This is a genomic window from Verrucomicrobium sp. BvORR106 (assembly GCF_000739655.1).
GTDB lineage: Bacteria > Verrucomicrobiota > Verrucomicrobiia > Verrucomicrobiales > Verrucomicrobiaceae > Verrucomicrobium.
In genome coordinates this window covers 1-57163 of record NZ_BATR01000022.1, presented here as the reverse complement: position 1 = coordinate 57163, position 57163 = coordinate 1, and the positions used below count along the sequence as shown (strand labels likewise).

The window sequence follows — 57163 nt, the reverse complement described above, 5'->3', positions numbered from 1 at the left end:
GCGGATGCTGCCCCACGGGATGAAGTGCGGGCCGGGGCGCTGGCGGCGGCCGGACGCCTGGCCTGGGTAGCGGATGATCTTCCCGCTTGTCGCCGCTATCAGGAGGAGGCTCTCTCCATTTGCCGGGAGCTGGACCAGCCCGCCGGCCTCGCCCGGGCGCTGACCGATCTGGGTTTCCTGTTGTTTGATCTCGGCGAGAGCCCTCGTGCCCGGGCCCTCGTAGAAGAGGCCGCGACGATGGCGGCACCGCTCGGGGACCGTCGGCTCACGGCGCATGTGCAGCATGTCCAGGCCGTCTTCGCCGCCGCAGACGGCGATTTCCGCCGCGCTTACGATCTGGATGCCCAGAACCTCGCCATGTATCGGGAGGAGGGCGACACCTGGCAGGCCATCATCATGGCCTGGGCTGTCGGAGCGAATGCTGCGGCACTGGGACAGTTCAAGGTGGCTCATGAGCACCTGCGAGAATGTCTGCAGGTGGGTATTGAGCTTGGCAATCGCTGGGGGGCTTCGTATCCGCTGGATGCCTTTGCCGTGCTGGCCGTGGCAGAGCGGAAGTACACCCGCGCCGCCCGCCTCATGGGGGCGGCCGAGGCCCAGCGTCTGCGCAGCGGCCTTGTACCCCAGGCGGCAGATCACCCCGCTCTGCGGGCCGTGCTGACTGCCGCATTGGACTTCCATGGCCCAGTCGTCGATGCCGCCCGGCAGGAAGGCAGCTCGCTGAGTCTTGAAGCGGCCACTGCGTATGCCGTGAGCGAGGAGGAATAGGAGATACAAGACCGCAAGACACAAGACTTAAGACCTGAGCTGGCGCAGGTGAGTGAATGTCGCGCGAAGCGGTTAGTAAAAGGAGCGAGGGACATTCCTGTCCCGGTTCCGGCCAAGCGTCCCATCACTCGGCATGCTCTCCATTGCTTCCGTCCGTTGAATGTCTTTTACCGAAGACCCCGCTGGGACGTGCGTCGGGTCCGGGACTGGAAAGTCCCTGCCTCCTGTTACTGATGGCTCCGTGCCACCAAGCACCAAGCACCAAGCACCAAGCACTAAGCACTAAGCACTAAGCACTAAGACCCCGCTCCTCCCACTTTCCCTTCCTTCTGAAACGCCTGCCAGTCCTTGGCAAAGGCTTCGTTCACCAACCAGGAAGCCGTCGCCTTGTCACCAGAGTACGAGGCAAACGGGGCGGTCATGAGGGTCTGGTAGCCACCCACCGCCGGATCCCAGTTTTTCCCCAGGCTACCGGATTCCACGGTGGGCATGGTCAGTTTGACGGGGCCTTGGCTGGGATCTGCCTCTGCGGGTACGCGGGCGGCGAAGGTGTGGCGGAGGAAGGAGAAGACGAGAGGCCAGGTCTTCTCACCGGGGCCGTGACCCGTCTTGGGCTCCACGGTGGAGGTCCAGAGGGCGGCGTGTTTCTTTCGCATCACTTCCACCACGGTCAGATTTTCCTCCTTGGAAGGGCGGGCGAGGAAGGGATCGTCTTCGCCGAAGATCACGAGTCCGGGTACTTGGGCCGCGCCGGGTTGATACACCTGGAAGGTGGTGCCGGGGCGCATGGAGACCCAGCCCCAGACACGGCTGCCTTCGGTGGCGGTGAAGATGGCGGAGAACCCGGTGCCGTTGGAGTGGCCGTAGAGGAAGAGCGGCGCGCTCGCCAGCTCGGGATGACCTGCCTTCTCGCCGTACTGCTTGAGCCGGTCATAGAGCAGGCTGCGGGGCCAGAAGCCACGCTGCATGGGATTCCCCACGAACTTGAACAGGGCCAGATTCAGCTCTGTAGCCATCTTGCGCAGTTCGGGATGTTTGAAGAGGTTTTCGCCACTGCCGTGACCCGACATGACCACGATGCCCCTGGCGGTCTTCACGCTTTCGGGGATCCACAGGTCAAACTTCACCTCCTCCTTCTTTCCCTCGCCCTTGGCCGCCACCGCCTGCCGCCACTCGTCATCGGTGAGCCGCCAGTCCCAGTTGCGCGATACCGCCTGCTGCGGGGAGGGCGTGCCCCACTTGGCCTCGTCCAGCACACCGTCCCAGTTTTTTTGCTCCTTGGGCTGGGTGTTGGCCCGCACCCAGCCCAGGCTGTGACACTCTGGAAGCTGCACCGTGTCGGTGAATTCCACGTCCGCCGCGAGCAGCGGGGTGGCGAGGACAAGCAGGGGAAGAAAACGGGCCGGGAAACAGGACATGGCGAAGAACGTGGCGTGAGCCCGAATAGTAATGCCCCAGGGGGCAGGTCTTATCATCCAGGTGGAAAATTTCCATGCGGGTGGGGGAGGTGGTCGTGATGCCTCGAACTAGAGGGGCAAGCAGTGAAAAGTTGAGGGTGAAAAGTTAAAAGTTCAGCCGCAGTCGCCGTACCTGATGGGACGCTTGGATGGATCGTCGAGGGGTAAACTCTCGGCCGCAAGCTCAGGTCTTGGGTCTTGAGTCTTCTTGTCTTGTGTCTTTGATGAAGCGGGCTTGATTTTTCCGAGGCCGCATCGAAAGGCGACTCGCGGTGCGTGCGAGCAAACTTCCATCTCCATGAGATTCCATCCCCCTAGAGAATCCTATCTGTGGCTGAAGGCCTTGTGGAATCACCGTCGGAACGGCCGCTTTACCCGCTCGCAGTTGGAGGCGGCGCAGTTTCGCAAGTTCCGCAAACTCGCGGCTTGGGCACAGGCGCGATCCCCGTACTATCGCCGCCTCATGAAAGAGCGGCAGATCGACCCCGCCACGTGTCTGCCGACGGACTTTCCTTTGCTGACCAAGCAGGAGGTGAATGAGCATTTTGACGAAATCGTCACCGACCGCCAGATCAGCCGCCAGCGCATTGCCAATTTCCTCGCCCGTTCGGCGGATCCGGCGGAGCTGATGGATGGCAAGTATCACGTGCTGCACACCTCCGGCACCTCCGGCACCATCGGCTATTTTGTTTATTCCAAGGCCGACTGGATTCGCGGAGCCAGCCAGGTGGCCAGAGCCTCGAAGCTGCGGTGGAAAAAGCGTGTGGCATTTGTCGCGGCCACGCAGGGTCACTTTGCCGGGGTGAGCCTCATGCTCACGGGCAACCAGGGGTCCAACAGCTTCTTCCACGATGTGCGGACCTTCGATGTCGGCCAGCCGCTGGGCAAGATCGTGGAGGAGCTCAACCGCTTCCAGCCGGAGGTGTTGAGCGGCTATGCCGCCATCTTGAAGATGCTGGCCGAGGCTCAGGAGCGCGGCGAGCTGCGCATCAAGCCAACGGAACTGGGCAACGGCGGCGAACCGCTGCTGCCGGATGTGAAGGTGTATCTGGAACGGGTCTTCGGCGTGCCCGTGCTCAATGGCTACGCCTCCAGCGAACATCTCTACATGGCCATGTCCCTGCGCGGGGTGGAAGGCATGCACCTGCTGGAGGACGATCTCATCTTTGAACTGGGTGACGACTACACCGCAGTGACGAATTTGTTCAACGAGACCATGCCCCTCATCCGGTACCGCATGGACGACGTCTTGGTGCCTGATCGTGAAGCGGCTCCGAGCCGCTATCCCTACACCCGCGTGCGGGAGGTGGTGGGGCGACAGGAGAACGCCCTGGTCTTCACCAATGTGCACGGGCAGGAGGACTTCATTCATCCCATCGTCGTGGCGGAGCTGGTCGTGCCCGGCCTCAATGCCTGGCAGGTGGTGCTGGAGGACAAGACCTCCTTCCGCTTTCGTGCGCGCCTGGAAAACGGCCTCGGAGTAGAGGAAAGAACTTCCACCCATGAAGCCGTCCACCGCACCCTGCGCGGACTGCTGGAGGGCAAGGAGATGTCCAATGTCAGATTCCGGGTGGAGGAGGTGGATGACCTGGCGGTTGATCCGCATTCCGGGAAGTTCCGGCTGGTGGTGAAAGGGTGAGGGAATTAGGAATTAGGAATTGTCTGGAGAGTTATGTCATGAACCCGGAGGGTTCGCCATGAATAGCCATGGGTCGACTGAGCGGAGCGAGGACTACCCATGGTTGGTTGGGGGTCGAATTCTACCGCGGAGCGGTAGGCCCCTAGCGACCAGAGAGTCTGCTGGGTGCATCTCGGGAATGACGTCAGGGGTCTGGCCATACGATGGGCCTGCCGCTCCGCGGTAGCATCTGGAATGGAAGCTTTCCACGGGTAGCCCTCGCTACACTCGGTCGACCCGTGGCTACGCATGGTGAACCCTCCGGGTTCGAGTGCGCAAGCTCGGGTGCGACGATGCGCCTCGTGCTGCTGCCGGCGTGAACTTCTCACCCGGATATGTTATGGGTGAGAACCAAAGTGTGGAGAGTTGGCGTTTTTCAATATTCTCCACGCCGCCCATGGGAATCGTCGGCCTTATTTCCCGCACCCCAATTTTTAAAAACATCGGGAACCTAATGCAAAAAATCTTGCGAATTCCGGCAAAGGGTGTATAGATGAACACCCGTCTTCAAAAAGAAGCACCCCAAAGAAACAACAGACAAATACACCCCCGCTTCTTTTAGGCGGTGCGGTCATGCGGTTTACACCAACAAGGTGTCTGCATGCCGCCGTGAAAACCACGCCCCTAAAAACCATGCATACTCATGCCCTCATCCAAAACGAAACACTGTCCTTCGAGCTGCTGGCTGCCAAGCTGGCCGAAGATCAGGCGTGTCTCGCCGCGGGAGGTCGGGTAGGGGACAGTGGCATGATCGCGCCCCGTCTGGGCGGATCGGAGGACAAACGAACGCAGCTGGCCCATCGTCTGGCCCGCCAGCTCTTCCCCTGTGAGGACAAGGACCGGACGTTTGCTTATATCCAGTACGGCCGCTTGCTGGCGAAGCTCCGCCAGGCCTGGCTGGAGCAGCGCGAGATCGAGGAGCCAACGCATGTGGAGGACAATCCGTACCGCATCGCCCGGCTGCCGGGACATCGTGCCCAGTTTGAAGCCCTTCTCCAGGCACCGTTCTCGGACGGCATTCTGCATCCTACACCCATGCCAGTGGATATCGCCCCGTTGGAAGATTTGAAACCCGTGTTCCAGCACCTGGAATCCGGCACAGGCGCACCTGTCTCCCTGCCGCGCATGGAGTTCCCTCGTGGCGCTCTCGATTGCGAAGGCCGCATGGACATGTGCAAGCAGGTCGTGGCCGACCGTCACATCGGCGCCCTGGTGGATTCCGTGCAGCACAATGCCAACGTCCAGCACTTTCTCCTCGGCAATAACATCGTGGGAGATGCGGGTGCGGCTCAGATTGCCCGGTTGGTGAGCAATCCCCAGACAGGTGCATCCCTCCAGACCCTTTATCTGGCCGGGAATTGCATCGGCACCAGCGGCTCGGCTGCGCTCGCGGACGCGCTGCGGCACAATCAAATCGTGAAATCCCTGTGGTTGAAGCGCAATCCGCTTCACCTCGAAGGGGTGCAGCTTCTCGCGTCCATGCTGGAGACCAATGCCTCCCTGGAGACGCTGGACCTGGCGAACACCGGGCTCTTTGACGAGGGCATCGCCGCACTCTTTGCCAGCCTGCGGAAGAACTCCACCCTGCGCACGCTCTACATTGATGCCAACGGCATCACGCCTGCGGGTGCGCGGCACATCGCCTCTTACTTCGAGTTCTTGAAGTCGGAGGGGCGCGTGGGCCTCACCGGTTTGTTTGCCTCCATCAACCGTCTCGGTGACGAGGGAGCGCAGCTCATCGCGGAGTCCGTGAAGGGCTACGAACATCTGGTGCGGTTGGAGCTTTCATCGAACCGAATCCAGCACGCTGGTCTGACGGCCCTGCTGGACGCGGCCTCCGGTCTGCCTGCGCTGCGATATCTGGGTGTGGGCTTCTACAAGTCCACCTCGGACCTCGGGGAGCTGCCCAATTACCTTGATGGCAACGGGGCGGATCTCATCGCGGACTTCCTCCGCCACAACCAGACCCTGCAGGTGCTTGATCTGCGGGACACCAATCTCCGCCCCGGCGGGTTGGAGCTGATTGTGGAGGCCCTGGAGTCGAATCACTCCCTGCTGCATCTCTATGCTGACCAGTATGGAGCGTCGCTCGACCCGGTCTATCGTCAACGGCTCGATGCGCTCCTGGCCTGCAACGTGGAGGCGACGCTGGGGCTTTCCCTGCGGAAGTTCCGGAAGAATCCGCTGCGCTTCATCAAGCACACGGAAAACATCCGTCACATCGACAGCATCTACCGCAATCGCATGTAAGCCCCGGCTTCTGCGTGAAGTGAAGGACTTGAACACAGTGCCGGCGGCGCACCGCATCGGACTGGGCACCTATCAACTGGGTTCCCGGACCTATGAGGTGTGCCGTACGGCATTGGACCTTGGCTACCGGCATCTTGATACTGCCGCCCTTTATCGCAATGAGGCGGAGGTGGCTCGTGCCGTGGCGGATGGGGGAGTCTCCCGGGAGGAGCTGTTTGTTGTTTCCAAGATCCTCGCGCAGGACGTGGCCGTGCCCGCCCGGGTGCTGCCCGCCGCGCGTGAAAGCGTGGAGCGTCTTGGCCGGGTGGATCTGCTGCTGCTTCATGCTCCCGCCGGGGACTGGTTGCGGGCGTGGGAGCTGTTGCAAGAAGTCGCTACGTGGCCGGAGGTCGGCGCAGTGGGCGTGAGTAACTTCGACATCCCGCACCTGGAGACTGTGGTGGCAAGCGGATTGCCCTTGCCTGCCTGGAACCAGATTGAGGTCAGCCCCTTCCTGCCACGAACGGCCCTCGTTCAGTGGTGCCAGCATCATGGGGTGCGGGTCGCAGCGCATTCGCCCCTGGTCAAAGGGCGGCGCCTGGATCATCCGGTGCTGAAGGAAGTGGCTGCTCAAAACGAGGTGACGCCGGCACAGGTGTTGATTGCATGGTCTCTGGCTCAAGGGCTGGTCGTGCTCCCGCGCTCGTCCCAACCCGCGCATCTGGCAGAGAATCTGCAGGCCCGGCAGATGGCGCTTACGGATCAGGATCTGCTTCGCCTCGCTGCCCTGGAGGATGGCTTTGCCACGCATCCACAGCATGCCCCCGCAGCCGAGTGATGAAGGGAGGCACTGGACGACTGCGGAAACTCGCGCACATTTTGGGCATGTTAAATACCCCCCTCTCCCTTCGTACGGCTGCTCGTCTCCTGACGGCAGCTTCCGCCTTCAGTGTGCTTGCGGCAGCGGCACCCCTGACCATGGCGCAGGAACCTGCCAAGGCCGATCCTCTGGTCGGCTATATGGAAACCAGCCACGGACAGCTCCTCAAGGCTGCCGAGCATCTCCTGCGCGAGGAAGTGAAACCGCACCTCACCTCCAACGACGCCGATACTCTCCAGGCGGCCAATGAGGTGATCCGCCTGCTCGACATGAAACGCGAGCCCATGCCCATTCCCTCCACCTTCGTGGGGAAATGGCAGGTGCGCAGCATTCAGGGTTCGAATCTCGGGGTGTATGCCTACCCCTTCTTCTCCTGTGAAATCCGTCGTGAAGGCGCCAAGGGCATTGCCTTCCAGAAACACAGCGGTTCCCAGCGTCGCGTGGGTGTGTTGCTGCCTTACTCGGCAGACTCGCTGCTCTTTCTCGGCGGCAGCTACTATGAGGACGACAAGCCGCAGGGTTATAGCAACCTCCGCGGCGGCAAGGGTGCCGGGTCAGATGCTGGGCAGGAAGATCGTGACAGTGTGGGCCAGCTCTATCAATTGGCTCCCGGGCATTTGCTCATGATCTTCGCGCCCATTAGCGGGCGTGGGGAGATCTATGAGCTGAAGAAGAGTTAGGTGGCGATTGGGTGGGGATCTTGTGTTTCTCACGCCACCCCGGGTGGCACGCGATAGCGCTGGAATTCCAAGGGAGTTCAACAAACCGTTCAGATTACCTGGTGATGTCGATCCTGCCTGCAGTGGATACCTCAGGGATGTGGTCGCGGTTTGCAGAACTCACTTTGGAGTTCTGATCCACTTGCCCTTGTACCCAGGGTGGCGGCTCGTGCCTCGCCTGACCCTGGGCTACTTTGTATGACGCCCTTGGCGTCAGCGTGCCTATATGAGGTGACGGCGGGCATCGGTGAATGCACGCCGTTTCCTTCGCTTCCAAGCCGGTTGGCACAACCGGACTACGTCCTTCGCTCCGCTGGCCGGGTTGGAGTTCCGCGTTTACGCGGTCAGGGTGAGTTGCTCCTGACGTGGTAGTCGGTGACGACTCGCATCGGTGACAAGAACATCTCTCGCTTCGCTCCTACGCGGGGCCGGAGACCCCGCCTCCTTTATTCTGCGGCGAGAGAATGGGGTATCTCTCGCAACCGTACACTTTCCTTACAACTTCCGTCGTGTCCCGGTTTCGCGACCATGATATTTTGTGCAGGCTCCGATCAATGATGTCGGAGATGTTTTCCTCACGCTGCCATGAAAACTCCGCCCCTCTCTGCGTGTGCCTCGTCGCGCCGCACCACGTTTTTCCTGAAGCGTTCTGCGCTGGCAGGCATTGCCTCCCTTGTCATCCTGCCATTCTCTGGAAGCCTTCAGGCAGAAGAACCGGCTCCCAACATCCCCGGCCTCATGGTGGTGGAGTACCCTAGACGGGACGCCCAAACGGATGAGAACCACTTTGCCCTGCCGATCAAGGAATTCGGGGAGCCGACCCGCAGGAAGTACGTGGCGGAATCGCTCTCTCCCTGGCGGTGGAACCCGGATCGCAACGCTCTCGCCACGGGATATTTGAAAATTGAGACCGATGGAGAATACCAATTCTCCACTCGCAGCTTCTATGACCGCAATGTGCTCATGGTGGACAACCAGGAAGTCTGCGGCTTCCGCGATGGCGAGGAAAGGGTCGCAACGATCGCGCTCAAGAAGGGCTCTGTAAAATTCGTCTCGGCCGGATTTGTCGGGGGACGGGGCAATGAAGGCATCCAAATTCGCTGGAAGCCTCCGGGCCGGGAGGAGCTGGGTCCCATTCCACCCCAGTTGCTCTCGCATCCCAGTGATCGCACCCAGCCACCTGGTGATAAGCGGCTGGCTCAGTCGCCTCCACCCGCGGTGGGGCTGGAGCCGCTGGTCCTAGGTTCATCCACCCGGGTGGCCACCCACTTGATCACGGTCACCGACGACTTTGTGGTTGAGGCTTACAAAAACGGCCGACGGATCGAACAACGAACACTGCTGGACGAGATCTACGGTGCCACCGTGGAGCGCATGGACGTGCAGGTGCGCCAAGGGGATTGGCTGGTGTTTCATGTGGCCAACAACCGCCTGCGATGGGGCGGAGCCAAGTACTTCGCCGTGGCGGGTTGCTTTGGGAAGAATGAGTTTGGTTTCGTATCCGATCCCGCATCCGGTTTGTGGTCAGTGTGTGACGACCCCGGTCGGGCTCGTGACTTCATTCGCCTGCGGGAAGAGGGCACGGAGGTTCGGGCCAGTGTCATCGCCCAGCCTTGGGCAGATGGTGATGGCCACATGCGAGCCCATGCCGGTGAGGACTTCCCCGGCAAGCCCCTCTGGGGTGGTGGCAGTTCCACCTGGATCAAGTACGTGGTTCCGCACGATCCGCGGCGACGTGTTTTTTTGCCCGTGGGTGCTCCTGAAGACGAGCCCGTTCCTGCTAAAAAAGTGGCGGCAGAACCGACTCCCTCGCCATCTGCTCCTGCCGCTGCGGTCTCCACCTTGCCCAAAGTTGTCGCCAGCCCCACCCGCTGGCCTGTTCAAGTGCTCTCCGCCATCTATGGGACGGGGGGAAAGAACGCCGATGTTACCGCCCGGGTGAAGGATCTGGTGGAGAACCAGCGCGCCTTCTTTGCGGTTGACCCACCTAATCTGGGGGCGGACCCCAATCCCTACTGGAACAAGGGACTCATCATTGTGTACATGAAGGATGGCGTGCGCCGCGAGCAGCATCGGGGTGAGAATGAGCACGTGCTTCCGGAGAGCTTCTATGGCCCGCAGGATGCGGCCGAACTGACCAAATGGCTCCCCGGCAGCCGCTGGCGGGGAGAGAAGGGAGAGCTGCAATTCCACTCAGATCGCACCGTCACCGGGCCTGGCATCGATGGCGCACCGCAATGGGAGACCCTGGCCAACAATCACTTCCGCATCACCTGGGCGGCGGATCGCAAGGTGGAGTACTACTTTGACTACACTTGGGGAAGCCTGCGTGAGGCGGCCGACGCCAGCATAGTTTATCACGGGGTGAAGTGAGCCCGCATCGGGGCGGAACGGGGCGATTGCAATTGCCATTGCGGGCAACGCATTTCTGAGGATGCTTGCCCGCCATGTTCGCCCGTCTTCCGCGCCTCCTTTCCCTGCCTCTGGTGCTTTGCACTCTCGCGACCGGCACGGTCACGAGCCTCGCTGATCAGTTCGTGCTCTTCGACACGACCTTCACCTTCACGAAAGAGGACGCAGACAACGCCAAGCCCAGCAAGTCGCACTACTACGTGAAGAGCGACAAGCTCAATCCCGCACGGCCCAAGGACTGGACCGCTCCGGTGGACTATCGCAACGGCACCGCCCATGTGCGACTGGAAGTGCTGGATAAACCGGCTGGCGGAGAAGCCACGACGTGGAGCGTGTGCTACATCCCTTACAAGGGGCAGAACCACGGCTACGGCGCTTTCAACACCGACGTGTACAAGGAGAAGGGCGTGTATGAGCGGGATATCCCCATGACCAAGTTCTGGCAGAACAATGACATCCTCTGGAACGAAGGGATCAAGGAAATGCACCTGGTCATCAAGGACAACAGCGGCGGCGGCGGTCATGCCCACAAGCGTGCCGATCACGAGAAGTTCTTCCCCACCAAGGTTCGCATGACCGTGGTGCAGGTGTCTGCCGGCTCCACCTACGATCCCAAGCTCCTCACGGAGACGCTCAAGCAGACTGGCAAACCCTAGTCTGGCTTCAACGAAACGACCGCGTACCCCCTCGCGAGAGTTCGATTCATGCTCACCTCTGAAGATCCTGGCACCTCCGTGCCTGCGTTGGCAGGCCCTGACTCCATTGTGGCCCAGCGGGCCATGGTCCTGCACCCGGCCACCCAGGAGGTGGTGTTTGAGAGATCTCCGGATCTCCAGGGCGCGGTGGCCAGCACGCAAAAGCTGCTCACCGCGCTGGTGGTCTGGAGCGCAGGGGACCTGGACCGTCAGGTTGTTATTCAGGAAGAGGACCTGGCCTGCATGCCCTATCATCTGGGGCTGCAGCCCGGCGAGCAGGCCACACGGCTGGATCTGCTGCACGCGCTTTTGCTGGGCAGCTCCAATGATGCGGCCATGGCCCTGGCACGTGACCACGCGGGCAGCATTGAGGCCTTTGCGGTGAAGATGAATGAGACTGCGGCACAGTGCGGCATGGCGCACAGTTGTTTCATTAATCCCCACGGTCTGCCGGATGAGCGGCAATACTCCACCGCGCGTGATGTGGGACGCCTCGCCTGCCGCATCGACAGCATCCCCGGCCTGCGTGCCATGGTGAACCGCCGGGAACACACGGTGCCCCGGGCGGATGGCAGTGTCATCGAACTGCGGAACCGGAACCGCCTCCTCGTCGAAGCACCCGGCTGCGATGGCATGAAAACCGGCTACACCCGGGCGGCGGGCTTTTGTCTGGTCGCCAGTGGGGGCTCCGGCCCGGATCGGCGCATCGCCGTCGTGCTCAACAGCACAGAAGAGGCCGTCTGGTCAGATGCCAGGACGCTCCTTTTTGGAGCCAGTTTTGCACCATAGGAGGCGCGCCAGCAGAGCCTGAACCACCCCGCCTTTCCCGGGCGTGAGGGGGATGCTTTCCAGAGGCAATTTTTTTAGCTTCTCCGCCGTCACATTCGGTGAGGCACTCACATTCAGAGGGGCAACCCCCCTATGGATAACCAACCCCATTTCAATGAGTTAGCGAGGCTGCTGGCCGGACTGGGTCCCGCGAGCGCGCAGGATCCCTATGCCCAAGGGCGTGCCACGGTCATGTGGCAGCAGCACGCCCATGTGCTGGATGATCTCTTCTCCAAGTTTGAGCGGGAATACGCCAGCCCCTTTTCAAAATGGGCGCGCATCCACCTCCGTGAATTCAGGGCTCTGCCGACTGTTTTCTACCCCTTCAGCGGACCCGATTTCATGTTCGCGCACCTGCTTCATCCCAGTGCGGGCACTTATCTGTTGGGCGGGCTGGAGATCTGCGAGGCCCCCACCGATGCCTGTGCCTCCACCTTCTGGGGATCTCGGCTGGAGTTGCTTGGGGAACTGGAGGCCGGCATCCGGCACTTCCTGGAGCATTCCTTCTTTGTCACCGCCGAGATGCGCCACACCTTTGTGACCAAGCGGTGGAACGGCATCCTGGCTCCCTTGCTGGTGTTTCTTGCCCGCACGGGTCATGAGATTGTGGATGTGGAGCGTCTGACCGTTCCGCAAGATCAAGGTTCGCAGCGCCCTGGAAGCTCCACCACCGGGGCCGTGTGCATCCGGGCAAGCTTTGACGGGAATCCCAAGCAGATCATCTATCTACAGAGGCATTTGCGGGATGATCACTGCCCGGCGTCGGATGCGTTCTACCGTTTTGCCGGCAGCTTTGGTCCCTTGGGAGTGTTCTTGAAGAGCGCCAGCTATCTGCTCCATGAGCCGGACTTCATGCACCTGCGGGATTTCATCTTCGGACATGCCGCATGCCTGGTGCAGGATCCCAGCAGCATGCCCTACGCCGCGCTGGTGGAGCGCGGCTGGCGGGTGCGGGTGCATGGCCGGTACCAGCGCACGCCGCGGGCCTTCCCCCAGTATGAGCAGCGTGATCTGATCCGGCTCTGCCAGAAACCGGGTGCCGTGGGCCCGGAGCTACCCTTCGGTTTTGGGTACCACTCTCAGCCAGGCCGGGCCAGTCTCATGATTGCCGCACCTCCTGTCGCTGCCGTTATCACATCGAACTCAACCCGGCCGCGGACGACCGCCCTCTCCGCGGCGCTCTGCCCCTGTTGGGAAGCTGGCGAGTCGGCTTGATGCCAAACAAAAACCCTGGCGGGTGCGTGGGAAGACGCCCCGTCATTTGACTGTCGACGACTATGCGAATTCTGATGACCCAGCGTGACCTGACCTATGTCGGGGGCACGGAGATGGTGACCGTGGAACTGGCCAAGGAGCTGGCGGAACGCGGTCATGAAGTGGCAGTGTATACTCCGCGAACCGGGCGGATCGCCAACATCATGATCTCAAGCGGCGTGTGGGTGAGGGACCGTCTTTCGGACATTCCCTGGGTGCCGGACATCATCCACGGGCAGCACCACTTGCAGACGATGGCTGCCCTGGCCAAGTTCAAGGAAACTCCTGCCGTGTACTACTGTCATGGCGTGCTCCCCTGGGTGGAGCGTCCGCCCGTGCATCCGCGGATCGGGCGGTATCTCATGATGTGTGAGTGGCTCGTGCCCCGGACCTCTCCGGAGTACGGCCTCCCGCCGGAGAAGGTGGTGGTGTTGCCGAACTTCGTCAATCTCGCCCGCTTCACCCAGGTGCGCACCCCACCCGCGCGGCCGTTGCGTGCTGCCCTCTTTGGCGGGTGGTTGCAGCCGGAGGACGTGAGCAAGCTGGAGGCGGCCTGCGCCAAGGCTTCCCTGAAACTGGACAAGATCGGGTACAATCACGAGAACCCGCTGGAGCGCCCGGAGATCTTCCTGCAGGGCTATGATGTCGTCTTCGCGATTGGCCGCTGTGCCCTGGAGGCCCTGGCCTGTGGCTGTGCCGTCATCCCCCTCATGCCCGGGCAGGCGGGAGCGTTGATCACGCCAGCGACGCTGAGTCAGTATGCCTTCTCCAACTTCAGCCCCCGGTACTTCGTCACGGCCAATCAGATCAGTGAGGAATGGCTGATCGAGCAACTGGCCCAATACCATCCAGATGATGTCCTCACCGTCACTGCCACGGTGCGAGAGCGGCAATCTCTGCAAAAGGCCGTGGACCGGCTGCTGGAGCTCTATGCGGAGGCCAAGGCAGCGACGGTGCCCGCGGAAGCTGAAGCTCCCAGCTCCGAGTTCGCCCCCTACCTGGAGACCATGGGCCGTGAGGCCGATGTCATGTGGGCGGAACTCGAGGCGATGCGCGGCCGGTTGAAGGCGGAGTCTGGCGAAGTACGGGCCTTGAAGCAGGCGCTGAAACGTTCCGAACGCGCGAAAGAGAAGGTCGAGGCGGACTTCAAGACGCTCAAACTGCGTCATGACCTCACGGCCCAGACATTGCGGGAGCACTGGATGGGCCGCTGGCTCTTGGGTCGGGTTCGTCGTCTGTTGCGACATGCACCGCAGGAGGCGGAAGCGAAACGCTGCTTGGAGCCCGCTTCAGCACCCGCTGCCGCCTCGCCCTCATGACGTCCGTTCCACAGGCTGGCTGGCTTCGTCATCGCGTGCATCTTCCGCTGCCTGATCTGGATGCCGGTCCCGTACGCTTCATCGCGGGATTGCGCCCGAAGCGGCGGGGGAGCTATCGCCTGGAGGTGGCGAGACAGGGCCAGAAGACCGTGGTTCACAACTACGGTCACGGAGGCGCGGGCATCACTCTGTGCTGGGGCTGCGCCGAGGAGGTGCTCGATCTGGTCCGCGCCTCTGCGCCGGATCGGCAGCTCGTGCCGGTCGCCGTCTTGGGAGCGGGGGTGATGGGCCTGACCGCCGCCACCTGCCTGCGGGAGGCGGGGTATCTGCCCACGCTCTACACTAGCGCCCTGCCGGTCGCCACCACCTCCGGCATCGCGGGCGGACCGTGGTCTCCCTCTCTGGTGGATCACGATCCATCGCCCGTGGGGCAGGCCATCTTTGAGCGTCTGCTGCGACGCTCTTTTGACGCCCATGAACGCCGATTGGGCCAGGGCTTTGGCGTCTTCCGACGGGATCTGTACACGCCGGTTCCTTCACTGAGCCTTGCCAAGCTGCCCCCTGGCCTCATCCCCGAGCCTGAGCAGTTGGAAGAATTGCCGTTCGCCACCGTCCCAGGGCCTGGCTTCCGCTACGACACGCTCATGATTGAGCCGCCGATCCTGCTGGCCCGGTTGGAACAAGATCTGCGTAAAGCAGGTGTGCGTTTCGAGTCGCGCCATTTCCGCAGCGCGGCGGAGGTGGAGACGCTTCCGGAGTCAGTCGTCATCAACTGCACCGGGCTGGGATCCAGGGAGATCTGGCCGGATGAGCGTCTGCATCCTCTGAAGGGGCAGCTCGCCATCCTGCCTCCCCAGCCGGGGCTGGACTACCTCTTCAGCGACCAGCGGGGCTATGTTTTCCCCCGGAGTGACGGCGTGGTGGTTGGAGGAACTTACACGTACGATGAAGACCCGACTCCTGACCCGGAGGTCGGCCGCAGGCTGATCCAGGAGATGAAGCACAGGTTCGGCCAAGCTCCCGGTTGAGCGGAGAGCGGGCGGCTTCTGTGAACTTTGCGCCTTTGGAGGAAAATTTTCTGTAACTCCTAATTCGTGGAGGACAGTTTGCATGATGAAGACGTGGCCCTGCCCGATCTTCCCCAAGCGAACTTTTGATCCGTCCCAATCACACCCTTTCTTCCCATGGCCGACAACGACACTTCTGCTCCGACCCCCTCCACGGAACCCGCGAACCTGGAAACGCTCATGGCCGAAGTGGGTCCCCTGATTGACGCGGGCGAAGTCCGCCAGTATGAACCCACCCGCTGGGCGATCGCTTTTGACGACGACTTTGGCGTGGAGGTGGAGCATGACGTGGACCTGAACAAGCTCGTGCTCTACACGAACCTGGGCCACCCACCCGCTGGAGACGAGACCGCTTCCTACAAGCTCCTTCTGCATGTCGCCACCATGTGGCGGGAGACCGGTGGTCTGCGCATGGGTTTGGATCCGGTGGATGATACCGTGGTGCAGATCTATGACTTCCCGCTCGCTGGCGTGGAATTGGAAGACCTGGAAGTGCAGATCCGCAACTTCGCCGATACCGCCCTCCACGCCCGGAAGATTCTTGCCGGCGGCACCGGCACGGCCGCTCAAGATGGCGAGGGTGCCGACGACGGCCTCCACTTCATGCGCGTCTAGTCTAGTTCCCGATTTGTTTTCACCAATTCCAACTGTTCACAGCCATGCCCATCAGCTTGCAAGCCGCCCACAAGGCCGAACTTCGGGTCGAAGTCGGGAAAACCACGGTCGAGGAACTTCAGAAGTTCCAACAGGACGTCCAAGCCAAGGGCGGCGGTGAGATCCGCGCCCGGAAGAACGACGACGGCTCGCACACGCTCTACGTGGCCGCCGACAAGAAGGTGCGACTTCGTGCCATCTTCGGTCAGTCCTACGGTGCTGAAGCCCGCGCTGGAAAGGTCGCCCTGGCCAAGGACCTCATGAAGGAGATCATCTCCCGTCGCTTGCCGGATCGCCCTGATGGGCAGAACACCGCCTTGCTCGCCCGCATTGACGAGCGCAGCAGTGTCGCCCGGTTGGGTGTGGTGCTGGATGAGGTGCGGATCGCCGGTGACGTCTCCCACCAAGCCATGTACGACAAGATGCCGCCTGGGCTGCAGGATCACTACAAGCAGCTCGGGACCATCATGACCACGCCGAATCTGAAGGAAGCCTTCGGAGCCAGCATGGAGCAGCAGTTCGTGAAGGAGAATTTCGACTTCCTGAGCCTCGTGCAGCAGTACGAGAAAACCAGCAACCCTCATGAGAAGCTGGCGCTGGCGGAGAAGATCTACAAAATGGTGGAGTCCCCGGAGAATCCGCCATCACGTGACCCTGGCGGGATGCAGCAGATCAACCTCAGTGCGGCGATGGCCGGAAGAATCACAGAGGGTATTGAGCATCTGCGTCAGGCCATCGTGCCCGGCCAGGAGCCTTCCGAGGCAGACAAGCAACTCCTGAACGATCTCTTCTCTGAGTCTAAAGGCGAGATCACCAAACTGTCGAAGCCGGCCTTGGACAACTTCATCGCTGGCCATTCCTTCAAGGCAGAGGCGGGAAGGGCGCACTCCGCCAAGTTGTCCGGTGAGAGTTCCTCCGTGCCGGCGAGCCGCCTCGCCCCGGGTTCTGGTGAAGCTTTCAACAAGCAGGTGGACTCGTTCACCAGCATCCCCAAGCTCATGGGTGACCCGGAGATCCGTGCCGCCTACAAGCAGCATCTGAGCGGGGGCCCCCAGCAGGCCAACTTCGACCGCTACGAGCAGATCGAGGTTCTCGCCCAACTGGCCGAAAGTGGTGACATCAGCGATGCGGAGCTTCTCCAGCACTGCCAGGAGATGTTTGTGGACAACGTGCCTGAGGACCAGCGCGATGATCCCTTCTTTGAGATGGTCAGCAGCCGCCTCCAGGGGATTCGTGAAGAACACGAAACCCTCGGCGGAGACATGGAGAGCCGTATCGGGCAGGAGCAGCTTTTTGGGCCGGAGGAAGATGGCCAGGACAGTCTCGTGAGAGGCAAGCTCACGGACTTCCTCAAGGACATGCAGGCCGACGCGGCCAATGGCCTGAAGGGCGATGGGCTAAAGAGCTTCGTGGACTCGCCGCAGGGGTCACGGACCGGTCAACTGGGCAAGATCGTCGCTCAACGCATGTTCAACGAGGACATGGACTGGGCACCTGGCAAGGAGTCGCACGTGGGCTCCTTCGAGCGCTTCCGCGGAGTGGACTTGGAGGGCTCCGGCGGAGCCACGGGCAGCGGTCGCGCCAAGGTGGGCGGGCAGTTCTTCCAGGTGAAGGACTCCATCGTCCACGCAGGCCGGGGCCGTCGCATAAAGGCGGGCGGGCTGAACACGGAGAACTACGGTGAAGTGATCTCTTCGAACATTGCTCGCTCCATGCTGCCGAAGGGGGATCGTCGACTGGTTCCCGAAGTGGCACTGCGTCAAGACAGCGTGAAACACGAAGCCGTGGTCACTTCCAAGTACCTCGCCGGCGGCAAAGGCGATCTCAAGGGTCTTTACATTGAACTGGCGGGACCACTCCCCCGCGGGCAGAAGCACCCGAAGATCCAGCTAGATGCGCCGGAAGGTGCCCGCAGCGGCGGCGGCGTGCTGCGCCTGAGCGGTCAGGCCTCCCAGGATGTGCAGCGGAACATCGCCCTCTCCGCGCTCATGGGTGACCATGACGTGAACCCGGGCAACATGATCGCCACGCAGGACGGCCGCGTGGGCCGCATCGACTTTGGTCACGCCTTCAATGAGCTGATCAACGGCATTGGCGGCACGGCCACCGGTGGCGGCGGGGTGCGCAACAAGAGCAACCGCGTTCTGGACTTCTTCAATCGCGAGGAGATCAGCGGCAACCCGCTGGTGCGGGGGCAGAACAAGCCCAAACTCTGGCGCGACTATACCGGGGCAGGCCCTTCCGAGGGCATGACCCAGGCGCTCCGGGACATCGCTGGCAGCCAGGATTCCCTGGAAGGCATCATGCAGGCCAAGTCGCAGTTCACCGACCTGATCGCGCAGCTGGAAGCAGAGGGCACTCCTGAGGCCCAGGCACAAATCAAGGATCTGACCAAGTCTCTTGCTCGCATCGCCAGGAACATCGAGAAGCCCATCACCGCCACCGAACCCGGTGAGATCGTGAAGGAGGTCTTCAACAACATCGAGGCGTTCGTGGTGGAAGGCCAGGCCCAGATGCGTGAGGTGGCGAACCTCTCCGAACTGCAAACCAAGATCGATACGTTCATCGCCAGCACGCGGGACAACCCGGACGCTCCGATCCCGGACGACATCCAGCAGGCCTATACCCAGCTGCTCGACAGTTCCGTGAAGCTGGAAGGCGGAACGGGGCTGAACTGGATGAAGCACACCGACGGCACCCCGGCTTTCAAGGGCAACCTCACCGATTTCATCCAGACCCGCCGTGCGGAGATCGCAGGGGGACCGGGAGTTGGCGCTCCGGGGGGCCTTGGGGCTCCTCCTGAAGGTGTCGGAGCTTTGGGCGTGGTTGGTGCCGGCGTTGAGGTGCTCTCGGGCGCGGCCCGGGTCATTAACTCGCTTTGATGAAGGCTGGCCCTTGGTCGTGGGTTCTGGCAGGGTTGCTTACTCTGCTGGGGCTCATCGCCACAGGGCGTACCGCATGGTGGCTTGCCCACGCAGAGCGCGTCACCGGAGTTGCCGGGCATTCGGGTTATCGCGCCAGCAGTACGGCCAAGTCCGCTGGCACCCCGGTGGTGTACGTCACTTTCAGCACGCTTTCCGGGGAGGGGAAGACCCTGGAAATGACCACCTGGTCAACGAAGACGCACCCGCCAGGCAGTCCGGTTCCGGTGGTCTATGATCCCCAGCGCCCCGGGGAGGGGAAGGTGGATGTCTGGTGGAACCACTGGCCGCTCCCAGTGCTGACGCTGCTGGGTGGCGTGATCCTCCTGGTCCGGGCGGTGCGGCTGAGCCGTCATGCGTGAGCGGCTTGGAGCGATGCACAAAAAAGAAGGCAGGGACATCGCCCTGCCTTCTTCAGAATGAACTTCGCTTGGTCCCGAGGGGGACGGGACGCTTACACGTGGATCGCGTGACCAGCGGCCACTTCGGCGGCTTCCTTCACCATTTCCGACAGGGTCGGGTGGGCGTGGATGGTTGCTTCGATTTCCTCGTAGGTGGCTTCCAGCGTGATGGCCAGGCCCAGTTCAGCGATGAGCTCAGTGGCTTCGGTGCCGATGATGTGGGCACCCAGGATCTCGCCATGGGGTTCACCCACGATGAGCTTCACAAAACCGTCGCTGGCCCCGATGGCGCGAGCCTTGCCGCTGGCGGCATAGGAGAACTTGCCGACCTTGTACTTGAGGCCCTTTTCCTTGGCGGCGCGCTCGGTGAGACCCACGCTGGCCACCTGCGGATGGCAGTAGGTGCAGCCTGGGAACACGGTGACCTTCTTCGGCTTGTGACCGGGGACGAACATGCCTTCCACGGCCTGGACAGCTTCGTAGCTGGCCACGTGGGCGAGCCAGGGTGGCCCGATGATGTCGCCTGCGCCATAGACGCCGGGGATATTGGTCTCGTACTTGTCGTTGGTCTGGATGTAGCCGCGGTCGGTGAGGCCGATCTTGAGATCGCCACCGGGAAGCAGCGGGGAGACGCCGATCGCCACGAGGCAGATGTCGGCTTCCAGGAGCTTCTCTTCGCCCTTGTCATTGGCCACGGTGATCTTCACGCCGCTGTCGCTGGCCTCCGTCTTCACCGTCTTGTGGCTGGTGAGGAGGCTCATGCCCTGCTTGACGAGGGATTTCTCCAGCGCCTGGGACACCTCGGTGTCTTCCACGGGCAGGACGTTCGGCAGCATCTCCACCACGGTCACTTTCGTGCCGAAGGAGTTGAAGAAGTAGGCGAATTCAATGCCGATCGCGCCAGCACCGATGATGACCACGCTCTTGGGCTGGGTGGGGAGGGCAAGCGCCTCCTTGGAGCCGATGACGGTGGTGCCGTTGAAGGGGAAGCCTGGCATCGGGCGGGACACGCAACCCGTGGCGATGAGGATCTTGGCACCTTGATGGATCTCTTCCTTGCCGTCCGCCAGCTTCACGCGCACTTCGCCGGCCTTGTCCAGGAAGGCTTCACCGCGGATGGAGTCGATCTTGTTCTTCTTGAAGAGGTAGTCCACGCCCGCTGCACCCTTGTCGGAGACGGTGCGGGAGCGCTTGATGAGCTTGGTCCAGTCGTAGGAGACATCCTTGATCGTGAATGGGGACCCCTCGGAGTGCGTCATGCGGTGGTAGAACTCCGCATCGTGCAACAGCGCCTTGGTGGGGATGCAGCCCCAGTTGTTGCAGGTGCCGCCGCCACGCTCCTTCTCCACACAAGCGACTTTTTTGCCCAGCTGGGCAGCGCGGATGGCTGCGACATAGCCCGCAGGGCCGCCGCCGATGACGATGAGGTCGTAGGTCATGATTTCCAAAAGTAGGTGTTCCGTTTCAGGGAATGCCGCTAGGCAGTTAGCGCAGTGCCCGGGGGAAAGCAAGGCGCGCGAACCAGAACGGCAGATTGATCAAAAAGATGAGTACGAGCGCCTCGTGGTTATGGAAGTCCAGTTCCATGATCCAGGAGATGGACTCGTGCATGGCGATGAGGGAGACGCCGATGATGAAGGCCCAGATCCGGTCCCGCAGGGCTACGAAGGCGAAACACTCCAGGAAAAAGCCGCTGCCAAAGAGGACCGTGGCTGCCAGAGGGTGCTGGAGGAGCCACACCGCCACGGGCGGATCCATCTTCTGCGCAGGGTCCAGATCTCCGTAGTAGTTGAGTCGCTGGGATTTGACGATCTCAATGCACAAGTACTTGGCGTTGAGCACCCACATGCCCTTGGAGTTCGTGATCTTCGTGACGGCGGAGATCACATAGCTGAAGGCGATGATCCCGGTGCTGTAGTACACCATGTAGCTCTGGAGGGGCAGCGGGAGGGCAGAGGCGATGTCGCGAGCCCCCTGGCGCTGTTTCCACCACCACCACCAAGCCACCAGACTCTGGCCAATGAGCACCAGGGTGACGAGCTGCACCCCGTGGTGGGTGAATCCTTGGGAGTTTGAGTAGGTGTAGATCATCGTGCTGGCCAGGGCCAGTACGGGGAGCACGAAACGGAGGCCAAACCCCAGGATGTAGACCGTGAGCCCCACCGCGCCGAGACCGCGGAAGAACTCGAACATGCCCGGGCGGTGCAGAAAGCTCAGGTCCACCAGCGTGGCAATCCCCACCGGAGCAGGTTGGGAGGCATACTTGAAGGGATGCCAGTCCATGAAGGTGTGCATGACCAGCGCCGCGAACGCGATGCGCATGAGCACCCATTCCCAACGATGCACGGGGAAGGGGACAAACCCACCCGCCATCCAGCGCCCCAGAGTGGCGGTGAACCGTCGCCAGAGCGAGACCTCACCCGTTGCAGCGGGGGGCAGCGAGGCAGGGGAGGGGAGGGCGTTGTCCGGCATCAGATGGTTTTCAGTTTCAGCGGAGGCGGCCCACCACCTTGTGATTCTCGTGGAACCCGTCCTCGGCAAATGAGAGGGTCACCTCCATGAGCAGCACGTCCTCCGGCAGATGACGGTGCGGTTTGCGGAGCAGGGACTGCTTCCGCAGGAAGACCAAGACGTCGTGCCCAGCCTCGGGCTTGAAATCTGATTCCGCCCTGGGTTTACGGTTTTCCTTCTTCGCCTGCTTGATGTCCTCCTCAATGAGCTGACTTTTGTGGTAGCCGAATTTTTTGCCCACCCGGGATGGGGTCACGCCCGTGTGCCAGACCACCGGCAGAGGCTGCTGATTCTTGTCCGCCAGGTACTGGAAGGGCAACGGCCGGGAGGTCGGGTTGCAGTACATGGGGTAATGGCTGAAGGGGTAGTTGTCCCTCACGATCTGGGCGACTACCACGAACACCAGCAGTGGGAAGACGGGGTGCCGATACAGCCGCTTCCAGCGGGTCCGCCATCCTCCCGGGGTGGGCAGGGCAGCGTCAGGAGAGGGTGGGGGGCTGGCAGCAGGATCTGGAGCCATGGTGGGCATTTCCCGGGCATCGGGGAAGCGCCGCAGTTAGCCCACCCGAGGCCGATTGCAACCGCCGGTCGGTGAAGGATCAGGCAAAAATTGGCTCAGGGATGACCGCCGCGGCAGGCGGGGGTTGGCGAGGGGGATAACCCCATGTAGATTTCCCCACCCTTCTCCGCGCCCGCACCGCCTGCATGCAGCTCGTCCTCAATGCCCAGACTTATGAGACCGTCCTCCTGCGGCTGGTGCCGGAGGCCAAACGGTATCTCTGGGTGGTGACGGCTGATTTGAAGGACCTCTTCGTGGAAGATGGCGCGGGCAAGTTCATCCCTTTCCTGGCTGTGCTCGCCGAGAAGCTGCGGCAAGGCGTAGAGGTTCGCTTGATTCACGCCAAAGAGCCCGGACCGCGATTCCGCGAGGAGTTTGACCGTTTCCCGGAATTTGTGCGCAGCGATCTCTTCGAGCGCATCCTCTGCCCACGCATGCACATGAAGGCCGTGGTGGCAGATGGCCGCATCGCCTACATCGGCTCCGCCAACCTCACCGGTGCCGGCATGGGGGCCAAGGCGGAGAATCGCCGCAACTTCGAGGCCGGCTTTGTGACGGAAGACAAGGAGCAGATCGCCCAGTTGATGAGCTTCCTGGACAGCTTCTACCTAGGCGACTGGTGCACGAACTGCCAGCGCCGCGATGTCTGCCCGGAGCCGGTGGGAGGGTGAAGAGGAGGAAGTTGAGACGCCGCTACGCAGCTGGTTGAGACACGTTGCTGGTTAAGACGCTTCGCTGGTTTAGGGGGCTACGCCTGACTCGCTTGCGGATGTCGCCTCTTCCGTCCACCTTTCCCTATGCGCGTCCTCCACATCTACATTTCGCCCAAGCATGTCTTTGTGGGCCACCACGGGAAACCGGCGGGAACGGAGCCCATGCTCGATGTCCCCGAGGTGGAGTGTGTGGCAGGTCAGGGTTTGCAGGGGGACAGGTATTTCGGGCACCGGGAAAACTACAAGGGCCAGATCACCTTCTTCTCTCAAGAGGTGTATGACCAGCTGTGCGAGCAGATGGGTGTGCATGACCGCGACACCTCCGTGTTCCGCCGGAATGTCATTGTCAGCGATGTGGATCTGAATACGCTGATCGGGAAGGAGTTTGAGCTTCAGGGCATCACTTTCAAAGGCACCGAGGAGGCCAAGCCCTGTTATTGGATGAACCAGGCCTTTGCTGAAGGCGCGGAAAAGGCGCTCATGGGGAATGGCGGACTGCGTGCCCGCATCCTCACGGACGGCGTGCTGCGTCGTGATGCCTAGCCGAGCATATGCTACAAGCCGCCCCGACTCCTTTCGCAGCCGCGCTGCTGGCCGGCGGGCAGTCGCGTCGCATGGGGCAGGACAAGGCTCTGCTGGACTGGGGTGGTAAACCTCTGTGGCAGGTTCAACTGGGGAAGATTGCTACCTTGAACCCTGAGCGGGTGCTGCTTTCGTGCCGTGAAGTACAGGCGCTATCGCCGGCGCCGCTGGGGGTTCAGACCGTGTACGATCCCCCGGACAATCAAGGCCCCCTGCCCGCCATTTGGCGCTGTCTGGACCAGGTTCAATTGCCTCTGCTCGTGCTGGGGGTGGATATGCCCGGCATGACGGCGGATTTTCTTGGCGAGATTGTGCAGCGTGGGCTGAGCGTATCTGGGCGTGGGGCGGTGTACGAAGGCTCGCGCGGTTTTGAACCGCTGGCTGCGCTTTATCCCGTGGAGGTCCTGCCTTTGCTCAAAGAGGCCGTGGATACAGGAAACTACCGTCTCCAGGCGTTCGTCAGAGCCGCCGTGGAGGCCGGGTTGCTGGAGGTGTTGCCCATGACGGCACATGCGGCAGGTTGTTTCTCAAACTTGAACACGCCTGAGGACTTCAGGCAAAGTAATGCAGAGCTTTAGCTCGTCAGGCGCGTTGGTCATGGCATTCAATCCGTGCTCCCCATTGTGTATGCGCGCCTGGTTACATAGAGCATAGAGGCGTGTGTCGGCATCAACGCTGCCTTATGTCTCTTGGCGGAAGCTTCACGCCAACGGCGTGATACAAAATAGCCCGGGGTCAGACCGCGAAGCGGTCGCCACCCCGGGTATCGACGGGTTGGCTGGAACTCCAAGGGAGTTCTGGTCCAATTTCCCATGTACCCAGGGTGGCGGCTCGTGCCTCGCCTGACCCTGGGCTATATTGTTTGACGCCCTTGGCGTCAGAACTTCATGAGCGAATTCCATACCTGGCCTGATGGGTCTAATGCGGGACGCAATTTGATGCCAGTGCCCACGCCCCCACCTCACTTCACACCCTCAAACGTGCCACTCACCTTGATCTCCTTCTGCCCACCGCCAATCGGTCCGCCCTGGCCTTTGAACTCAAACTTCCCGGAGTACACGCCACCTTTCACGGTTAGTTCGATGGTGCCCTCTGCTGCGGTGTAGCTCTCGATCTTTGAACGGTTGTCCACATACAAGCCATTCACTACTCCGGCACCTGCGGCATTTCCAAACACGTACTTCCCAGCAGCGGGCGGAGCATCACCAGGGAACATCAGCGCCACCATCAGCTTGTTGCCTTTGTTGGTGAAATGCAGGCTGTGAACTTTGGGCACTTCCGTAGCCACATGCTTGAGGCTGGCCTTGCCGTCGCCTTGGGTCCAGTTGGCAGTATTGCCGCCGGTGACGTTGATGTTGTACACGGTTCCCGAAGCGGTCTTGTCGGCACCGTTGCCGCAAGAAGTAAGCAGACCTGTGGCAAGCAGCATGGCGACAGGCAGAAGCGTTTTCATGTTCATACTTCTGTTGGTCAAAACGCCACGAGTTGTGACGAGGCGTTTTGTGCGCCATGTCTCGCCGAAAACTGCTGGACGACGTGGCATCCTTCGGCACGAGTCTGCCATGCCCCAGAATGAATCCAACGAGCCTGAACCGGAGTCCTGGGACTTCGATCCAGAGTCACTGGAGCCCGTGCCCATTCCCATCACAGATGAGCTGGATCTGCATACCTTTCGGCCCAACGAGATCCGTGATCTCCTTCCCGACTACTTTGAAGCGTGTCTGGAAAAAGGCATCACCACCGTCCGGGTGATCCACGGCAAGGGCACGGGCGCCTTGCGTGAAGGCGTGCATCGCCTGCTGGAGAAGTTGCCCATGGTGGCATCCTGGCAATGGCCGGCGGGCGGCCAAAGCGGTACTTGGGGGGCGACATGGGTGTGGTTGAAGAAGGCGGAACCAACTCGCGAAAAGCATGACTGATCGGGCTAAGCCGGGTCAGTGCTTGCTGCCCGGCCGCTTTCCAAACGCCTCGGCGCAGAACACGGCCACCCCGGCCCAGATGCAGCCAAATGACATCAAGGCTCCCGCCGTGACGGGTTCATGGTACAACAGTGCCCCGATGAGAAACTGCCCGGTGGGGGCGATGAACTGGAGGAGACCCAAGGTGCTGAAGCGCAATTGTCTCGCTGCGTAAGCAAAGGTGAGCAAGGGGAGGGCGGTGGCGACCCCGGCACCCATCACCAGTCCGATCTCCAACGGGGTGCCTCCGCCCCAGAGAGGCTGGCCTTGAAGATGGCACCAGGCCAGCCATCCCAGGGCAAAGGGCAGCACCAGCACGGTCTCGACCGCCAGCCCGGTCAGCGAGCCGAGCGGCGACTTCCGGCGCACCAGACCATACACACCAAAGGTGCTGGCTAGCAGCAGGGCGATCCACGGGAAGTGGCCCAGAATGACCACTTGCAGCAGCACGCCCAGGGCAGCCAGGCTCACGCTCACGATCTGCAACCTCGTCAGCCGCTCGCCCAGGAACAGAAAACCGATCAGCACGTTCAGCAGGGGATTCAGGAAATAGCCCACACTGGCCTCCACAATGCGGCCATGCTGGTTGGCCCAGATGAAGAGCGACCAGTTCGCGGTGAGCAGCAGGGCGGCCCAGCCGTGCACCCAGAGCAGTCGTGGTGACTTCAGGGCGGTCACCCAGGCCCCCAACTCCCCGCGGGAACGCAACAGGGGAATGAGAAACAGAATCGTGCCCCAGACGCGGTGGGCCACGATCACCGTTGAGCCGACGGACACCGTGGCCTTCCAGTACACCGGAAGCACGCCCCACAAGAAAAAGGCGGTCACCGCTGCGAGCACGGCCCTGGGCGGCTCGGAGGCATGCGCCTGAGGAGCGAGAGTTGGGGCCGGGACGGGCTGGGCTTTCAAGGCCTCCGCTATGCCACAGAGCCGCATGGGACGCAAGGCGGCCCAGTGTCTTGGAGGATCACAGACTTGCAGGGAATTCGGAGGGATCTGTGTGAGGTCCCCGACGCGAGACACCGCAGGGTGATGGTCCTGCTTTGGTCGAAACCTTCCCAACACCTGGCGACGAAGTCGCTGTGGAGTGCGCGCGGGAACCGCCGCTTTCGGGGCCCTTATGACATTCTGGAACCCCAGTGCATCAACAGCGCCCTACGTGCGAAGAGTCTCCCCAATCAACATGCGCCTGAGCGGGGCTGGAACCCGTGCCGATTGCCAATCGGCGGCATAGCAGATTGCCAATCTACGTACGTTCTGCGCCTCGCCGCCAAACAAAAACGGGAGCGGATTTGCTCCGCTCCCGTCTTGGATTCAAAGGCGTTCGTGCCTCAGGCACTGCACATCAGTTACTTCGCCAGCTTCTTCAGCTTGGCTTTGAACTTGTCCACCTTGGGCAGCACCACGTTGCACACGTAGCCCTGGGTGGGGTTGTTGTTGGCAAAATTTTGATGGTAGTCCTCGGCGGGGTAGAACTTGGCCTCCTTGGTGATCTCGGTCACGATCGGGGAGGAGAACTCTTTGGCGTGTTCCGCCTTCGAGGCCTCGGCGATCTTCTTCTGTTCCTCGCTGGTGTAGTAGATGGCGGAGCGGTACTGGGTGCCCACATCCGCGCCCTGGCGGTTCAGCGTGGTGGGGTCGTGGGCGTACCAGAAGAGGTCCACCAGATCTTTGTAGGACACCACAGCAGGGTCAAAGGTCACCTTGATCACCTCGGCGTGGCCGGTCTCGCCGGTGCACACCTGCTTGTAGGTCGGGTTTTCCACGTGGCCGCCGGTGTAGCCGCTCACCACCTTGCTCACCCCTTTGACGATGAGGTAGCAGCCTTCGGTGCACCAGAAGCAGCCACCACCAAAGATGGCCTCTTCCGTTTTGGCAGCCGCCGGGGCGGCCTTGGTTTCAGTGGCGGGTTCGGCAGCAGAGGAGGCGGAGAGTCCAACGGCACTCATAAGGGCAAAGAGAAGGGGAAATTTCATGGGTCAACGACGATGAGACTGTTCAATGAATACGAGGCGCGTGTCGCCCGTTTGTTCCCAAATTGTTGGGAAAACCAACTCACGCGGTGGCGGACCCCGGCCATAGTGGGGAGTCTGCCTCTTTCAAACGATCCAGCGAGACAAACTTGTGGACAATTCCACCCTTCGCATCCATCTGTTCTTTTGAACACAGGAAGAAAAACCCTCGATGGTGGATACATTCTATACCCGGCTTGGTGAAGAGGCGCTCACGCGGCTCGTGGCGGCTTTTTATCGCCGTGTGAAGGCGGATGACCTGCTGGGGCCCATGTACCCGCCTGATGACTGGGAGGCCGCCGAACGCCGCCTGCGGGATTTCTTGATCTTCCGCTTTGGCGGGCCGGACCAGTACATCCAGGAGCGCGGGCATCCCCGTCTGCGGATGCGTCATGCTCCGTTCAAGATTGGGGTCGCCGAGCGGGATCGCTGGCTGGACCTCATGGGGGCGGCCATGAAGGAGGTCGGCATCCCAGAGGATCTCGCCCCCACTTTGGGTGGCTTCTTCGCCCAGGTTGCTGACTTCATGCGCAACCACGAGGAGGGATGAGGGGGCAGGCCCCAACCTTCAAAGTTCAAATCTCAAAATTCAAACTCCAGGCTTCGAGCCGTCACTTTTCATCATGGGCAGTGAGTTGCGCACCGCGCTGAAACAGTATTTTGGCCACGATGCGTTCCGCGAGGGACAGGAGCAGGTCATTGAGGCCCTTCTCGCGGGGCGGTCTTCCCTAGCTGTGTTTCCCACCGGAGGCGGCAAATCCTTGTGCTACCAGCTTCCTGCCCTGCTCATGGACGGGCTCACGCTGGTGATCTCGCCCCTCATTGCCTTGATGAAGGACCAGGTGGAAGCGCTGCGGGCGAAGAACATCCCCGCTGCCCGGCTGGACTCCACCCTCAGTGGCGATGAGGTCGCCCAGGTCTTGGGTGACATGCGTTCTGGCCGGTTGAAGCTTCTCTACATCGCGCCGGAACGGCTCATGAGCGAGTCCTTCATGGAGCGCTTGAGCCGGGTGAAGATCTCCCTCCTGGCCATCGATGAATCCCACTGCATCTCCGAGTGGGGGCACAACTTCCGACCCGAGTACCTGCGTCTCGCAGAGGTGGCAAGGAAACTACAGCTTCACCCCGTGCTGGCGCTCACCGCTACCGCCACGCCCGGCGTTGCGGAGGACATCCGGCGCACCTTCCGCATCGCGCCGGAGGATCACATTCAGACGACCTTCCTGCGGCGGAACCTCGCCATCCAGATCACGCCGGCTCCGGTGAAGCAGCGACTGGCCCTCCTGACCCAGAAACTCAAGGAGGAGCGGCACTTCCCCGCCATTGTGTACGTCACCCTGCAGCAGACGGCGGAAGAGGTGGCCACCTATCTGGGCAAAGCCGGGGTCCATGCGCGAGCCTATCATGCTGGCTTGCCGGACGACCACCGCAACGAGGTGCAGGACGCCTTCATGTCCGGCGGTGTGGACGTTATCGTCGCCACCATCGCCTTCGGCATGGGCATCGACAAGGCGGACATCCGCAGCGTGTACCATTACAACCTGCCCAAGAGCCTGGAGAACTACCAGCAGGAGATCGGTCGTGCCGGTCGCGATGGCCAGGGCTCGCACTGCGAGATGCTCGCCTGTGCCGATGACCTCGTGGTCTTGCAGAACTTCGTGTACGGAGACACGCCCACCCCCGCCGCGCTCCGGCAGGTGGTGGATCACCTCCTGCGTCAGGGGCATGAGTTTGACATCAGCCGCTACGACCTGGCTCACAGCACGGACATCCGTCCGCTGGTGCTGGAGACTGTGCTCACTTACCTCGAACTCGACCAGGTGCTCACTCCCCTGGGGGCGTTCTACAGCGGGTATCAGGTTCGGTTTGTACACGGCGAGGCCCGGCTGCTCTCCGGGCACAAGCCGGACCGTCAGGAGTTCTTGAGGAAACTTTTCAACAGCGGCAAGCGCGGCACGCGATGGGTGACACTGAATGTGGACGAATCCGCAGCCGCCATTGGTGAGACCCGCGAGCGCATCCTGAAGGCGCTCACTTATCTGGAGGAGTCGGGTGACATCGAGTGCAAACCCACCGGCCTGCGCCACCGCTTCCGGCTCTGCGACGACGCCACCAAGCGCGACCCTGGCGCGATCTGTCAGCGCATGCAGACGCTCTTTGCCGAGCGTGAGCGCAAGGATGCCGGGAGGCTGGAACGTGTGCTGGAGCTCGCGGTCGATCCCAGCTGCACCACCAGGCATCTGTTGCGCTATTTCGGCGAGGAGATGCCTTCAGACTGTGGCACCTGCGGCAACTGCCGGAGCAGTCAGGCGGGAAGTGCGTCCCTCGAACCCAAGGTCATCCCTCAATCACCCGTGCCTTCCATCACCGTGGAGCATCTTCAGCGGATTCAGGAACTCCAGCGTCAGGGCCTTGCCCCGCTGCGTGCGCCCCGCCAGTTGGCGAGATTCCTCTGCGGCATCTCCAGCCCCGCCACCTCCCGCGCGCGCCTTACCAAACACGATGCTTTTGCGATGCTCGAACGTGTTCCGTTCAAGCAGGTGCTGGAGCAGGCCGAGAGTTTGGGCGGGTAGGGGAGCAGAAGGGATTTTGGATTTGTGATTTTGGATTGGAGTGAAGCGATTCAACGTGGATCCAAAGTTCATTCATCCCTGAATGGGATGCGTAACACAGCCCAAGGTTGGACGAGCTTCGAGCGAGTCTACCTTGGGTATGCTTGGCGGCGATGATCAGGTGGAGAAGCCGGGTGGACGAATTGAATCGGTCGACGTTCTTCGGAACCCGAGGCGGTCAACTTGGACCTGATCGATCAAACACCCCTTGTCGTTTCTTGGCAGTCACCGATTTTTGGTCGACAGTGCCTAAATGAAAAGACCGCCCCGTCCCCTGGCTGTTCCCCTTCTTCTCTCGCTCGTCGCCCTGCTCTTCGGATTGGCGACGGTCCCGGCTGCCGAGGTGCCGAAGTGGACAATCTTCGATGACGACAACGGAACGAAGCATGAGTTTGAACTCGACCCCGGCAAACAGGCCTGGCCCATCGATCAGTTGGGCACCCTGCTGCTTCCGGCAGATATTGAATCTCTCAAGCTGGTGGATGAGAAAGCGAGTGAACTGCTGAATACGGCATTGGGCACGACGCTCGGCGAGGGCCGGGAAAGTCTGAATGGGAAGCTGCTGTTTGTGATTCACAAGCTCAAGATATCCGGCGCCAACATCGGTGAGCTGAAGATTGTGATGCGACTTAAGACGGTATCCGTAGAAGGTTCTGATGGCTCCAAAAGCCCACGAAAAGTCATCACGAAGGCGGCGGTGTACGGAAGCAGCCGGGTACCCGGCTCTGTGCCTACTGGGTGCATCTATCCTCGAACCCATCCCAAAGGCTCGCTCCACCGCACGATCAAATACCCCATGGGCCTCCGCGAATGGACGGAGTTCATCGAGCGTTGCGCCCTTGATCTCGGCCAGTGGGGACCGGAAGACCTGCAACGGGTGGAGTACGTGAAAGAGAGTGACGTCGTAGTGGAGGTGATGAAGCCCACGGTTGAGTAGACGAGGGATTGTTGGGCGATGCTGGATGGGGTGATCAGAACAGGCTGCCCCAGCTTGCATCTCGCCTTGGGCTTACCTTCTGCTAGGTCTGACTGTAGTTGTCGACGGGATGAGGACGAGCCAACTGCCGAGCTCAGAAGATAAGGAACCGACCAAGTCGAATTCAGTCGAAGCTCTTCCTCGAAGAGGATGCGGCCAAAAGCCCAACGTTGACGAGCTTCCAGCGAGTCTACGTTGGGTCGGATAGGAATGGACCTTTACTCCGAAGGAGTTGCGGCGGTCTGGGGGGCTGCTTGGCGATGCCCCGTGAAAGCGGCGCTGCAGACGCTTCAGTTAGTGCCTCCTCACGTCGACAACTACGGCCGGTGTTGGGTCCCGTAAGTTTGGGGATGGTGTGTCTCGCCGATGGGAGATTGGGCAGGCTGATTTTCTGAGATGGGCGCGGAGAATGGAGATGGTTGGCTTGAACGCGCGTCCGTCTGACGACTGAGCCGATGGGGACCATCGGACTACGCCGTGGCGTGGCGTCGGGAGTAGTCCGACGGTCCCCATCGGTTGGTGAGCGGAGGGGTGGACGGGAACGGAGGTGAAGTCGGTGACCGTTTGGAGCGTTGTAGTTGGAGGCGTGATGGTTGGTTGAGCCTCATTGCGCGGCCGCAGGCAGGTGAAATAGGACAGGCTGCCTACGCCACGTCGAGGCCTTTAGGTGTCCTTCTGCCAATCCGACGTTGCTACGAACTGTAGTTGTCGACGTAAGGAGAACGGACCAACCGCGCGAGTTCTGGGGTGGCCGCCAAGGAACCGACTCTGGCTCCGCCCTTAGCAAGTCCCCTCAGAGGATTTGGGCCTGAAAGGCCCACAGAGCCCAGCCCAGGGGCAAAGGCCACGAAGTGGACGGAGACCCTGGGTACCTCCGCAGAGGATGATCAGGTGGGAAAGCCGACAGCATCCACTTCCTCCCCACTGCTATCAACACCTCCACGTCGGCTGGACCTGATGTCATGCGCTGACTGACGTTCGCGGCAAGATGCCGCAAACAGCACGCAGGATGCGTGCGCTCCCCGAGTTCCCCAGGCACAGGCCATTTGAGGCCTGTCAGCCTGCGCTTCACCACCCAGGTTTCTCGGCAGGCACAAATCTCCCGGTCTATGGCGGTAGCGGATCAATGAAAGGTTCGATGACCCAACGCAACGTGGGCAGGACGAGTGGTTTGGCGTTGCTGAGAGATAACAAGGTCCGCTTTCCAAGGAAATCAGGAGATGAAGCCGCTCGCAACACTTTCAGTGTTCAGGAAATTACCCATGCGCGCCCAACGTCGGGCTGTGCTCATGGAAGCTTGATGCCGGAGGCATCCCAGCCGGTAGCCGGGGGTTGAGCGCAGCGATACCCCCGGACAACGAGAATTTGAGTTCACCCCGGAGGGGTGGCAGCAAGGTGCCCCACTCAAAATGCACGTCGCTGGCATCCCCTCCGGGATGCAATACACTGTGCTGATCGTCCGGAGGTATCAGTCGCTTAGCTCCTTCAACCATCCGGCTAATGGCTTCGATGCCTCCGGCATCGGATTGCTTGACCTCTTTCCGATGAGGGATTGGTTGCGGACGGAGGCTGGCAAGCGATCCGCGCTTGTTCACTTCCCCGTCCTCCCACCAAACACTAAGTCCCCTTCACCGCTCCCAACCACTTCCGGAACACCGACCGGCGCTTCCCATACCAGATCCCTTTCAACAACCCCCTTGGGTTCTTTCCGGGAACCTCGGGACGTTCCAGAGGATTGCCATCCTTGGTTAGGACCTTGCTTTTGGCATCGGCGAACAACCGGGTGCGCAGTTTCCCGTCGAACGCATCCATGCGCTCTCCGGCCACCACAAAGGGCAGGCCCCAGACCTGGTGCAAAATCCACACGACCAAGGCTTCGTTCGTGCTTGGGGCATAAACCACCTCGGGTAGGCCAAAGCGTTTCAATTGCACGGCCAGCCAGAGCGCACGGCGTGCGGCTTCAAAGAATTCCTCGCCGTCCACTGAGGTGGAGAGTTCGCCCCGCAGCTTTTCCAGTTTGGCGCGTTCATCGGGCCAGTGGCTCCATTCCATCTCCAGCGCCATGCCATCGGGCAGCCAGAGCAGGTGCAGCAGGCTGTCCTTGAGCTTCTCAAGTTCGCGCCAGGTGAGATTGCCTCCTCGCACCCAAACCTGGGCGCCTTGTTCCGCCAGCACGGGATATTCCATCTCCAGCAGTGCCAGGCTCTCGGCGTGGTTCAGGTCGTAGTAGGCCACCAGTTTGGCTGGTGCGGGCCTCCCGCGAAGCGCCTTCTTCCCTGCTGCCACGGCCTCAAACTTTGCGGCCAGCACAGGCAGGGTCACCTTGAGGGCAAAGTTCTCCCTCGCGCGCTTCTCACCGCCTTCACCCAGTTTCTGGGCCAGGCCTTCTTCGGTGGCCAGTCTGACCAGTGCCCGCGCCAGGGCGGCTTCATCACCCGGTTCGGTGAGGAAGCCGGTCTCGCCGTCCACCACCTGCTCCGGCACGCCAGCCACGCGGCTGCTCAGCACGGGGAGGCGGGTGAACATGGCTTCGGTGATCACGGTGGGCAGCATGTCGGCCGCCCCTTTTTCATCGGTGATGCACGCCAGGGCAAAGGCGTCGGCCTGCAGAAAGCCGCGCTTCATCTGCTCGATGTTCACGGTGCCGTGAAAGGTCACCTGCGTGCCCAGATGCAGATCCGCCACCTGCTTCTCCAGCCGCTCCCGCCAGGGGCCGTCGCCCATGAGGTCGAGGTCCACATGCACCCCTTCCTTTCGCGCAAGGTCCATCGCGTTGATGAGATGGTGGAAGCCCTTGAACTCAATGAGGCGACCCACACTTACCACTCGTAGCGCTCCCTTGCCGGGCAGGGGATGCGCGTGCTTGTAGTTGTCGGGGTCGATGCCGTTGTAGAGGCGGATGATCTTCCCCTCGCTGTCAGGGCAAAGGCGGACCAGTTCCTGTTTGGCAAAGTCACAGGCGGTGACCACGAACTCGGCTTCGCGGCACATTTCCTGGAGCAGTTCCGGCGAGCCCAGATCCACGAGGAAATCCTGGGCCTGCGGTGTGAAGGAGTACGTCAGGCCCGTCATCGCCTTGAGGAACAGCGCGGAGTGCGTGGCCTGATTGGCGAAGTGAAGATGCACATGATCCACGCCCAGAGCTGGCAGCAGATCCACAAAGGGCGCAATGTTCCGGCAGGCCGCTTCGGCGCGCTCGCGACCCACACCCGGCAGGGTCGCGTGTTGGGCGATCAAGTCTTCCGGCCAGCGCTTTTCCGCCTTGAGCTGGGTTTCCACCTCCTTGCGGATGACCTGCGGCGGGGCGTGCAGCACCGGGGCCTTCAGCCCGTTCAGCCGCGGATGGCGGATGTCATTCTTGGGCGGGTTCAGGGCCAGCACCACCACGTCCCAGCCTGCGGCCTCCAGGCCCAGGATCTCGTTGTCGATGAAGGTCTGGGAAATAACCGGATACCGGCTGTGCAGGTATGCCAGTCTCGGCCGACCCGTGCTTGCGGATGAGGGGGCGGTGGAAAGCGGGGCGGTCATGCGTTGGCGGAATCAGAGTCAGTATCAGGATCGGAGTCAGAAGGAGATGCGGGGCCAGCAGAGGAACCTGGGGCGCCGGCGGAGGCCGCAGCGCCCTTGGGCTTCACCTTCACCGCCTGCAACCAGTCGAGGAAGCTGCGGGTGCTGGTGTTGTCCCCTGAAACCACGGGAGCCCCCGCGGCAGGCACGGGCGGCACCAGCGCATGGCCAATGTGGTCTCGCCCGTTTTCCAACTTGCCGGAGGCATCGCTCACGGACTGGGCCTCGCCCGCCATGCGACGCAGGATCTGGGTGGACCACCGTGTGCCTTCCTCGAACGCCAGGGCGCACGGCACCCCGGTGAGGCGGGAGGCCAGCCAAACGGTCAGTGATTCCTCGCCCCCCGGGCCATAGAGCAGTTGAGGGGGCTGCTTGCTGCGGCTCATGCGGGTGGCCAGCCACACAGCGCGGCGCGCGGCCCTGAGAAACACTTCTCCATCCACCGAGGTCGCCAGATCCGTGCGCAGAGCTTCCAGTTGAGCCCGCCACGGCGCACGCATGCGCCATTCCGTCTCCAGAACGATGCCATCAGGCAGCCACTCCAGGTCCCACACGGTCTTGCCGAGCGCGACCAGGTCCTTTTCCTCGGCGCGGCCTCCCGCCGCCACCACGCGGGCATGCTGACTTTGGAGAGGGGCGATCTCGCGCTCCAGCCACTTCAGGCGTGCAGGCAGGGACAAATCGTAGAACGCCCACACGGCGGGTTGCACCACCTGCTCGGCCGGAGCCTCCTTCGTGAGGCCACTTTCTGAGAACTTGGCGGTGAGTTGCGCAATGGTGTTGGACACCGCGAACCGATCTGAAGCGAGACGACGGCCGGAGTCACCCATCGCCAGCGCGTGGGCGGGGTAGGTGGCCATCCGGACCAGCGCTTCGGCAAAAGCTTCGACGTCATTCGGCGCGACGATGTAGCCCGTCTTGCCGTGCTCGATCATCTCGGGCACCCCGGCGACGGTTGTGCTGATCACTGGCAGAGCGTTCAGCATGGCCTCTGTGATCACGGTGGGAAGGAGGTCGCTCGCACCTTTGCTGTCGACCACGCAGGCCAGGGCAAAAGCTTCCGCCTCGGCAAATTCACCCGCCACCTCCTCCAGGCTGCGACGTCCCACCAGGGTGATGGCATGGTTCAGCCCCAGACCATCGATCTGGCTCTGCAACTGATCCCGCCAGGGGCCTTCGCCGACGATCCGCAGGCTCAGGTCCGCGCCCTTCTGTTTGGCCACTCCCACCGCTTCGATGAGCCGGTGGAACCCCTTGAATTCGATGAGCCGCCCGATGCTCAGCAGGCGGGTCGGTCCCGGCGGACGATTCACGACTGGTGGTCGGGCCCCGGGGAACTCGCCGGGTTCCATGCCGTTGTAGATGCGCACCATCTTGTGCGCCGCTTCCGGACACTTCTGCGCCAGCAGATCCCGGGAGTAGTCGCAGACCGAGACGATGAACGAGGCGGCGTCGCACATCTCCTTGAGCAGAGCGTCGCTGCCCAGATCCACCATGAAGTCCTGCCCGTGCGTGGTGAAGGAAAAGGGGATCCCCGCCACCTCCTTCAGAAACAACGCTGTGTGCGTGGCCCGGTTGGCAAAGTGCACATGCAGATGCTCCACGCCGAACCTCTGGAACTGCTCCGCAAAGTACAGCGCGTTGCGCGCCCGCACCTTCGGCTGGTAGCTGGATCCGTAGGCCTCTTCATGCCGGATCACCATGGATTCCGGCCACCGTCCGTCCGCGCGCGCCGCTTTCTCCAGCGCCGCCAGAGCCGGCGGGGGCGGAGCATAGAGCACCGGAGCCATCAGCCCATCCAGCCGCTGATGCCGGAAACTGTCCTCCGGCGGATAGATCGACCCCACCACCAGGTCCCAACCCCGCGCCTGAAGCGCCAGCATCTCCGTGTCGCAGAACGTCTGGGAGAAATACGGGTACCGGCTGTACAGATATGCCAGCCGCTTCCGCACCGGGGGCGCAGGCGACTGGGGATCTACCGGAGAGACAGAGGGTTGGGGGGATTCGTCAGGCATGGGCGGCACACCGGTCCACAGAGCGAAAAACTCCCGCAAACCGGGGCACGGCTATAACGCCGGGGGAGGGGCGGTGCAAGGAGGGAGGCGAGTGTCCTAGATGGGTTACGGGCAACTCATGCTCACATTTGGTCATCCAATCCCAATTTGCTCTTGCGTGATTGGGTATTGGCTGCCTCGCGATTGCGCTCATATTCTCTGATCCACGCGGTAGGATCTTCTGGCCACTCGACTGTCCGTACAGCGGTATACTGTGAGTTCACTCTGCCACTCGGACTTTTTGTTTTGGAGACCAGAATCTCCCAACCCAAATACCTGAGTTCTCTAGTTCGCTTTTTCCAATCATCTTGATTTGCTACGAACTCAAGTAGCTTTGCGGGAACAGGTTTGCCTAGGTTGATGCGAAGCAATTCTCCTATCCTCATATGGACAGATCTGTGGCACATCACCTGTCTCATGAGGTTCTGATCCTCTGTCGCAAAGAGGTTCTTTTTGCCGGAATTGCAATCTTCACAGAGTGCCCAGAGATTGTCCAATTCGTCGCTGCCTCCCCAATCGCGAGGGATCTTGTGATCTACGGCCAACTTGACATGATCGTGCTCGACCGTTCGGCCACACATTTGGCACCGGCCCCTTGCTGCATTTAGTACCTGTGCTCGGACGCGCAGATTTATGGCTGAAGAGCCGACCACTGCCTTTCGTTCTCCAAGCTTGTATACTGCTCTGTTCCCCACCTGTTCCACTTCAAGATGGTACCACTGCCGGATTTCTCGCCGTCGTCGGTCTAACTGAGCTTGCTCTTCTGCATCAATCCCTAACTTTGCCCTGATCTCTCCAGAGGTGAGCCCATTTGGGTGTGCTTGAAGTAATTCAATGATCTTTCGAACCATTGCTGAGGGCTGACTCATCGGTTGCCCCCCTTCTTGCGTGTGGTTGTCGAATGATCTCGCTTGGTGGACTCCGCAGATGCGATCAATGCTGACAGCGGTCTATTGAGAGCGGAGGCGAGTTGACTGGCTGCATCAATGGATGGGTTGCGTTTTCCGCGTTCAACCAACCCAATATAGGTCGCGTGAAGCCCCGCCATTTCCGCGAGCTCCTCCTGACTCAGACCCAGTTCTTGTCGGCAGGATCTGAGTACCCATCCGAATCGAACTGAAAGAGATTGGACACCCATGCGTCCAAACTTCTGCTTGGTGAAAGCCGCTCACCACAGACAATAGTCTGTCTGAGGTTTCCGAAGTGCAATCACCTATGGAGCATTCCAGGCTAGCTCTTCTGGTGCGATTTCTTTTTGGCTTTTGTTGTGTAGCGCGCTCGGCTTTTTTCGAGTAGTTGCAGTTGATCCTGTGACTCAAGCAGTTCTGCCGGGGTCTTCCGCTTAAATGCGGAAATGATGGCCCGCCCGACTGCTTTAGCAACCGGAGGAGGGAATGCATTACCGACTTGTCGATACGCAGCCGTCTTCTTTCCACTGAACTGCCAAAGATCGGGGAAACCTTGAATGCGCGCCACCATTCGTACTGTTAATCGCGGCATCTTTTGGTCAGGGAAATGGACGTCAGGTGCCTCGTCGGCAATGCCCATCCCATCTACACCCAACTCCCGCCATTGTTTCTTTGCACGTGTGGGCCCCAGATCAGGTCCGCCATGTCGCTTTGATCCCCCTACAATCGTGGGAGCGATAGCCATGGCCTTGTCAGCCCATGCCTCTGCACCAAGCCAGCCATTTGCTCCCATCAGATCAACTAAAGTTTCGCCCACTGCGGGTACTGTTGGAGAAGCCTTTGGCCAGCTGAAATACTTTCTATCTTCGGAGCGAAGAGCTACGATGATACATCTTGGCCGAAGTTGAGGAACTCCGTGGTCAGAGGCCTGGATCACTTGCCATTCAGGGTCGTACCCCATCTTTGCCAACCGGGCCATGATCTTTCCGCGGTATTCTGCGAATTTCGCGGATGCGAAGCCTTGCACATTTTCGAGCATCACCGCCCTAGGCTTGATTTTCGAGATTATATCCAGTGCTGCTGGAAACATGTCCCGGTCATCATTGGCACCAAGTTGCTTGCCGGCAATGCTGAAGGGTGGGCACGGCACACCACCCGCGATAATGTCCACATCACCAAAATCCGTGGCTCGAAACGACCTAATATCCTGTTGCAGAACATTCCATGAAGGGCGGTTGAGCCTGAGCGTTGTGCAAAATTGAGGTTCGTACTCAAGAACTCCAACATGGTGGAATCCGGCCATTTCAAGCCCGAGGGCTTGACCGCCCCCACCTGCGCAAAGTTCCAGCGAATAGAAGCTCATCTGTAGGTGTTTGTTTAGCGTGCTCTCAATGAAGTGCAACGGGAAGCCCCTGCCAAGGCTGGAATTCAGTGGACGCGTGGAAGGGACGAGTGCACCAAGGGGGCGCAGTTTGTGCTCACACAACCACAGGGGAAAGCAGGGCGTGCGCTGGATCCGACGACCTCAGCAGATCACCAATCCACGCTACGCTACCTCACACCGTGAAGCCTCAGGTCTGGGGTCTGACGTCTGGCAGTCTGGTGTCTACTCCTTCTGCTTCGAATCCATCCAGATCGTCACGGGTCCGTCGTTGACCAGGGCCACCTTCATGTCCGCCCCGAAGACGCCGGTGGGGACTTTTTTGCCGGTAGCGGTTTCCAGCTCGTGGACAAAACGTTCGTAGAGCGGGATGGCCTTTTCGGGGCGGGCGGCGCGAATGTAGCTGGGGCGGTTGCCTTTCTTCGTGGCGGCGTGGAGGGTGAACTGGCTCACCACCAGCACATCACCGCCTACTTCATCGAGGGCGGCGTTCATCTTGCCCTCCGCATCGGAGAAGAGGCGCATCTTGGAGATCTTGGTGGCCAGCCAGACGGCGTCTTCGGCGTGATCCTCGTCCTCGACGCCCAGCAGCACGAGGTACCCTGTGCCGATCCTGGCCGTGACCGTGCCTTCGATGGTCACACTCGCTTCCGAAACCCGTTGAATCAATGCCCGCATAGGGCAGGATGCTAGCCGATGCGTCAAGACAAGGAGGAAGCTTCCGCCGCCCCCCATCCCCATGCCGGCCACCCTGGGATTCACAAACCCACCTTGGGCGAACGTCTGAGGCGGGAGATCGCGTGGTTCGACGCCTTCATCCGACGCTGGCTTCTCCGGCTCACGATCTTCAGCATCCATGCCCTCCTTATCGTGGGCGGCTGCTATGGTATCGTTTGGGCGCTCTCGCACAAACAGATCTACCACTCCGTGGACGACATCCCCGTGCGCTACGTGGGACTCGTGCTGGGGTGCGTGAAGAAAGTCGGTCCGCATGACAATGCCTTCTTCAACGCGCGGGTGGATGCCGCCGCCAAACTCCTGCAGGCGGGCAAGGTGCAGTTCCTTCTGGTGAGCGGCGACAATGATCGCGATGGCCAGAATGAGCCCCAGGACATGAAGGATGCCCTGATCGCGAAAGGCATCTCCGCCGATCGGATCTATTGCGACTACGCCGGTTTCCGCACGCTCGACAGCGTGGTGCGCGCCCGGCAGATCTTTGGTCAGCGGGACATGACGATCATCTCCCAGAAGTTTCACAACGAACGTGCCCTCTACATGGCCCGCCGGTTCGGCCTGCCCGACAGCGTGGCATTCAATGCCGAGGACGCGGACCCGCAGTGGATGTTCAAGATGTACCTGCGCGAGATCGGCGCCCGCTTCATGGCCGTGCTGGATGTGGAAGTGCTCAACACCAAGCCGAGGGAACTCGGCGACAAGGTGAACATCGGGCCCAAGTGGCCGCCAGTGGACAAGCCGAGAGACTGAGGGAGTTCAGATTAACCACAGAGGCACAGAGAACAAAGAGACTGAAACTGAGGTTTAGACAGAATTAACAGAATTTACGGAATTAGGGTTCAGCTTCTGAATGGAGGAACTGAACCCCCAATCCAATTTTGTTAATTCCGTTAATTCTGTCTAAAAAGTCATTTCTCTGTGCTCTCTGTGCCTCTGTGGTTAATCCGAAACTCTCATTCCGCCCCCGTCGCGCCACCTGTCTCCGTAGGTTTCGCGTCGCCGGTTGGCACGGGCGCGGGTGAGGCAGGGGTGACGGCATCGGGAACGGCTCCTGAAGCCGAGGCGGATTTCTTCACTCGGGGGCCGTCGGACTGGATCCACTTGAAGGAGTTGGGCTTGTCGCCCGGGACTTCGATCCACTCGCCTTGGTAGGCTTTGTCGGTGCGGAGTTTCCACTGCTCGGCCTGCACTTCATGCAGGGGTTTGTTGGAGTCCTTGGCCACCTTCCGCATGAGCAGGGTGCGGTCTTCGTTCTCTGCATTCACGGTGCGCTCCACGTACTCGCCCCAGTCGCCGGCGGGCTTTTGGCGCAGATGGAGCAGGCCGCGATGGTCTTCGGCGACAAAGCGGTTGTCCTTGAGCCGCTGGATTTCCGCCATGCGATTGCGCTGGCGTTCGACAGCCTCCTCATAGCTCACTTGGGCGGCGTCCGGCTTGCCGGGTTCATCGCCCTTGTACTGGTACACATCCAGTCGCATGCTCACGTCCACCTTGATGGGCTCCGGGGAGTTCACATCCACCTTGAAGTTGCTGCACGACGTGATCATCACTGGGGCCAGCATCCCCAGGCCCAGGGCCAGCGTCAGCGTGCGCAGGCCACGGCGGAGGCTGGCCTCAGTTGTCTGAGGTGACAGTGGCGGCAGGTTTGTCCGTGGTCCAGCGGTGGTCATAGACATTGATCTCGAATTTGCGGGAGCCGTTCGGACCTTTGAAATGCAGCATGCCATTTCCTTCGCGTCCGTAAAAGCGGCAGTTCGCCTCGGCGTGGTCATACTCGAAGTCGCGCAGGGTTTCCAGTCCGATTTGGGTGACCTTCCGCTGGATGTCGCCCCATTCCTTGGGCAGATCGTTGATCAGACCGTTGAGCGCCTTGATGGTGAACTTGCCCGGGGAGTGGTTTTTGAAAGAACCATCCGCCTGGTACAGCTCGTCCTTGCTGCCCTGGGCCACGAGCGTGGCCTCCACCCGGCCGTCCAGGATGAAATAGCCCGGGCAGAGCACCTGGGTCAGCTCGTGCGTGGTCACGTTCTTGCCGCCAATCCAGCCGTCCCAGTGGAAATTGTCGTCCAGGTACACGTTCACCTGGCCGTTCACATATCCGTCGTACGCCTCGGAACCAAACTGCGCATAGATCCCGGCGGAATCATAAGTCACGCTCAGGAACGCCTTGCCCGTGCGCAGGCCCTTCCAGCGGATGCTGTCCACCTCGAAGGTTTCCACGAGGTTGTTGTCCCGCTGTTTGATGGGGAGGTTGAACTTCACCTGCCCCTTCATGTTCACGAGCTGGAGGTTCAGGTCCGGGATCTCATACGTGTCCTTGGGGATGTCCAGATCCGCCTGGAGGGTGCCGCGGGTCACCTGCGTGTTGATGTTGAAGGGGAAGGGATCGCGGAATCCTTTGAGCGGTTTGCCCTTGGGGGCCACGACGAGTTTCCCGCTATGCACCTGCAGGGTGTTCACGCTCCAGGCCGCCTGACTGGTGGGGGGCTCCGCCGCGACCACAGCGGAGGCCACGTTCTGGGTGAAGGTGGGATCGTCCCCGGCCGCCACCACCATGGGCACGGGCATGCCGGGTTGGGCCCCTTCCATCACGTACTTGCGGTAGTAGTCCACGTACCAGAAGAGGTCTTCGCCCACATAGAGCGTGGGGCTAACGATCTCCACCTTGTCGATCTCCTTCCGCATCAGTCCGCCGAGCGTGAAGCTGAGGAACACACTGTCCAGCTCCGCCACCGGGCGCAGCGGCTCATAGGGGGAGGGCACGCGCAGATTGGCCAGCTCGATGCGCTGGGGGGCGACGTGAGAGGAGAGCCCGTCAGGAGACAGCGGCAGGTCCCTGGCGTCGAACGCCACGCCGAACTTCACGGAGGACAATCCGGGGATGAGGTTCGAGATGGTCACCTGGCCCTCCACCACCGCCATGTGCCCCACCTCCCACGGCGGCTCGGCAGGGCCGGTGCTGGCAACGGGTTGAGGTGCTTCAGCCTTGGGCACCGGAGGTCCCACCAGCTCTTCCACCTCATCCTCCGTTGTTACTTCAGAGCCCTCCTTGGCCCCCTCTTTCTCAAAAAGCCGCATGAGCGGCTCCCCGGCATCCACACTGGCGCCGGTCAATTTTAGTTCCTCGATCCGGCGCTGCGTCCACATCTGGGGCAGACGCACCGCCCCCTCCAGCGCGGTGGCCTGGGCGACAGGGAAGGGCAGTCGCGAGAGCGTGGGCAGGCTGGCGGAGAAATTCTCGATCTTCACCCGGTGCAACGGTTCATCCTCCGTGTTGCTGTCCGTGCTGATGTGGACGTTGGCATGCGCATCCACCGGCTTGGGCAGGTCGCCCAGCAGGTCCACCAGCCCCTCGCGCACCAGCACCTGGCCGAAGTGGAGCTGCTTCCACCAGGGCGGTGCGGCATCCTTTTCTGCGGTCTCTGGTTTCGCCGCAGGAGTAGTTTCCGTGATCTCGCTCACCGTTTCTGCCTGCGGTCCGGTGGCCACAGGCGGGGGCGGACCTTCCGGCACCGGGTAGGGCGGTCCCACCAGCTCGGGATCGGTCATCGCCAGCCAGGGTGTGTTGCCATCTCGAATCCGGACCACCGGCTTCTCCAGCATGAGGCGCTCCACGCGTTTCGTGTGGTTCCACTCATCGGGGACGATCACCAGCTCACCGCGGGGCAGCTCCAGCCACGGCTTTTTGGCCGCGCCGCTCGGAGCAGGCGGGAAGGTCAGCCGCCCCTGCTCCACATCCAGGGACTGGCGTTGCGGCGAGTGCCAGCCGCGGCTGTCCAGCAGCAGATCGGAGGTGTCCAGCCCGCCCTTCACTTCCAGGAAGAAGGACATGAGCTGGGGATCCTTCAGCGCCACATCGGCCTTGGCGAGGCTCGCCTTTACCAGGAGCACCCCGGGAAAGGGTGCCTTCTCTGACTGGGGGCCTTTCGCCGCAGGCGGCGTGGTCGGAAGGGTTTCCTTGCCTTGCGCCCGTTCTAGTAGTTTCCTCAGTGCCGGGGTCCAGCGCACCTGTGGTTCTTGCAACAACAGTTGCTCCACCCGCACGGGCTGGCCGGGCATCATCTTGGCCACCTGCACTTGCCCCTCCTTCATGCGCACATGGCCCTGGTTGTCCGGCGTGGCGACGCTCAGATAGGCCACCTCCAGCGCATGCGCGTCCATGGTGGGGGCTTGTCCGAACCGCCACTCGATGCCCGAGGTGCGGTAGGTGAAGTGGACTTCGCTCTCCGGCAACACCATGCCCATGGGATTGCCTTCCACAAAACGCTTCGCCGAGACCCCGGCATCCAGGATCTCCAGCCGCCCGATGCGAATGCCGGTCAGCAATGATCCCGTCCCCGTGCTCCCATCGGCGGCAGGCGCGCGGACCACGGGGATGGCATCGGGCTGGTTCCGCACCTGCTGACGGGCTGCGTGTTGTTCCTTCATCTCCGTTGCCGTGCCCATCAGCGCGGCGAGCAGGGTGGGGGTGGCATGCAGCTCAGGTTGTTTCAAAGCCAGCTCATCCAGCTCCAGCACGCCTTCCTTGACCCGACCCTTCACGCGGAACTCCTCCAGCCGCACCGGCCGGGCTCCATCAGACTCCGAGTTGATCTTCAACTGCTGCAGCGCCAGCTCCTGCTCGCCGCTGCGAATGCGGCCGCTGGCATCCACCGCCACGTCCTCCGCTTCGTAGTTGATCGTCACCTCCGCCGTGGTCCGGGCGTTAGGGTGAAAGCTCACCTTCGCGTTCTTGATGCGGAAGCGACCGATGGAATAACCTGCCAGCACGGGTGGCTTGGTGGGGTCCACCGGGGCGGCTGGGGCAGCAGCGGCGGGGCCTTGCAACCAGCGCTGGTCCACGAGGATTTCAGGTTCATCCAAGGTGATTTCCGTGAGGCGCTTGGCTCGCAGGTGGTCGATGCCCACCTCGCCCACGATGCGGGGCAGGCGAAGCACCGTGGCGCCGCTCTTCCGGTCCTTCAGCACCAGGCCTCGCACTTCCAGGTGGCCATTGCGATCCAGATCCAGTCCCTCGAGCTGCGCCTGATACGGGCCGATCTGCGCCAGCGCCCGGTTGGCCAGGCTGACCCGTTCCAGATAGCCCCACCACAACGCGCCGCCCAAGGTCAGCACGCCCAGGAAACCCAGCAAGAACATCCACCGGAACAAACGCCGCCAGAACGGGCGGGGACGCTTGGGCTGGGGGGACGCCTCGGGCATGGTGGGGACCATAGTGGATGCAACGGGAATTGCGAGGACTTCGGCCGCCAGTTGCCGCTCGCGTGCTGTGTCCGCCAAACAAGATCAGTTTTTTTGATATGCTTGCAATCCGGAAGGAATGGTTGCACCCTCGGCGCGTCTCCGCCCCACCTCCCGCCTGCCTTGTCATGATTGTTCTGGTGCGCACCATGGCCCTGCTTGGGGCCACCCTCATGTCCTCCTCCTGCGTCTGGTGGTTCTTTGAACCGAAGACGGAGAACAAGGCAGAAATCAAGAAGAAGGCCCGCCTCATGGCGGTGCCTCCGCATCCGATGACGTGGCCGGAGTTTGTCACCGCGAACCAGGGCCGCGGGCTCACCATTCCCCAGTTGGAGCGCCGGTTCCAATCCGCCGATGACAACGGTGATGGTCTGTTGACCCCGCAGGAAATCGCCCACCACCGGACGCAAGCCGCCGCCCGCAAAGGGCAGCAAACGGGGAACTAAGTCTAGCGCCCGGTGCGAGGTCGCGGAAGCAGTGCCCAGGTTTCCCCGGCTGCGATGGTTTCTGGACCCCGATGCTGCACGCGCACTTCGAAGGGCGCCTTGCCCGGCAGCGTGCAGTCCAGCGTCACATCATGGTGATCGCCCTGAAAGGAGACCGTCCGGACCTCGCCTCTGAGCACGCCTTCTGGCGCAGCCATTGAAGGGGCCAGCTCCAGATCCTCGGGCCGCACCCACAGACCCTGATCTTCAGCAGCAGCGGGGCCGATGTCGCACTCGATCACCGTGCCGCAGGGGCGCACCAGGCTGGCTGCCGGGATGAAATTGCAGACGCCAAAGAGCTGCGCCACATAGCGGTTGGCCGGGGCATGGTAGATCTCCGCTGGCGTGCCCACCTGCTGAATCACTCCGCGGTAGAGCACGGCAATGCGGTCCGCGACCGAGAGCGCATCCTGCGTGTGGTGGGTGACCAGCAGGGCGCTGGTGCCCCGTTTCTTGAGAATCCGCCGCGTCTCATCCCGGATCTCCACCCGCCACTGGGGGTCGAGATTGCTGAAGGGTTCATCCAGCAGCAGCAGCCGCGGTTCGGGTGCCAGGGCCCGCACCAGGGCGATGCGCTGGCGTTCACCGCCCGAGAGCTCATGGGGGTAGCGCCGCTCATATCCCGGCAGGCCCACCAGAGTCAGCAATTCCTCGATCCGTCGCTTTTGCTCCGCCCGGTCGAGACGGCGAATCCCAAAGGCGATGTTGGCGGCCACAGTCAGATGGGGGAACAACGCATGATGCTGGAACACGAGGCCGACGCCGCGATGTTCCGCATCCACGTTCTTGGTCCCATCTGTCACGGTGATGTCCCCGACCGTGATCTGACCGGCATCTGCCGTTTCCAGCCCGGCGATCAGACGCAGCAGGGTGGTCTTGCCACTGCCGCTCTCGCCCACCAGGGCGAGCAGCTCGCCTGCTTGCATCTGCAGGCTGGCCTCTCTCACCGCTGGGCGTTCCGAGCGGGGGTAGGTCTTGGAGAGATTCGTGAGGTGAAGCAGGCTCATTCGGAACGGGGTTGGCGCAGATGGACGAGCGGGATCAGCCCCAGCAGACTGAGGCCGATGAGGACGAGGGCGGGTGTGGCGGCCTCAGGGATGCGACTCTCATCCGTCAGCCGGTAGATGCGCGTAGCCAGCGTCTCGTAGTTAAAGGGGCGCAGGACCAGGGTGAGCGTCAGCTCCTTAAAGACGTCGATGAAGGTCAGCGTGGCCGCCGCCAGCAGGGCGGGCCAGACCAGAGGCACCTCGATGCGCCAGAGCGCTGCCCAGGGTTTGCTCCCCAGGGTGCGGGCCGCCTCATGCAGACAGGCAGGCACCCGCTTGAACCCAGCATCCACGGATTGCAGACCCACAGCTAGAAAACGGACAAAGTAAGCGAAAACCAAGCCGGTGACCGAGGCGCTCAGCGCGGCGAATCCCAGACCGGGCAGGGTGGCGATCCAGGTGAGCAGGCCACCCACGCCCACGGCCACCAGAGCACTGGGAATCGCGTACCCCAGCAGGCCAATGCGACGTCCCACCCTCAGTGAAGCCGAGCGCCAGGCCCGCTGGGTACCTGTCATGAGCAGGGCTGCGGCCACGACCAACAGGGCCACGCCTCCCGCCAGGCCAAAGCTGTGCCTGGCCGCTTCCATCGTGGCGGTCCAGTCCGTCTCCTGCCAGCTCTGTGAGGCCCACCGGCCCAGTCGCCAGCCGGGAATGCCAAAGCCCAGCAGCAGCGGAATCAGACACAGGATCGCCATGCCACCCTGCCAGGCCCAGCGGGGCCGACGACGGGCCAGCACCGTCTCACCAGGTTCGCTGTCAAATACTCGCCGCCCTCGTTGCAGCCGCTCCAGCACCACCGCGCCCATTGCAAAGATCAGCAGGAACACCGCCAGCCGGATCGCGGCCCCCAGGTCGCCCTCGCTCAGCCACACCCGGAACACCCCCACCGTCAGGGGCGAGAGCCCGAAGTAGGAAACGACTCCGTAGTCATTGATCGTCTCAAAGGCCACGAGGCTGGCACCCGCGGCCATCGCAGGCCGGGCCATGGGCAGGGCCACCGTCCAGAACTGACGGGCGGGTCCAGCACCCAGGAGCCGCGCCGCCTCCAGCGGGCCGGCGGTTTGGCGACTGAACGAAGCCAGGCACGTCAGGTACACGTAGGGGGACAGCGTTGCCCCTAGAACCAATACTGCCAGCACCCAGCGGGCGACCTGCTGGGCGGCGAGAAAGGCATCCACGCCAAACTTCTGCCTCACCCAGATGTACACGGGCACCAGGCCTTCCAGCGCATCGCCGTAGGCCATCGCAGCGATGTATCCAGGCATGGCCAAAGGCAGCAGCAGCGCCCATTGGAAGAAGCCGCGACCGGGAAACTGGGCGGTCGCCACCCACCATGCGGTGGGCACCCCCAGTGCCAGGGCGAGCGCCACCACCAGCGTGATCAGCAGGAGAGTCTGCCAGACGTAGCCCGGCAGCAGGACCTCCACCAGGTGAGCCCAGGCATCTCCGGCCGGAGCGGCGAGGCGGACGAAGACCAGGCTCAAAGGCAGCAGCACCAGCAAGGCCGGCACCCACGCGAGCGCGACTGAGGGTCGAATCTGACCGCCCCGAAAACGGGGAACGGATGTCTTGGAGGGGGAGTCAGACATCGGCACAGTCTGGCCAGCAGCAGGGAGGGGTCAACCTCGCCTTGTCGGCCGGTAAAACGGAGGCGGCAGGTGCCTTGCCGCACCTGCCGCCACGAGGATGGACCTGGGGTTCGAGGAGCCGAGCTGGAGTTATTTCCAACCGGCCTTGTCAAACAAGCGCACGGCCTGCTCCTGATACCGTCCGATCTGCGGGAAGGTCACCTCATCCAGCTTGAACTCGCCCCAGGCCTTGTGCGTCTCGCTCAGGCTCAGGTCGCGGTTCACCGGGAATTCGTAGGTGCCATTGGCGATCAGCTTCTGAACTTCCGGGGTGGTCAGGAATTCCAGGTAGGCCTTCGCGTTTTCAGCGTTCTTGGCGTGCACCGTCAGGCCTGCACCTGCGATGTTGGCATGCGTGCCACGTCCCGACTGGTTGGGGAAGAGCACGGTCACCTTCTTCGCCGCTGCCTGTTCAGCAGGGTCTTTGGAGTTCAGCAGCATGCCCAGGTAGTAGGTGTTGGAGACGCATACATCCGCCAGACCCGAGGCCACGCCCTTGATCTGATCGCGATCACCACCCTGTGGAGGACGAGCCAGGTTGGCCACGACGCCCTTTGCCCAGGCTTCGGCTTTCTCCTCACCATCAGCGGCGATGAGGGAGGCCAGCAGGGACTGGTTGTAGGCATTGCCGGAGGAGCGGATCAGAAGGCGGCCGCGCCACTTCGGGTCGGCGAGGTCCTCGTAGTTCGAGATCTCACCGGGCTTCACGCGGTCTTGCGCATAGAGGATGACGCGGGCGCGCAGCGCATAGGCGTACCAGTGGCCACCACTGTCGCGCAGAGCGGCGGGCACCCGTTGCTCCAGCACCTCAGACTTCAGCGGCTTCAGCAAGCCAGCCTCCTTGGCGCGTTGCAGGCGACCGGCATCCACCGTCACCAGCAGGTCCGCCGGGCTGTTCGCGCCTTCGGACTTGAGACGCTCGATGAGCTGGTCCGCCTCGGCAGACACCACATTCACCTTGATGCCCGTGCGCTCGGTGAAGAGCGCATTGATCTCCTCATCTGCCTTGTAGTGGCGGTGAGTGTAGACGTTCAACTCTTTGGCGGACAACAAGGTGCCGCCCAAGAAAGCGAGACCTGTGACGAGGAGCCAGGAGCGAAGACCTGTGCGAGGTTTGTTGAGATTTGTTCTCATCAAGAAAGCAACCACAGTCCCCACTCGAGGCAAGTGAATTATTAACGGACGTTCATGTGGGTAATCCAGGGCTGCGGTCAGTAAAGGGAGGGAGGGACATTCCGCCGCTTCGCAGAGACACAAGACTAGAAGACGAAAGACACAAGACCTGAGCTTTCGCACAAGAGCCCCTGCCCAGTGGTGCTGACCAGTAAAAGGAGGGAGGGACATTCCTGTCCCGGTCGGAGGCACGGCGACTGAGGTAGCAGGGCCCCGTCACACCCAAACGATGAATGTGTTTCATCGCCTCGCTCACCAAGCCGGTTGGCACAACCGGACTACGCCCGTGGCGGCAGCTGGAAAGTAGTATGGAGCTTTATCTCGTGTATTGGAGCACGTGGGTAGCGCGACTGACGAGCTAAAGCTCTATACCACTTTGCTCAGCCAGACCGGCAACGGTGTGAGATCTAGAGGGTCCGTAGCACCTGTAACACCCTTTTTCCAAGTTACGCCAAAAAAGACCCCTCTCTCTATCTCAGTGAACTGCCAAAAAGGGTGTTACGGGTGCTACGGAGAGGGGATTTTAGACCTGAGCTGTCCTCTCCCGGAACCACCGAGCTTCTCGACCCACCCACCCAGCAGGCCACTGCATGAAAAATTCCGGGAAAACCGTACTCGCTTCAGGCTTGCGGCGCCGCTCAAACCCGTATGAAACTTGATTCATTCGAGTTTCCATGAAGGCCATTTTGCTGGAAGCTGGGAATCTTCCACCTGAGCATCCGTATCCTTTTCAACCTCTTTTCTTTTCTGCCCCGCTCCGGGGCGAGCCCCTGAAATCATGACCATACTGGTAGTGGAAGACGACCCCCGCACGGCTGAAGCCTTGCGGGAATCCATCACGGACGCTGGCTGGACCGCCGAGGTATTGATGCGCGGTGACGAAGCCGTGCAGCGCATCAGCACGCAGGCCTTTGATGCCGTGATCATGGATATCATGCTGCCTGGCAAGGACGGTCTCTCCATCGTCAAACAGCTCCGGGCCATGCACAACTCCACCCCGGTGCTCATGCTTTCTGCCCGGGGCGACGTGGACCACCGCATCAGCGGCCTGGACGCCGGCGCGGACGATTATTTGGCAAAGCCCTTCTCCATTGGGGAGGTGGTGGCCCGCATTCGCGCCATCGCCCGCCGCGGCGGGGAGTCCGGCGCCATTCTGTTGCGTCTGGCGGACCTCACCCTGGATGTGCCGCACCGCGTCGCCCAGCGCGCGGGCAAGAATATCGAGCTCAGCCCCCGTGAGTTCCGGCTCGTGCAGGTGCTCATGCAGAATGTGGACACGGTCTGCAACCGCACCATGCTGCTCCGGCTCGTCTGGGACTACAACTTTGACCCGGGCACGAACCTTGTGGACGTGTATGTCCGGAAGCTGCGCGACAAGATTGATCAGGGGCATGCCATTCCGCTGTTGCACACCGTCAGGGGCGTGGGCTACCTGATGTCTGACAAGCAACCATGAAAATGAAAAGGTCCCTGCGCACACGGCTCTTCTGGGCGCACACCTGTCTGTTCCTGCTCGCCGGAGTTATTTCGGTCCTCTTCACTTGGCTAGAACTGGCGAGGGAAGGGGGCCCGCTTCAGGGCACGGGCACGGCTGACTGGTCCTACTTCCTCGCGGCGGCCGCAGCTTCGTGCGTGCCGGTGCTTTTGCTGGGGGCCGTGAGCTGGTGGCTCATCCGCCGGGCGCTGTCCCCCATTCTGGCCCTGACCCAGGCGGCGGAGAAGATCAACCAGGACAGCCTGCACCAGCAGATTCCCCTGCGGGGCACGGGTGATGAGCTGGACCGCCTGACGTCCGTGCTCAATGACATGACGCAGCGTCTGGACACCGCGTTCCAGGAGGTGCGGGAGTTCACCCTGCATGCGTCCCATGAGCTGAAGACCCCGCTCACGATCCTGCGCAACGGCTTTGAGCAGGCGCTCATGGACACCACCCTGCCGGAAAATCACCGGGACCGGGTGGCGAACCAGCTGGATGAGATCGAGCGGCTCAACCGCATCGTCTCTGGCCTCACCTTCCTCACCCAGGCGGACGCCCATCAGGTGCATCTCCTGGTCGAGGATCTGGACATGGCCGAGCTGGTAAGGGATGCCGCCGGGGAGGCCTCCATCCTGGGGCAGACCCTCAATCTCAGCGTGAACGTGGTCATCGACACGCCCTGCCGGGTGCGGGGAGATCGTCACCGTCTGCGCCAGCTTCTGCTGAATCTCACGGACAATGCGGTGAAGTACAACCGGCTGGACGGCTATGTGGAGTACCAACTGCGGCAGGAAGGCGACTTGGCCGTGGTCACGGTGCGCAGCGGCGGGCGCGGGATCGGTGCTGAAGAGCTGCCGAAGATCTTTGACCGCTTCTTCCGCAGTGGGAATTCCCGTGGCAGCACCACGGAAGGCTGCGGCCTGGGCCTCAGCATTGCCCGATGGATCGCGGAGGAGCACAAGGGCTCCCTTTCGGCTGCTTCCAAGCCAGACAACACCGTGATGACTCTGAAAGTCCCCATGGCAGGCCTGACCATGTCCGGCCGGGTCACACAGGGATGAGGGAAAATTCACCTGCCAGCGGCTTCATCGGGTGCTCTTGCTGAGACCGGATGAGTGGACGGCCTACGACTTCAAGTGATACCCATACGACGGGCGCCTACCGCTCCCGGTTGGCGGCCTGGCTGCCCGTGCTCAAGAAGACGGGCTGCTGGCTCCTCATTCTGCTGCCCGCGATCCTGCTGAACCGCATGATCCAGGAGTACAAGGTGAACATCCCCTTCCTGGATGACTGGATGTTCGTGGACATGGATGTGAAGGCGGCGGCAGGACAGCTTACCTGGCAGGACTTCTTCCTGGTGCAGATGGAGCACCGCATGGCCTTCGTTCGCGGGGTCATCATGCTCTTTCACCACTACTGGCCGGGGGAGTACACCCGGCAGATGTGGTTCTGCTGGTTCTTGCTGTGCCTGACGACGGCCAATGTGGGGCTGCTCATCCGTCGCACCTCGGGAGGCACCTTTGCCCAGTGGTGGCCGCTGCTGGCCCTGGCCAGTGTTTCCATCCTGTCTCCCATGCAGTACCGCATCGTGCTGTGGCCCATGATGTTTCAGGTGGCCTGCCCGGCCTTTTTCCTCACCACGGCGCTGGTGGTGCTGCTGCGTCCCAACTGGCCAGCATGGCTGCGCCTCGTGCTCGCCGTCCTCTGTGCGGAGTGTGCCACCCAGACCTTCGCCACCGGCCTGCTGGTCTGGGTGCTCATGGTGCCCATGATCTGGTGGTCCGGCGCGCTGAGGCCGGGGAGGGAGCGGCAATGGTTCTTGGTCGCCTGGCTCCTCATCTTTGGGGTCACGGCGGTCCTCTACTTCCACGGCCTCAAGAACGAAGTGGATGGCGCTTTCTCCTACAAGCAGGGGGAGGAGGCCACCATGGGGCGGAACGTCAGCGAGTTCGTCCGTCGACCGAAGGCCGCCGCCAGCTTCATCCTCCGCTTCCTGGGGTGCCATCTGGCCCGGGGATCCAGTCTGTCCCTCATGCACACCAGCCTGTGGTTGGGAGCCGCTTCCCTGGCCCTGTTTGGCGGATGTGCGGCCTATTGGGCCCGGCATTTCCGCGAGCAGGCGCTTCGTGAGCGGCTGCTTCCCTGGCTGCTCCTGGGGGCCTACTCTGTAGGCGCGGCTTTTCTCACCTCCCTGGGCCGGTCCTGGGCCACCACGACGGGAGACAATGCGGTGCACGCCCGGTATGTGATTCACGCTGTGCCGCTCACCGTGGCTCTGGTGGTGCTGGTCTGGCTCATCGCCCGGCATCTGGGGCAGCACCGGCCGGATCTCCGCCGATTCATCCTGCAGTCTCTCACAGCGGGTGGCTTTGCCCTGGTCTTCATGCAGGCCATCTCGTGGTCGTTTGGCTGGCGCATGATGGCCGTCTGGGAGTCCTCCCGGCTCCGTGGCGCGTCCAACACGCTCTTCTACAAGCTGCCGCTGACGGTGGAAGGCGACGTGGCGGGCAATCGCAACCTGGCGCGCAAGGCGGACGATCTGGGCCACCTGCGGCCCGCCATGCTCAAGAATTCCCGGTTGGACAACTTCAGTCTCACTCCCAAGCTGCTCAGCAGCAACACGGCGGAACTCTCCGCCTGCGTGGTGCAGACCAATGAGCAGGGGGCTGCGGGCGCTGTCTGGGGTTATGCCTGCCTGCCCAACCGCGAGCGCGTGGCCGATGCCGTGCTCCTGACCTACAAGGACCCCCACGACGGGCACTGGGAGATCTTCCACGTTACCCAAGTGACAGGGCTGCCGCTGTACTTCATGGAGGTGATGTCCAGGGATCTCCAGTTCACCCACGTGCCCGAGGGGCATCTCCCGAACGAGGGACTGGCCAAGTTCACCGGACGCTTCAGCTTTGAGCAGCTCCCTCCCGGGGTGCACCGTGTCATGGCGTGGGCGCTGGACTACCGGGGCCTGCGTGTGTTTCCCATGAGGGGGTTCTTCCTCGTGGACACCCAGCGGGGTCGGGTGAAGCGCTTGGGCAATGATCCCAAGTCGGTGAACCTCGATTGGTTCATCGAAAAGGGGTTGGGCAATCCCAACTGGGAGACCCTGAAGTAGTCGGGCTGTCGGGGCCGGCGGGCGGCTAGAGGTTCCTCAGAGCATCGCGGATGAGCTTGTCCGCGCTGACCTCTCCGCCAGCCTTCTTCACGAGATCCTGCACGGTCTTCTGTGCCTCGGTCTGCTTGAATCCCAAGGCGATAAGGGCCAGCACAGCGTCCGTTTGTGCGGCCTGGGTGGGGTCAGGGACGAGGCTGTCACCCGTGCTCCGGGCGGCCTGCCAGGTGTCCACGATGCCCACCTTGTCCTTCAGTTCCAACACGATCCGTTCGGCTGTCTTCTTGCCCACCCCGCTGATGCGGGAAAGGGCCGTCACATCGTTGCGGATCACGTTGTCCTTGAAGTCGCCCACGGCCATGCCGCTGAGCACCGCCAGGGCCATCTTGGGGCCGATGCCGCTCACGCGGTTGATGAGGAGGCGGAAGAGGTCACGCTCCTCGCTGGTGGCGAAACCGAAGAGGGTGTGATCGCGCTCTGTGATGTTCAGGTGCGTCAGCAGCTTTACCTCCCCCTGGCTGCCTGCAAGCCGGTCATAGGTGGAGAGCGGCACCAGGCAGAGGTAGCCCACCCCGTTGACATCCACCGTGAGCTGGTTGGGCAGGGCTTCGACCAGGTGGCCGCGGAGGTAGGCGATCATGGGGCCACATCCGTCCGACGGCGCATTCGCGCAAGGGGAAAGCGCGGCCTCGTGGCGGGCCCCGGCATTTGCCAGTTGAAGAATGGCCCGCCTCAGGGAACGTGGCGGCGTGAGACGCTTCCTTCTCCCTCTCCTTGGTACGGCCGCCGCCGTCACCGCCCTCGTGGCCCCGCTGTCCAGTCTGCAGGCCCAGGCCCCTGCGGCAGCCCAGCCGGCGGCTGGAGGCACGCCCAAGGCGGTGCCGATCCGGGTGGAGAACTACCTCCTGCTGCCCGAGCCCAAAGTCGTCCGCTCCAGCATCTCTGTGACCCTGGCGAAGGCCCGGCTCACCGTGTTCACTCCCGTGAAGCTGGATCCCTCCACCTCCCGGTTGGTGCCCTACACGGAGGCGGAGTTCAGCAAGCTGGGGATCAGCGCAGACAGTTTCCAGAAGAAGGCTGCGGAAGCCGCCGACCGCAGACTGGCCACCCTGCAGCCAGAACTGATCAAGGACGACGCGGGAAAGGTCATCTACGCCGTGTATCGGGGGGAAGACCACCTGTTCCCCTGCCTGCTCACTGCTCCTTCCTTGGGCAAGATCTTTGAGAAGGTCTTTGGCAAGGAGGTCTGGGTGGTAACGCCGGACCGGAACTCGCTCTATGTTTTCCCCGCCGGGGCCGACGCTCTCCAGGAATTTGCTGACGATCTGCAGGACCGTTTTGACTCCTCCACTTTCCCCGCGAGCGAGGAAATCTTCTCACTCAAGGTTGAGAGTGGCGAGATGACCGTGGTGGGCAATTTCACCAACCGCTGAGATCGCGCCCATACGGAGGAGCGGGAAAATACTATCGCCAAAGGCAACTTTAGGCTGGAAATCGGGGATTTTTCCTGTGAAATCAAACAAAAACTCGCCAACGTGCTTGCGCGGTGCTATACTCCCAGTCTATGGCTACCGTAAGAAAAACACGTTTTTCACGTCGGGTTCCTGACCATGTCACTGATGAGTTGGTCAATGTTCTCTCGGATGGCAAAACTTATGAGTTCAACGTTCTGTTCGGGCTCGTGTACGAGAACCTAAAGCTAAAAAACGCGGTTAGCGGGGGCGAAGAAATGCTACGACTCCGTTCTTATGAAAAGCTTCAGAATCTGGTGGGCCGCGGCCTGGTGGAGAAGAAACTGAAGAGCTATCGCGGTCTTAAGGGTATTGAAATGGCGTCCAGTGCTCATACGCTGGCCCGCGCAGAAGCCGCAGCTGCCGCTGCCGCTGCCGCCCGTTAAATAAGGGCTCCAGCCCGCGCTGTTCCCACAAATCCAACTTTCAAAACCAAGCCGCCCTTTTCCGGGGCGGCTTTTTTGATGCTTTCTTGACGTCCGGGCCCTCCGCGCTACCCTGCGGTTCTCTTTTAGCCCTTCGTTGCGGTCCTTCTTTCCCCTCCTGTCATGCTCGAGAACTATCTCCCTGTCCTGATGCAAATGCTCATGGCCGCCGGTTTTGCCGGGGTGACGCTCCTGGCCAGCGTGCTTGCAGGGAAGTCCGCCAAGCGGAACAAGATGAAGGACTCCGCCTATGAGTGCGGCATGCTCCCTCTCGGTGAGGCCCAGCCCCGGTTCAGCGTGAAGTTCTACATCGTGGCCATGCTCTTTGTGCTTTTCGACATCGAGGTGGTCTTCATGTACCCCTGGGCAGTCATTTTCAAAGACTATGTCGCCGTCTTCGGCGCCGCCATCTTCTGGTGGATGCTCTCATTCGTCGGCATCCTGCTGGTGGCGTTCGTTTACGCCTGGCGCAAGAAGGCTCTCGACTGGAGTTCCTAGTCTCAAGGAAGGGTCAGCAAGACCACGACTTGAGTGCGGTACGAACGGCCGCTTCCCGGCCCAAGCGCGAATGGTGAAGGTATGATTTGCCAGGTCTCCCTCTTCACTCTGAAACCGGAAGTCACGGCGGACCGGTTGGAGGAAATGATGTGGACCACCCGGTCCATCCTGCTCAAGATCCGGGAGGTGCTGCACCTGAACGTGGGCAAGCGCATCAAGATCTCTGATCCCTGGCACTGGTTCGTCAGCATCGAGGCAGAGAGCCTGGACAAGCTGGCCATCCTTCAGGATGACCCGCACTACTATAAGTTCCTCCTGGAAGTGGTACACCGCTCCGTGGAGACCCAACAGGTGATGGTGTTCGAGATGGAGCCCCGCAAGGACGTGAAGTACTCTTGATAGGGTGGAGGTTTCGGGGCTCACGCCACCTGGGCCTGTGCCCCTGAGCTGGCTTCTTTGGGCTCTTCAGGCCCCGATCATCCCTTCCCAACAAGGCTCCGCTTACATCGGTCTGCTCGAGGAAAATAATCGGAGATTGCATGGATGCCCTGTTTGAATGGCCGCATCTGCCTCAAGGTGTTCCGCCCTTAAGGGAATGCTCTTGACGTTTTTTGAAAATTGCGGGCACAATAAAAGTCGTTCCCCCTTTTCAACTATGAGAACGAACTTGCTGCTTGCCGCCCTTCTGATGGCCACCACCGTCTGTTTCGGTCAGACCCC

48 protein-coding genes (1 of these 48 cut by a window edge) are annotated in these 57163 nt (G+C 61.7%); 30 read left to right on the top strand and 18 right to left on the bottom strand.

Annotation, left to right across the window (positions count from 1 at the left end; all coding sequences use genetic code 11):
* Window positions 1-768, top strand: the final stretch of a protein-coding gene (locus BV106_RS04265; RefSeq protein ID WP_038160958.1) for an adenylate/guanylate cyclase domain-containing protein. Its footprint begins 1884 nt before the window's first position; 768 of the gene's 2652 nt are visible here — the last part of the coding sequence; the start codon falls outside the window, past its left edge; the stop codon is at window positions 766-768.
* Window positions 769-1064: 296 nt separating this feature from the next.
* Here BV106_RS04265 and BV106_RS04260 read toward each other — a convergent pair whose 3' ends face one another.
* On the bottom strand, window positions 1065-2186 hold the full coding sequence (locus BV106_RS04260; protein ID WP_038160957.1) for an alpha/beta hydrolase: 1122 nt from the start codon (window positions 2184-2186) through the stop codon (window positions 1065-1067).
* Between the two features lie 337 nt (window positions 2187-2523).
* Between BV106_RS04260 and BV106_RS04255 the strand changes: the two genes are divergently transcribed.
* The 13 genes from BV106_RS04255 to BV106_RS04195 all read left to right on the top strand — a co-directional run bounded on the left by BV106_RS04255 (window position 2524) and on the right by BV106_RS04195 (window position 19243).
* Entirely contained in the window at window positions 2524-3864 is a 1341-nt protein-coding gene (locus BV106_RS04255; protein ID WP_038160956.1) for a phenylacetate--CoA ligase family protein, read from the top strand.
* A 672-nt stretch (window positions 3865-4536) separates the two neighbouring features.
* Window positions 4537-6153, top strand: coding sequence for a hypothetical protein (locus tag BV106_RS38095; RefSeq protein ID WP_038160955.1), 1617 nt, complete (start codon window positions 4537-4539; stop codon window positions 6151-6153).
* Window positions 6154-6190: 37 nt separating this feature from the next.
* The gene (locus BV106_RS04245) at window positions 6191-6970 is read left to right on the top strand and encodes an aldo/keto reductase (protein WP_265595322.1); all 780 of its coding nucleotides are present in this window, start codon (window positions 6191-6193) and stop codon (window positions 6968-6970) included.
* Window positions 6971-7017: 47 nt separating this feature from the next.
* Window positions 7018-7692 carry a DUF4893 domain-containing protein gene (locus BV106_RS35025; RefSeq protein WP_265595319.1) on the top strand — a complete coding sequence of 225 codons (675 nt, stop codon included), beginning with the start codon at window positions 7018-7020 and terminating at the stop codon, window positions 7690-7692.
* 624 nt (window positions 7693-8316) lie between these two features.
* Complete coding sequence (locus tag BV106_RS04235; RefSeq protein WP_038160954.1) at window positions 8317-10104, top strand: hypothetical protein; 1788 nt, start codon at window positions 8317-8319, stop codon at window positions 10102-10104.
* A gap of 74 nt (window positions 10105-10178) precedes the next feature.
* Window positions 10179-10799: a hypothetical protein gene (locus tag BV106_RS04230; RefSeq protein WP_038160951.1), complete on the top strand. Its 621-nt coding sequence runs from the start codon at window positions 10179-10181 to the stop codon at window positions 10797-10799.
* A gap of 48 nt (window positions 10800-10847) precedes the next feature.
* Complete coding sequence (locus tag BV106_RS04225; protein WP_051945028.1) at window positions 10848-11627, top strand: D-alanyl-D-alanine carboxypeptidase family protein; 780 nt, start codon at window positions 10848-10850, stop codon at window positions 11625-11627.
* A 132-nt stretch (window positions 11628-11759) separates the two neighbouring features.
* Window positions 11760-12881, top strand: coding sequence for a hypothetical protein (locus tag BV106_RS04220; RefSeq protein ID WP_038160947.1), 1122 nt, complete (start codon window positions 11760-11762; stop codon window positions 12879-12881).
* 74 nt (window positions 12882-12955) lie between these two features.
* Window positions 12956-14239 carry a glycosyltransferase gene (locus BV106_RS04215; protein ID WP_038160944.1) on the top strand — a complete coding sequence of 428 codons (1284 nt, stop codon included), beginning with the start codon at window positions 12956-12958 and terminating at the stop codon, window positions 14237-14239.
* Complete coding sequence (locus tag BV106_RS04210) at window positions 14236-15267, top strand: FAD-dependent oxidoreductase (RefSeq protein WP_051945026.1); 1032 nt, start codon at window positions 14236-14238, stop codon at window positions 15265-15267. Before BV106_RS04215 ends, BV106_RS04210 begins: the two co-directional genes overlap by 4 nt.
* Window positions 15268-15423: 156 nt before the next feature.
* Window positions 15424-15921: a type III secretion system chaperone gene (locus tag BV106_RS04205; RefSeq protein WP_038160941.1), complete on the top strand. Its 498-nt coding sequence runs from the start codon at window positions 15424-15426 to the stop codon at window positions 15919-15921.
* A gap of 44 nt (window positions 15922-15965) precedes the next feature.
* Window positions 15966-18842 (top strand): regulator of G-protein signaling domain-containing protein, encoded by a 2877-nt coding sequence (locus BV106_RS04200; RefSeq protein WP_038160938.1) that lies wholly within the window; start codon window positions 15966-15968, stop codon window positions 18840-18842.
* Entirely contained in the window at window positions 18842-19243 is a 402-nt protein-coding gene (locus BV106_RS04195) for a DUF3592 domain-containing protein (RefSeq protein WP_038160935.1), read from the top strand. Before BV106_RS04200 ends, BV106_RS04195 begins: the two co-directional genes overlap by 1 nt.
* A gap of 92 nt (window positions 19244-19335) precedes the next feature.
* On the opposite strand, the gene lpdA is transcribed toward BV106_RS04195, so the two are convergent.
* From lpdA to BV106_RS04180, 3 genes are read right to left on the bottom strand one after another with little or no spacing between them, the layout of a single operon-like run.
* Window positions 19336-20721 carry a dihydrolipoyl dehydrogenase gene (gene lpdA / locus BV106_RS04190; RefSeq protein ID WP_038160933.1) on the bottom strand — a complete coding sequence of 462 codons (1386 nt, stop codon included), beginning with the start codon at window positions 20719-20721 and terminating at the stop codon, window positions 19336-19338.
* 46 nt (window positions 20722-20767) lie between these two features.
* Window positions 20768-21754 carry a hypothetical protein gene (locus BV106_RS04185; protein WP_038160930.1) on the bottom strand — a complete coding sequence of 329 codons (987 nt, stop codon included), beginning with the start codon at window positions 21752-21754 and terminating at the stop codon, window positions 20768-20770.
* 16 nt (window positions 21755-21770) lie between these two features.
* Window positions 21771-22313, bottom strand: coding sequence for a hypothetical protein (locus BV106_RS04180; RefSeq protein ID WP_265595318.1), 543 nt, complete (start codon window positions 22311-22313; stop codon window positions 21771-21773).
* A 185-nt stretch (window positions 22314-22498) separates the two neighbouring features.
* On the opposite strand from BV106_RS04180, the gene BV106_RS04175 reads away from it, so the two are divergent.
* From BV106_RS04175 to BV106_RS35020, 3 genes are all read left to right on the top strand, one after another.
* Complete coding sequence (locus tag BV106_RS04175) at window positions 22499-23023, top strand: phospholipase D-like domain-containing protein (RefSeq protein WP_038160925.1); 525 nt, start codon at window positions 22499-22501, stop codon at window positions 23021-23023.
* A 126-nt stretch (window positions 23024-23149) separates the two neighbouring features.
* Entirely contained in the window at window positions 23150-23608 is a 459-nt protein-coding gene (locus BV106_RS04170) for an MOSC domain-containing protein (RefSeq protein ID WP_038160922.1), read from the top strand.
* 8 nt (window positions 23609-23616) lie between these two features.
* Entirely contained in the window at window positions 23617-24225 is a 609-nt protein-coding gene (locus tag BV106_RS35020; protein ID WP_051945023.1) for a molybdenum cofactor guanylyltransferase, read from the top strand.
* A 383-nt stretch (window positions 24226-24608) separates the two neighbouring features.
* On the opposite strand, the gene BV106_RS04160 is transcribed toward BV106_RS35020, so the two are convergent.
* Window positions 24609-25100, bottom strand: coding sequence for a hypothetical protein (locus tag BV106_RS04160; RefSeq protein WP_265595317.1), 492 nt, complete (start codon window positions 25098-25100; stop codon window positions 24609-24611).
* Between the two features lie 109 nt (window positions 25101-25209).
* Here BV106_RS04160 and BV106_RS04155 point away from each other — a divergent pair, with 109 nt between their 5' ends.
* Complete coding sequence (locus BV106_RS04155) at window positions 25210-25566, top strand: Smr/MutS family protein (protein ID WP_038160916.1); 357 nt, start codon at window positions 25210-25212, stop codon at window positions 25564-25566.
* Window positions 25567-25581: 15 nt separating this feature from the next.
* Here BV106_RS04155 and rarD read toward each other — a convergent pair whose 3' ends face one another.
* On the bottom strand, window positions 25582-26541 hold the full coding sequence (gene rarD, locus BV106_RS04150) for an EamA family transporter RarD (RefSeq protein ID WP_051945020.1): 960 nt from the start codon (window positions 26539-26541) through the stop codon (window positions 25582-25584).
* 413 nt (window positions 26542-26954) lie between these two features.
* The gene (gene msrA, locus BV106_RS04145) at window positions 26955-27581 is read right to left on the bottom strand and encodes a peptide-methionine (S)-S-oxide reductase MsrA (protein WP_038160914.1); all 627 of its coding nucleotides are present in this window, start codon (window positions 27579-27581) and stop codon (window positions 26955-26957) included.
* A 208-nt stretch (window positions 27582-27789) separates the two neighbouring features.
* On the opposite strand from msrA, the gene BV106_RS04140 reads away from it, so the two are divergent.
* From BV106_RS04140 to BV106_RS04130, 3 genes are all read left to right on the top strand, one after another.
* Window positions 27790-28167 carry a hemin transporter gene (locus BV106_RS04140; protein ID WP_038160911.1) on the top strand — a complete coding sequence of 126 codons (378 nt, stop codon included), beginning with the start codon at window positions 27790-27792 and terminating at the stop codon, window positions 28165-28167.
* A gap of 73 nt (window positions 28168-28240) precedes the next feature.
* A complete protein-coding gene (locus BV106_RS04135) occupies window positions 28241-30190 on the top strand; it encodes an ATP-dependent DNA helicase RecQ (protein ID WP_038160909.1) in 1950 nt (649 codons plus the stop codon).
* A 292-nt stretch (window positions 30191-30482) separates the two neighbouring features.
* Entirely contained in the window at window positions 30483-31166 is a 684-nt protein-coding gene (locus BV106_RS04130; RefSeq protein WP_038160906.1) for a hypothetical protein, read from the top strand.
* Between the two features lie 1656 nt (window positions 31167-32822).
* On the opposite strand, the gene BV106_RS04125 is transcribed toward BV106_RS04130, so the two are convergent.
* The 5 genes from BV106_RS04125 to dtd all read right to left on the bottom strand — a co-directional run bounded on the left by BV106_RS04125 (window position 32823) and on the right by dtd (window position 39793).
* Complete coding sequence (locus tag BV106_RS04125; RefSeq protein WP_038160904.1) at window positions 32823-34733, bottom strand: glycosyltransferase family 4 protein; 1911 nt, start codon at window positions 34731-34733, stop codon at window positions 32823-32825.
* Window positions 34730-36787 (bottom strand): glycosyltransferase family 4 protein, encoded by a 2058-nt coding sequence (locus BV106_RS04120; RefSeq protein ID WP_038160902.1) that lies wholly within the window; start codon window positions 36785-36787, stop codon window positions 34730-34732. Before BV106_RS04120 ends, BV106_RS04125 begins: the two co-directional genes overlap by 4 nt.
* A gap of 904 nt (window positions 36788-37691) precedes the next feature.
* The gene (locus tag BV106_RS37040) at window positions 37692-37964 is read right to left on the bottom strand and encodes a helix-turn-helix transcriptional regulator (protein ID WP_081887508.1); all 273 of its coding nucleotides are present in this window, start codon (window positions 37962-37964) and stop codon (window positions 37692-37694) included.
* A 92-nt stretch (window positions 37965-38056) separates the two neighbouring features.
* Window positions 38057-39097 carry a DNA (cytosine-5-)-methyltransferase gene (dcm, locus tag BV106_RS04110; RefSeq protein ID WP_050023440.1) on the bottom strand — a complete coding sequence of 347 codons (1041 nt, stop codon included), beginning with the start codon at window positions 39095-39097 and terminating at the stop codon, window positions 38057-38059.
* Window positions 39098-39340: 243 nt separating this feature from the next.
* Window positions 39341-39793 (bottom strand): D-aminoacyl-tRNA deacylase, encoded by a 453-nt coding sequence (dtd, locus tag BV106_RS04105; protein WP_038160899.1) that lies wholly within the window; start codon window positions 39791-39793, stop codon window positions 39341-39343.
* An 18-nt stretch (window positions 39794-39811) separates the two neighbouring features.
* On the opposite strand from dtd, the gene BV106_RS04100 reads away from it, so the two are divergent.
* Complete coding sequence (locus tag BV106_RS04100; RefSeq protein WP_081891507.1) at window positions 39812-40600, top strand: ElyC/SanA/YdcF family protein; 789 nt, start codon at window positions 39812-39814, stop codon at window positions 40598-40600.
* Window positions 40601-40803: 203 nt separating this feature from the next.
* On the opposite strand, the gene BV106_RS04095 is transcribed toward BV106_RS04100, so the two are convergent.
* Window positions 40804-41520 (bottom strand): DUF1318 domain-containing protein, encoded by a 717-nt coding sequence (locus BV106_RS04095; RefSeq protein WP_265595316.1) that lies wholly within the window; start codon window positions 41518-41520, stop codon window positions 40804-40806.
* Window positions 41465-45052: a hypothetical protein gene (locus tag BV106_RS38090; protein WP_265595315.1), complete on the bottom strand. Its 3588-nt coding sequence runs from the start codon at window positions 45050-45052 to the stop codon at window positions 41465-41467. The genes BV106_RS04095 and BV106_RS38090 overlap by 56 nt, the downstream gene beginning before the upstream one ends.
* A gap of 167 nt (window positions 45053-45219) precedes the next feature.
* Here BV106_RS38090 and BV106_RS04085 point away from each other — a divergent pair, with 167 nt between their 5' ends.
* Window positions 45220-45537, top strand: coding sequence for a hypothetical protein (locus BV106_RS04085; RefSeq protein ID WP_038160891.1), 318 nt, complete (start codon window positions 45220-45222; stop codon window positions 45535-45537).
* A gap of 2 nt (window positions 45538-45539) precedes the next feature.
* Here the strand turns inward: BV106_RS04085 and BV106_RS04080 are convergent, their stop codons facing one another.
* The 3 genes from BV106_RS04080 to BV106_RS04070 all read right to left on the bottom strand — a co-directional run bounded on the left by BV106_RS04080 (window position 45540) and on the right by BV106_RS04070 (window position 49387).
* Window positions 45540-46583: an ABC transporter ATP-binding protein gene (locus BV106_RS04080; protein WP_051945014.1), complete on the bottom strand. Its 1044-nt coding sequence runs from the start codon at window positions 46581-46583 to the stop codon at window positions 45540-45542.
* Window positions 46580-48214 (bottom strand): iron ABC transporter permease, encoded by a 1635-nt coding sequence (locus tag BV106_RS04075; protein ID WP_051945011.1) that lies wholly within the window; start codon window positions 48212-48214, stop codon window positions 46580-46582. Before BV106_RS04075 ends, BV106_RS04080 begins: the two co-directional genes overlap by 4 nt.
* Window positions 48215-48343: 129 nt before the next feature.
* A complete protein-coding gene (locus BV106_RS04070) occupies window positions 48344-49387 on the bottom strand; it encodes a Fe(3+) ABC transporter substrate-binding protein (RefSeq protein WP_038160888.1) in 1044 nt (347 codons plus the stop codon).
* 817 nt (window positions 49388-50204) lie between these two features.
* Between BV106_RS04070 and BV106_RS04065 the strand changes: the two genes are divergently transcribed.
* From BV106_RS04065 to BV106_RS04055, 3 genes are read left to right on the top strand one after another with little or no spacing between them, the layout of a single operon-like run.
* The gene (locus BV106_RS04065) at window positions 50205-50882 is read left to right on the top strand and encodes a response regulator transcription factor (protein WP_038160886.1); all 678 of its coding nucleotides are present in this window, start codon (window positions 50205-50207) and stop codon (window positions 50880-50882) included.
* On the top strand, window positions 50879-51964 hold the full coding sequence (locus tag BV106_RS04060) for an ATP-binding protein (RefSeq protein ID WP_081891505.1): 1086 nt from the start codon (window positions 50879-50881) through the stop codon (window positions 51962-51964). The genes BV106_RS04065 and BV106_RS04060 overlap by 4 nt, the downstream gene beginning before the upstream one ends.
* 50 nt (window positions 51965-52014) lie before the next feature.
* Window positions 52015-54012, top strand: coding sequence for a hypothetical protein (locus BV106_RS04055; protein WP_081891504.1), 1998 nt, complete (start codon window positions 52015-52017; stop codon window positions 54010-54012).
* A 25-nt stretch (window positions 54013-54037) separates the two neighbouring features.
* Here the strand turns inward: BV106_RS04055 and ruvA are convergent, their stop codons facing one another.
* Window positions 54038-54649 (bottom strand): Holliday junction branch migration protein RuvA, encoded by a 612-nt coding sequence (gene ruvA, locus BV106_RS04050; RefSeq protein ID WP_038160879.1) that lies wholly within the window; start codon window positions 54647-54649, stop codon window positions 54038-54040.
* 82 nt (window positions 54650-54731) lie between these two features.
* Here ruvA and BV106_RS04045 point away from each other — a divergent pair, with 82 nt between their 5' ends.
* The 4 genes from BV106_RS04045 to BV106_RS04030 all read left to right on the top strand — a co-directional run bounded on the left by BV106_RS04045 (window position 54732) and on the right by BV106_RS04030 (window position 56842).
* Window positions 54732-55442: a hypothetical protein gene (locus tag BV106_RS04045; protein WP_038160876.1), complete on the top strand. Its 711-nt coding sequence runs from the start codon at window positions 54732-54734 to the stop codon at window positions 55440-55442.
* 131 nt (window positions 55443-55573) lie between these two features.
* The gene (locus tag BV106_RS04040; protein WP_265592509.1) at window positions 55574-55906 is read left to right on the top strand and encodes a hypothetical protein; all 333 of its coding nucleotides are present in this window, start codon (window positions 55574-55576) and stop codon (window positions 55904-55906) included.
* A gap of 162 nt (window positions 55907-56068) precedes the next feature.
* Entirely contained in the window at window positions 56069-56443 is a 375-nt protein-coding gene (locus tag BV106_RS04035) for an NADH-quinone oxidoreductase subunit A (protein WP_038160871.1), read from the top strand.
* Window positions 56444-56524: 81 nt separating this feature from the next.
* Window positions 56525-56842 (top strand): Dabb family protein, encoded by a 318-nt coding sequence (locus tag BV106_RS04030; RefSeq protein ID WP_038160868.1) that lies wholly within the window; start codon window positions 56525-56527, stop codon window positions 56840-56842.
* Window positions 56843-57163 lie beyond the last annotated feature (321 nt).

What these genes read in the sequence shown, in the direction of transcription:
- rarD (WP_051945020.1), bottom strand. Translation starts at nt 26,541, where the DNA reads ATGCGGCTCTGTGGCATAGCGGAGGCCTTGAAAGCCCAGCCCGTCCCG.
- BV106_RS04185 (WP_038160930.1), bottom strand. Translation starts at nt 21,754, where the DNA reads ATGCCGGACAACGCCCTCCCCTCCCCTGCCTCGCTGCCCCCCGCTGCA.
- BV106_RS04065 (WP_038160886.1), top strand. Translation starts at nt 50,205, where the DNA reads ATGACCATACTGGTAGTGGAAGACGACCCCCGCACGGCTGAAGCCTTG.
- BV106_RS04060 (WP_081891505.1), top strand. Translation starts at nt 50,879, where the DNA reads ATGAAAATGAAAAGGTCCCTGCGCACACGGCTCTTCTGGGCGCACACC.
- BV106_RS04080 (WP_051945014.1), bottom strand. Translation starts at nt 46,583, where the DNA reads ATGAGCCTGCTTCACCTCACGAATCTCTCCAAGACCTACCCCCGCTCG.
- BV106_RS04100 (WP_081891507.1), top strand. Translation starts at nt 39,812, where the DNA reads ATGCGTCAAGACAAGGAGGAAGCTTCCGCCGCCCCCCATCCCCATGCC.
- BV106_RS04175 (WP_038160925.1), top strand. Translation starts at nt 22,499, where the DNA reads ATGCAGCTCGTCCTCAATGCCCAGACTTATGAGACCGTCCTCCTGCGG.
- BV106_RS04130 (WP_038160906.1), top strand. Translation starts at nt 30,483, where the DNA reads ATGAAAAGACCGCCCCGTCCCCTGGCTGTTCCCCTTCTTCTCTCGCTC.
- BV106_RS04055 (WP_081891504.1), top strand. Translation starts at nt 52,015, where the DNA reads ATGAGTGGACGGCCTACGACTTCAAGTGATACCCATACGACGGGCGCC.
- BV106_RS04075 (WP_051945011.1), bottom strand. Translation starts at nt 48,214, where the DNA reads ATGTCTGACTCCCCCTCCAAGACATCCGTTCCCCGTTTTCGGGGCGGT.
- BV106_RS04195 (WP_038160935.1), top strand. Translation starts at nt 18,842, where the DNA reads ATGAAGGCTGGCCCTTGGTCGTGGGTTCTGGCAGGGTTGCTTACTCTG.
- BV106_RS35020 (WP_051945023.1), top strand. Translation starts at nt 23,617, where the DNA reads ATGCTACAAGCCGCCCCGACTCCTTTCGCAGCCGCGCTGCTGGCCGGC.
- BV106_RS04035 (WP_038160871.1), top strand. Translation starts at nt 56,069, where the DNA reads ATGCTCGAGAACTATCTCCCTGTCCTGATGCAAATGCTCATGGCCGCC.
- BV106_RS04040 (WP_265592509.1), top strand. Translation starts at nt 55,574, where the DNA reads ATGGCTACCGTAAGAAAAACACGTTTTTCACGTCGGGTTCCTGACCAT.
- BV106_RS04095 (WP_265595316.1), bottom strand. Translation starts at nt 41,520, where the DNA reads ATGACCACCGCTGGACCACGGACAAACCTGCCGCCACTGTCACCTCAG.
- BV106_RS04070 (WP_038160888.1), bottom strand. Translation starts at nt 49,387, where the DNA reads ATGAGAACAAATCTCAACAAACCTCGCACAGGTCTTCGCTCCTGGCTC.
- BV106_RS35025 (WP_265595319.1), top strand. Translation starts at nt 7,018, where the DNA reads ATGTTAAATACCCCCCTCTCCCTTCGTACGGCTGCTCGTCTCCTGACG.
- lpdA (WP_038160933.1), bottom strand. Translation starts at nt 20,721, where the DNA reads ATGACCTACGACCTCATCGTCATCGGCGGCGGCCCTGCGGGCTATGTC.
- BV106_RS04235 (WP_038160954.1), top strand. Translation starts at nt 8,317, where the DNA reads ATGAAAACTCCGCCCCTCTCTGCGTGTGCCTCGTCGCGCCGCACCACG.
- BV106_RS38090 (WP_265595315.1), bottom strand. Translation starts at nt 45,052, where the DNA reads ATGCCCGAGGCGTCCCCCCAGCCCAAGCGTCCCCGCCCGTTCTGGCGG.
- BV106_RS04155 (WP_038160916.1), top strand. Translation starts at nt 25,210, where the DNA reads ATGCCCCAGAATGAATCCAACGAGCCTGAACCGGAGTCCTGGGACTTC.
- BV106_RS04160 (WP_265595317.1), bottom strand. Translation starts at nt 25,100, where the DNA reads ATGAAAACGCTTCTGCCTGTCGCCATGCTGCTTGCCACAGGTCTGCTT.
- BV106_RS04215 (WP_038160944.1), top strand. Translation starts at nt 12,956, where the DNA reads ATGACCCAGCGTGACCTGACCTATGTCGGGGGCACGGAGATGGTGACC.
- BV106_RS04255 (WP_038160956.1), top strand. Translation starts at nt 2,524, where the DNA reads ATGAGATTCCATCCCCCTAGAGAATCCTATCTGTGGCTGAAGGCCTTG.
- BV106_RS38095 (WP_038160955.1), top strand. Translation starts at nt 4,537, where the DNA reads ATGCATACTCATGCCCTCATCCAAAACGAAACACTGTCCTTCGAGCTG.
- BV106_RS04030 (WP_038160868.1), top strand. Translation starts at nt 56,525, where the DNA reads ATGATTTGCCAGGTCTCCCTCTTCACTCTGAAACCGGAAGTCACGGCG.
- BV106_RS04220 (WP_038160947.1), top strand. Translation starts at nt 11,760, where the DNA reads ATGGATAACCAACCCCATTTCAATGAGTTAGCGAGGCTGCTGGCCGGA.
- BV106_RS04230 (WP_038160951.1), top strand. Translation starts at nt 10,179, where the DNA reads ATGTTCGCCCGTCTTCCGCGCCTCCTTTCCCTGCCTCTGGTGCTTTGC.
- BV106_RS04180 (WP_265595318.1), bottom strand. Translation starts at nt 22,313, where the DNA reads ATGGCTCCAGATCCTGCTGCCAGCCCCCCACCCTCTCCTGACGCTGCC.
- BV106_RS04120 (WP_038160902.1), bottom strand. Translation starts at nt 36,787, where the DNA reads ATGCCTGACGAATCCCCCCAACCCTCTGTCTCTCCGGTAGATCCCCAG.
- dtd (WP_038160899.1), bottom strand. Translation starts at nt 39,793, where the DNA reads ATGCGGGCATTGATTCAACGGGTTTCGGAAGCGAGTGTGACCATCGAA.
- BV106_RS04260 (WP_038160957.1), bottom strand. Translation starts at nt 2,186, where the DNA reads ATGTCCTGTTTCCCGGCCCGTTTTCTTCCCCTGCTTGTCCTCGCCACC.
- dcm (WP_050023440.1), bottom strand. Translation starts at nt 39,097, where the DNA reads ATGAGCTTCTATTCGCTGGAACTTTGCGCAGGTGGGGGCGGTCAAGCC.
- BV106_RS04205 (WP_038160941.1), top strand. Translation starts at nt 15,424, where the DNA reads ATGGCCGACAACGACACTTCTGCTCCGACCCCCTCCACGGAACCCGCG.
- BV106_RS04170 (WP_038160922.1), top strand. Translation starts at nt 23,150, where the DNA reads ATGCGCGTCCTCCACATCTACATTTCGCCCAAGCATGTCTTTGTGGGC.
- BV106_RS04200 (WP_038160938.1), top strand. Translation starts at nt 15,966, where the DNA reads ATGCCCATCAGCTTGCAAGCCGCCCACAAGGCCGAACTTCGGGTCGAA.
- BV106_RS04135 (WP_038160909.1), top strand. Translation starts at nt 28,241, where the DNA reads ATGGGCAGTGAGTTGCGCACCGCGCTGAAACAGTATTTTGGCCACGAT.
- BV106_RS04045 (WP_038160876.1), top strand. Translation starts at nt 54,732, where the DNA reads ATGGCCCGCCTCAGGGAACGTGGCGGCGTGAGACGCTTCCTTCTCCCT.
- BV106_RS04140 (WP_038160911.1), top strand. Translation starts at nt 27,790, where the DNA reads ATGGTGGATACATTCTATACCCGGCTTGGTGAAGAGGCGCTCACGCGG.
- msrA (WP_038160914.1), bottom strand. Translation starts at nt 27,581, where the DNA reads ATGAAATTTCCCCTTCTCTTTGCCCTTATGAGTGCCGTTGGACTCTCC.
- BV106_RS37040 (WP_081887508.1), bottom strand. Translation starts at nt 37,964, where the DNA reads ATGGGTGTCCAATCTCTTTCAGTTCGATTCGGATGGGTACTCAGATCC.
- BV106_RS04210 (WP_051945026.1), top strand. Translation starts at nt 14,236, where the DNA reads ATGACGTCCGTTCCACAGGCTGGCTGGCTTCGTCATCGCGTGCATCTT.
- BV106_RS04125 (WP_038160904.1), bottom strand. Translation starts at nt 34,733, where the DNA reads ATGACCGCCCCGCTTTCCACCGCCCCCTCATCCGCAAGCACGGGTCGG.
- ruvA (WP_038160879.1), bottom strand. Translation starts at nt 54,649, where the DNA reads ATGATCGCCTACCTCCGCGGCCACCTGGTCGAAGCCCTGCCCAACCAG.
- BV106_RS04225 (WP_051945028.1), top strand. Translation starts at nt 10,848, where the DNA reads ATGCTCACCTCTGAAGATCCTGGCACCTCCGTGCCTGCGTTGGCAGGC.
- BV106_RS04085 (WP_038160891.1), top strand. Translation starts at nt 45,220, where the DNA reads ATGATTGTTCTGGTGCGCACCATGGCCCTGCTTGGGGCCACCCTCATG.